The sequence below is a fragment of the Kitasatospora sp. NPDC057940 genome (genome assembly GCF_042887425.1).
Lineage (GTDB): Bacteria > Actinomycetota > Actinomycetes > Streptomycetales > Streptomycetaceae > Kitasatospora.
This window is the reverse complement of the sequence record NZ_JBHVPH010000024.1, coordinates 1-56,017: the sequence shown is the minus strand read 5'-3', so window position 1 is coordinate 56,017 and position 56,017 is coordinate 1. Positions and strand designations below refer to the sequence as shown.

General features: G+C 74.2%; 46 protein-coding genes and 1 pseudogene (1 of these 47 cut by a window edge). 19 read left to right on the top strand and 28 right to left on the bottom strand.

The features are described 5' to 3' along the window. Positions 1-125: the beginning of a helix-turn-helix transcriptional regulator gene (locus ACFVTF_RS29160; protein ID WP_371522517.1), read on the bottom strand. The gene continues 619 nt to the left of window position 1, outside the view; the window shows 125 of its 744 coding nt (coding positions 1-125); its start codon is at positions 123-125; its stop codon lies beyond the left edge, outside the window. A 54-nt stretch (positions 126-179) separates the two neighbouring features. On the opposite strand from ACFVTF_RS29160, the gene ACFVTF_RS29155 reads away from it, so the two are divergent. Continuing rightward, complete coding sequence (locus ACFVTF_RS29155) at positions 180-1,469, top strand: MFS transporter (RefSeq protein WP_387817372.1); 1,290 nt, start codon at positions 180-182, stop codon at positions 1,467-1,469. Here the strand turns inward: ACFVTF_RS29155 and ACFVTF_RS29150 are convergent. After that, positions 1,459-2,304 (bottom strand): PaaX family transcriptional regulator C-terminal domain-containing protein, encoded by an 846-nt coding sequence (locus ACFVTF_RS29150; protein WP_387817371.1) that lies wholly within the window; start codon positions 2,302-2,304, stop codon positions 1,459-1,461. The two genes, ACFVTF_RS29155 and ACFVTF_RS29150, sit on opposite strands and share 11 nt — an antisense overlap. Positions 2,305-2,371: 67 nt before the next feature. Between ACFVTF_RS29150 and ACFVTF_RS29145 the strand changes: the two genes are divergently transcribed. Then, entirely contained in the window at positions 2,372-3,391 is a 1,020-nt protein-coding gene (locus ACFVTF_RS29145) for an alpha/beta hydrolase family protein (RefSeq protein ID WP_387817370.1), read from the top strand. 71 nt (positions 3,392-3,462) lie between these two features. Further along, the gene (locus ACFVTF_RS29140; protein WP_387817369.1) at positions 3,463-4,650 is read left to right on the top strand and encodes a saccharopine dehydrogenase family protein; all 1,188 of its coding nucleotides are present in this window, start codon (positions 3,463-3,465) and stop codon (positions 4,648-4,650) included. A gap of 27 nt (positions 4,651-4,677) precedes the next feature. Here the strand turns inward: ACFVTF_RS29140 and ACFVTF_RS29135 are convergent, their stop codons facing one another. The 4 genes from ACFVTF_RS29135 to ACFVTF_RS29120 form a co-directional block, all read right to left on the bottom strand. Next, on the bottom strand, positions 4,678-6,753 hold the full coding sequence (locus ACFVTF_RS29135; RefSeq protein ID WP_387817368.1) for an RICIN domain-containing protein: 2,076 nt from the start codon (positions 6,751-6,753) through the stop codon (positions 4,678-4,680). A gap of 104 nt (positions 6,754-6,857) precedes the next feature. Beyond that, on the bottom strand, positions 6,858-9,308 hold the full coding sequence (locus tag ACFVTF_RS29130) for an RICIN domain-containing protein (protein WP_387817367.1): 2,451 nt from the start codon (positions 9,306-9,308) through the stop codon (positions 6,858-6,860). Positions 9,309-9,522: 214 nt separating this feature from the next. Beyond that, positions 9,523-10,272 (bottom strand): sulfite exporter TauE/SafE family protein, encoded by a 750-nt coding sequence (locus ACFVTF_RS29125; protein WP_387817366.1) that lies wholly within the window; start codon positions 10,270-10,272, stop codon positions 9,523-9,525. Continuing rightward, positions 10,269-10,685: a rhodanese-like domain-containing protein gene (locus ACFVTF_RS29120; protein WP_387817365.1), complete on the bottom strand. Its 417-nt coding sequence runs from the start codon at positions 10,683-10,685 to the stop codon at positions 10,269-10,271. The genes ACFVTF_RS29125 and ACFVTF_RS29120 overlap by 4 nt, the downstream gene beginning before the upstream one ends. Positions 10,686-10,935: 250 nt before the next feature. Between ACFVTF_RS29120 and ACFVTF_RS29115 the strand changes: the two genes are divergently transcribed. Next, positions 10,936-12,321 (top strand): rhodanese-like domain-containing protein, encoded by a 1,386-nt coding sequence (locus ACFVTF_RS29115; protein WP_387817364.1) that lies wholly within the window; start codon positions 10,936-10,938, stop codon positions 12,319-12,321. 186 nt (positions 12,322-12,507) lie between these two features. Here ACFVTF_RS29115 and ACFVTF_RS29110 read toward each other — a convergent pair whose 3' ends face one another. Together ACFVTF_RS29110 and ACFVTF_RS29105 are read right to left on the bottom strand one after the other, a co-directional pair. Further along, positions 12,508-12,702 carry a hypothetical protein gene (locus ACFVTF_RS29110; protein WP_387817363.1) on the bottom strand — a complete coding sequence of 65 codons (195 nt, stop codon included), beginning with the start codon at positions 12,700-12,702 and terminating at the stop codon, positions 12,508-12,510. After that, positions 12,699-13,616: a LysR family transcriptional regulator gene (locus ACFVTF_RS29105; protein WP_387817362.1), complete on the bottom strand. Its 918-nt coding sequence runs from the start codon at positions 13,614-13,616 to the stop codon at positions 12,699-12,701. The genes ACFVTF_RS29110 and ACFVTF_RS29105 overlap by 4 nt, the downstream gene beginning before the upstream one ends. Before the next feature lie 237 nt (positions 13,617-13,853). Between ACFVTF_RS29105 and ACFVTF_RS29100 the strand changes: the two genes are divergently transcribed. After that, the gene (locus ACFVTF_RS29100; RefSeq protein ID WP_371515433.1) at positions 13,854-14,567 is read left to right on the top strand and encodes a class II aldolase/adducin family protein; all 714 of its coding nucleotides are present in this window, start codon (positions 13,854-13,856) and stop codon (positions 14,565-14,567) included. Positions 14,568-14,604: 37 nt separating this feature from the next. Beyond that, positions 14,605-15,858, top strand: a complete 1,254-nt coding sequence (locus ACFVTF_RS29095) for an MFS transporter (protein WP_387817361.1) — start codon at positions 14,605-14,607, stop codon at positions 15,856-15,858. Between the two features lie 103 nt (positions 15,859-15,961). Here ACFVTF_RS29095 and ACFVTF_RS29090 read toward each other — a convergent pair whose 3' ends face one another. Beyond that, entirely contained in the window at positions 15,962-16,504 is a 543-nt protein-coding gene (locus ACFVTF_RS29090) for a CGNR zinc finger domain-containing protein (RefSeq protein WP_387817360.1), read from the bottom strand. A gap of 76 nt (positions 16,505-16,580) precedes the next feature. Between ACFVTF_RS29090 and ACFVTF_RS29085 the strand changes: the two genes are divergently transcribed. Then, the gene (locus tag ACFVTF_RS29085; protein WP_387817359.1) at positions 16,581-18,167 is read left to right on the top strand and encodes an FAD-dependent monooxygenase; all 1,587 of its coding nucleotides are present in this window, start codon (positions 16,581-16,583) and stop codon (positions 18,165-18,167) included. Positions 18,168-18,287: 120 nt separating this feature from the next. Here the strand turns inward: ACFVTF_RS29085 and ACFVTF_RS29080 are convergent, their stop codons facing one another. The 4 genes from ACFVTF_RS29080 to ACFVTF_RS29065 all read right to left on the bottom strand — a co-directional run bounded on the left by ACFVTF_RS29080 (position 18,288) and on the right by ACFVTF_RS29065 (position 23,055). Beyond that, positions 18,288-18,773, bottom strand: a complete 486-nt coding sequence (locus tag ACFVTF_RS29080; RefSeq protein WP_387817358.1) for an SRPBCC family protein — start codon at positions 18,771-18,773, stop codon at positions 18,288-18,290. Positions 18,774-18,963: 190 nt separating this feature from the next. Next, a complete protein-coding gene (locus ACFVTF_RS29075; RefSeq protein ID WP_387817357.1) occupies positions 18,964-21,288 on the bottom strand; it encodes a condensation domain-containing protein in 2,325 nt (774 codons plus the stop codon). Between the two features lie 62 nt (positions 21,289-21,350). Further along, positions 21,351-22,139 (bottom strand): SDR family NAD(P)-dependent oxidoreductase, encoded by a 789-nt coding sequence (locus ACFVTF_RS29070; RefSeq protein WP_371515427.1) that lies wholly within the window; start codon positions 22,137-22,139, stop codon positions 21,351-21,353. 97 nt (positions 22,140-22,236) lie between these two features. Continuing rightward, positions 22,237-23,055 (bottom strand): BTAD domain-containing putative transcriptional regulator, encoded by an 819-nt coding sequence (locus ACFVTF_RS29065; protein WP_371515426.1) that lies wholly within the window; start codon positions 23,053-23,055, stop codon positions 22,237-22,239. Positions 23,056-23,341: 286 nt separating this feature from the next. On the opposite strand from ACFVTF_RS29065, the gene ACFVTF_RS29060 reads away from it, so the two are divergent. Further along, entirely contained in the window at positions 23,342-23,869 is a 528-nt protein-coding gene (locus ACFVTF_RS29060; protein WP_371522515.1) for an NUDIX hydrolase family protein, read from the top strand. Between the two features lie 78 nt (positions 23,870-23,947). On the opposite strand, the gene ACFVTF_RS29055 is transcribed toward ACFVTF_RS29060, so the two are convergent. The 5 genes from ACFVTF_RS29055 to ACFVTF_RS29035 form a co-directional block, all read right to left on the bottom strand. Next, on the bottom strand, positions 23,948-25,666 hold the full coding sequence (locus ACFVTF_RS29055; protein ID WP_387817428.1) for an ABC transporter ATP-binding protein: 1,719 nt from the start codon (positions 25,664-25,666) through the stop codon (positions 23,948-23,950). An 11-nt stretch (positions 25,667-25,677) separates the two neighbouring features. Then, positions 25,678-26,667, bottom strand: coding sequence for an ABC transporter permease (locus ACFVTF_RS29050; protein ID WP_371515425.1), 990 nt, complete (start codon positions 26,665-26,667; stop codon positions 25,678-25,680). Beyond that, positions 26,664-27,743 (bottom strand): ABC transporter permease, encoded by a 1,080-nt coding sequence (locus ACFVTF_RS29045; RefSeq protein WP_387817356.1) that lies wholly within the window; start codon positions 27,741-27,743, stop codon positions 26,664-26,666. The genes ACFVTF_RS29050 and ACFVTF_RS29045 overlap by 4 nt, the downstream gene beginning before the upstream one ends. Positions 27,744-27,775: 32 nt before the next feature. Beyond that, positions 27,776-29,494: an ABC transporter substrate-binding protein gene (locus ACFVTF_RS29040; RefSeq protein ID WP_363622946.1), complete on the bottom strand. Its 1,719-nt coding sequence runs from the start codon at positions 29,492-29,494 to the stop codon at positions 27,776-27,778. A gap of 144 nt (positions 29,495-29,638) precedes the next feature. After that, on the bottom strand, positions 29,639-29,731 hold the full coding sequence (locus ACFVTF_RS29035; protein ID WP_317620150.1) for an Ms4533A family Cys-rich leader peptide: 93 nt from the start codon (positions 29,729-29,731) through the stop codon (positions 29,639-29,641). A 351-nt stretch (positions 29,732-30,082) separates the two neighbouring features. On the opposite strand from ACFVTF_RS29035, the gene ACFVTF_RS29030 reads away from it, so the two are divergent. After that, positions 30,083-31,120 (top strand): dihydroxyacetone kinase subunit DhaK, encoded by a 1,038-nt coding sequence (locus ACFVTF_RS29030; RefSeq protein ID WP_387817355.1) that lies wholly within the window; start codon positions 30,083-30,085, stop codon positions 31,118-31,120. Further along, a pseudogene (dhaL, locus tag ACFVTF_RS29025) lies at positions 31,117-31,773 on the top strand (dihydroxyacetone kinase subunit DhaL); the annotation flags it as partial. The gene ACFVTF_RS29030 and the pseudogene dhaL, both read left to right, overlap by 4 nt. 232 nt (positions 31,774-32,005) lie before the next feature. Here the strand turns inward: dhaL and ACFVTF_RS29020 are convergent. Further along, complete coding sequence (locus ACFVTF_RS29020) at positions 32,006-32,698, bottom strand: HAD family hydrolase (RefSeq protein WP_387817354.1); 693 nt, start codon at positions 32,696-32,698, stop codon at positions 32,006-32,008. A 251-nt stretch (positions 32,699-32,949) separates the two neighbouring features. Next, positions 32,950-33,891, bottom strand: a complete 942-nt coding sequence (locus ACFVTF_RS29015) for a ScbA/BarX family gamma-butyrolactone biosynthesis protein (RefSeq protein WP_387817353.1) — start codon at positions 33,889-33,891, stop codon at positions 32,950-32,952. A 114-nt stretch (positions 33,892-34,005) separates the two neighbouring features. Here ACFVTF_RS29015 and ACFVTF_RS29010 point away from each other — a divergent pair, with 114 nt between their 5' ends. Further along, a complete protein-coding gene (locus ACFVTF_RS29010; protein WP_387817352.1) occupies positions 34,006-34,665 on the top strand; it encodes a ScbR family autoregulator-binding transcription factor in 660 nt (219 codons plus the stop codon). A 115-nt stretch (positions 34,666-34,780) separates the two neighbouring features. Next, the gene (locus ACFVTF_RS29005) at positions 34,781-35,518 is read left to right on the top strand and encodes an MgtC/SapB family protein (RefSeq protein ID WP_371515418.1); all 738 of its coding nucleotides are present in this window, start codon (positions 34,781-34,783) and stop codon (positions 35,516-35,518) included. Between the two features lie 26 nt (positions 35,519-35,544). Here the strand turns inward: ACFVTF_RS29005 and ACFVTF_RS29000 are convergent, their stop codons facing one another. From ACFVTF_RS29000 to gcvPA, 5 genes are all read right to left on the bottom strand, one after another. Then, positions 35,545-36,198 (bottom strand): GntR family transcriptional regulator, encoded by a 654-nt coding sequence (locus tag ACFVTF_RS29000; protein WP_350884929.1) that lies wholly within the window; start codon positions 36,196-36,198, stop codon positions 35,545-35,547. Positions 36,199-36,247: 49 nt separating this feature from the next. Continuing rightward, positions 36,248-36,994 carry an SDR family NAD(P)-dependent oxidoreductase gene (locus ACFVTF_RS28995; protein WP_371515417.1) on the bottom strand — a complete coding sequence of 249 codons (747 nt, stop codon included), beginning with the start codon at positions 36,992-36,994 and terminating at the stop codon, positions 36,248-36,250. A gap of 64 nt (positions 36,995-37,058) precedes the next feature. Continuing rightward, on the bottom strand, positions 37,059-38,225 hold the full coding sequence (locus ACFVTF_RS28990; RefSeq protein WP_387817351.1) for an ATP-NAD kinase family protein: 1,167 nt from the start codon (positions 38,223-38,225) through the stop codon (positions 37,059-37,061). 83 nt (positions 38,226-38,308) lie between these two features. Beyond that, positions 38,309-39,907, bottom strand: a complete 1,599-nt coding sequence (gene gcvPB / locus ACFVTF_RS28985) for an aminomethyl-transferring glycine dehydrogenase subunit GcvPB (RefSeq protein WP_387817350.1) — start codon at positions 39,905-39,907, stop codon at positions 38,309-38,311. Then, complete coding sequence (gcvPA, locus tag ACFVTF_RS28980) at positions 39,904-41,262, bottom strand: aminomethyl-transferring glycine dehydrogenase subunit GcvPA (RefSeq protein WP_387817349.1); 1,359 nt, start codon at positions 41,260-41,262, stop codon at positions 39,904-39,906. Before gcvPA ends, gcvPB begins: the two co-directional genes overlap by 4 nt. A gap of 96 nt (positions 41,263-41,358) precedes the next feature. Here gcvPA and ACFVTF_RS28975 point away from each other — a divergent pair, with 96 nt between their 5' ends. From ACFVTF_RS28975 to ACFVTF_RS28945, 7 genes are all read left to right on the top strand, one after another. After that, positions 41,359-42,765 carry an ABC transporter substrate-binding protein gene (locus tag ACFVTF_RS28975; protein ID WP_387817348.1) on the top strand — a complete coding sequence of 469 codons (1,407 nt, stop codon included), beginning with the start codon at positions 41,359-41,361 and terminating at the stop codon, positions 42,763-42,765. An 11-nt stretch (positions 42,766-42,776) separates the two neighbouring features. Then, positions 42,777-43,709: a sugar ABC transporter permease gene (locus tag ACFVTF_RS28970; protein WP_350884942.1), complete on the top strand. Its 933-nt coding sequence runs from the start codon at positions 42,777-42,779 to the stop codon at positions 43,707-43,709. After that, a complete protein-coding gene (locus ACFVTF_RS28965; RefSeq protein ID WP_371515412.1) occupies positions 43,706-44,596 on the top strand; it encodes a carbohydrate ABC transporter permease in 891 nt (296 codons plus the stop codon). Before ACFVTF_RS28970 ends, ACFVTF_RS28965 begins: the two co-directional genes overlap by 4 nt. 8 nt (positions 44,597-44,604) lie before the next feature. Next, complete coding sequence (locus ACFVTF_RS28960) at positions 44,605-46,704, top strand: beta-galactosidase (RefSeq protein WP_387817347.1); 2,100 nt, start codon at positions 44,605-44,607, stop codon at positions 46,702-46,704. Then, entirely contained in the window at positions 46,701-48,917 is a 2,217-nt protein-coding gene (locus ACFVTF_RS28955; RefSeq protein WP_387817346.1) for a trehalase family glycosidase, read from the top strand. Before ACFVTF_RS28960 ends, ACFVTF_RS28955 begins: the two co-directional genes overlap by 4 nt. Positions 48,918-48,959: 42 nt before the next feature. Continuing rightward, a complete protein-coding gene (locus ACFVTF_RS28950; protein WP_387817345.1) occupies positions 48,960-49,682 on the top strand; it encodes a ribonuclease H in 723 nt (240 codons plus the stop codon). 176 nt (positions 49,683-49,858) lie between these two features. Next, positions 49,859-51,397, top strand: coding sequence for an alpha/beta fold hydrolase (locus ACFVTF_RS28945; protein ID WP_387817344.1), 1,539 nt, complete (start codon positions 49,859-49,861; stop codon positions 51,395-51,397). Positions 51,398-51,453: 56 nt separating this feature from the next. On the opposite strand, the gene ACFVTF_RS28940 is transcribed toward ACFVTF_RS28945, so the two are convergent. The 3 genes from ACFVTF_RS28940 to ACFVTF_RS28930 all read right to left on the bottom strand — a co-directional run bounded on the left by ACFVTF_RS28940 (position 51,454) and on the right by ACFVTF_RS28930 (position 55,368). Next, positions 51,454-52,563, bottom strand: coding sequence for a Rieske 2Fe-2S domain-containing protein (locus ACFVTF_RS28940; protein WP_387817343.1), 1,110 nt, complete (start codon positions 52,561-52,563; stop codon positions 51,454-51,456). A gap of 329 nt (positions 52,564-52,892) precedes the next feature. Beyond that, positions 52,893-54,428, bottom strand: a complete 1,536-nt coding sequence (locus ACFVTF_RS28935) for an MFS transporter (RefSeq protein WP_387817342.1) — start codon at positions 54,426-54,428, stop codon at positions 52,893-52,895. 163 nt (positions 54,429-54,591) lie between these two features. Continuing rightward, positions 54,592-55,368, bottom strand: a complete 777-nt coding sequence (locus tag ACFVTF_RS28930) for a hypothetical protein (RefSeq protein ID WP_387817341.1) — start codon at positions 55,366-55,368, stop codon at positions 54,592-54,594. Positions 55,369-56,017: the final 649 nt, after the last annotated feature.

Here is a 56,017-nt window from a genome sequence, read left to right as displayed (position 1 = left end):
GCGAGCACGCCGCTGGCCGCGTAGGCGATCTGGTGGTCGTCGTGGCGGTGGGCGTCGATCCCGGCGCCGGAGGCCAGCAGCAGGACGCGGGTCGGGGCGACGGGGTCGTGGCGGATGTTCGGCATCACCTGGCAGATTATCGGAAGCCCGACAGGTGTCGCTGCGCCGAGCATGTCGGCATGCCGAAGACAACGCGCGACAACCTGCCGATCGCTACGTCAACCACGCCCACCACGCCCACCGCGTCGAGTACGCCTGACAGTCCGAAGAGCACACCCGGCAAGCGGGACTCCTCGATCACCCTGCTGTCCCTCGGACACGCCTGCGTGGACGTCTACCAGGGCGCGGTGGCCGCCCTGGTCCCGTTCTTCGTGGCCGAGCGCGGCTACGGCTACGCCGCCGTCTCGGGCGTGGTGCTCGCCGCCTCCCTGCTCTCCTCGGTGGCGCAGCCGCTGTTCGGCGCGATCACCGACCGCCACCCGCTGCCCTGGCTGCTGCCGGTCAGCACGCTGGTGGGCGGTGTGGGCATCGCGCTCAGCGGGGTGAGCGGCTCGTACCCGCTGACCCTGGCCTTCGTGGCGCTGTCCGGGGTCGGGGTGGCCGCGTACCACCCGGAGTCCGCCCGGGTCGCCCGGCTGGCCGCGCGGGACGGCCACCGGGGGATGGCCTGGTTCTCGCTGGGCGGCAACCTGGGCTTCGCGGCGGCCCCGCTGCTGGTGTCCGTGGTGGTCTCGGGCGGCGGCCTGCGGCTGACCCCGCTGCTGGTGCTGCCGGCGATCGCGGGCGCCGTCCTGTGCCTGCCGGTGCTGCGCGAGCTGGAGCGCCGGCGGGCGGCCGGGACGGCTCCGGCGCCGGTGGCCGGGGCCGACGACCGGGCCTCGTTCGTGCGGTTGTCGCTGGCCGTGGTGTTCCGCTCGATCGCCTTCACCGGCCTGAGCACCTTCCTCGCGCTGTTCGCCACCCAGCGGGTCGGCGGCGGTACGGCGGCGGGCACCGCGGCGCTGGTGGTGCTGTACGCGGGCGGCGCGGTGGGTTCGGTGCTGGGCGGCGCGCTGGCGGACCGCTGGGGCCGGGTCGCGGTGGCGCGCTGGTCGTACCTGGTGGCGGCGGTGGCCGTGGCGGGCGTGGTGCTGGTGCCGGGCCCGGCGCTGTACGTCTTCGTGGCGCTGACCTCGGCGGGCCTGTACGTGCCGTTCTCGTTGCAGGTCACGCTGGGGCAGGACTACCTGCCCTCGCGGATCGGCACCGCCAGCGGGATCACGCTGGGCCTGACCGTCAGCATCGGCGGCCTGGCGAGCCCGGTGATCGGCGGCCTCGCCGACGCGACCTCGCTGCGCACCGCCCTGCTGCCGCTGGTGCTGATGCCGGTGCTGAGCTGGCTGCTGTTCCGCACCCTGCCGGAGCCCGTCGCGCCTGCTGCGGCGGCCGTGACGGAGGCGACCGAGCCGGGTCCGGCGGCTACGCGGTGACGGCCGCGACGACCTCGGCGTAGGCGTCGAACAGCCGGGGCGTGCCCGGCCCGTGGTCGGCGAGCAGCAGCGCCCAGCAGCGGGCGACGAGTTCGCGGGCCGCGGTGCCGGGCCAGGGCTGGGGCAGGAGCTCCGGCGGCAGCAGCGGGTCGGGCTCCACGGCCTCGGTGAAGGCGGCGGCCAACTCCAGGGCGACGGTGAGCAGTTCGGGGCCGGTGAGGCCCTTCTCCAGCCGGGCCAGGCGGTCGGCCGCGACCTCGGCGAGCCGTTGGTGGCCCTCGGCGACCTGCTCCAGCGGCCACCAGCGCCGGGCGAGCGCGCGGGGGTCGTCGGTCTCGCCGGTGCGCAGGTCGCGGCTGGTGAGGAGGGTGAGGTGGTCGCGCACGTCCAGGGCGGCGGCCTCGGCGAGGACGTCCTCCTCCCAGGGGTGCGGCGAGACGTAGAGGCCGTTCTGCACCGGGGCGCCGCCGAGCCGGAGGATCGCCTCGCGCAGCGCGTCGCGGGCGGGCCGGGCGTGCTCGGGGACGGCGAATCCCGCGAGGTGCCAGACGCCGTCCCAGGGGGCCCGGCCGCGGTCCTGGGCGTACATCAGCGCCACGTACCCGACGTCGGGGTCGATCGAGCGCCGGGTCTCGGCGGTGGCCCGCAGCAGGGCCCGGCGGCCGCGCCCCTCCTGGACGAACCGCCCGTCGCCGGTGAGGCGCTTGACGGTCAGCCGGACCTGCTGGTCGGTCATCCCGAGCAGGCCGGCCACGGTGTACAGGTCGCCGCAGTCGACCGTGCCGTCCGTACGGACCATCGCCTCGACCAGCACCCGGGTCGGAATCTCCACCATGGCGACCATCCTAATGCGTTCAGATCTGATACGTTCGTTTTAAGAACGATAGATTGGTGGATCGAAGATGCGCAGGCGATGGTTGCTGTGGGGATCACTGCTGTCCGTGGTGGTGCTCCTCCTCGGCGCGGGCGGCTGGGTGGTGTACCAGAACGAGTACGACCTCAAGGAGGAACGCGTCACCATCACCGGCGGCAAGCAGCCGCTGCACGGCGTCCTCGCCCGCCCGACCGGCGGCCGCACCCCCGCCGGCCTGGTCGTCTTCGTCCACGGGGACGGCCCCACCAACGCCACCCACGACACCTTCTACCGGCCGATCTGGGAGGCCATCGCCAAGGCCGGCTACGCCTCCCTCTCCTGGGACAAGCCCGGCGTCGACGGCGCCCCCGGCAACTGGCTCGACCAGAGCATCCAGGACCGCGCCGACGAGACCGTCGCCGCGATCGACTGGGCAAAGCGGCAGCCCGGCATCGACCCCGCCCGGATCGGCCTCTGGGGCGCCAGCCAGGCCGGCTGGGTGATGCCCAAGGCCGCCCGACAGTCCCCGGACGTCAGGTTCGTGATCGCCGTCGCCCCCGCCCTCAACTGGCTCCAGCAGGGCCGCTACAACCTGCTCGCCGAGCTGAGGAAGAAGCACGCCACCCCGGCCGAGACCGAGGCCGCCATCGCGCGCAGCGACCGGACCCTCGCCGCCCTCCGGGCCGGCCGGACCTTCGAGCAGTACCGGGACGGCGGCGGCGACGTCGACGGCCTCACCCCGCAGCGCTGGGACTTCAACCGCCGCAACCACACCTCCGACGCCACCGACGACCTCGCCGCCCTCCGAGTGCCGGTCCTGCTCCTCCTCGGCGGGCGCGACATCAACGTCGACAGCGACGACACCGAGGCCGGCTACCGCAGGATCCTCACCACGCCCGGCCAGCTCCGGGTCAAGCGCTACCCGGACGCCACGCACAACATCGTCCCCGAATCCGTCGAGGACTCCGAACTGCAGAGCACCCTCCTCGCGATCGCCGCACCCCGCTCGCTGTTCAGCCCCGGCTACCTCGACGAGCACCGCAGCTTCCTGACCTCGCTGGCTTCCTGACCTCGCTCGGGCAGCGCTGACGGACCAGCCGCACAGCCGGTGGACACGGACCGGCGGAAGGAGAAACGACGATGAGAGTGCTCGCCCTCGGCGGAGCGGGAGCGATGGGCCGCGTCGCCGCCCGGGTCGCCGCCCGACTGCCCGGCGTCCACGAACTCGTGATCGCCGACCGAGACCCGGACGCCGCCCGCCGCACCGCCGCCGCCCTCGCCGGCGGCCCGGTACCGGTCCGGGCCCGCCAGGTCGACGTCACCGACGGGGCGCAACTGCACGCCGCCCTCGCGGAAGCCGACGCCGTCCTCAACACCGTCGGCCCGTACTACCGCTTCGGCCTCGGCGTCCTGCGCGCGGCGATCCGCACCGGCACCCACTACCTGGACATCTGCGACGACTGGGAACCCACCGTCGCCATGCTGGAACTCGACGGCGAGGCCCGCGCCGCCGGCGTCCGCGCCGTGATCGGCCTGGGCGCCAGCCCCGGCGTCAGCAACCTGCTCGCCGCCCGGGCCGCCGCCCGCCTCGACACCCTGACCGACATCTACACCGCCTGGCCCGTCGACGCGGGCGCCGAACCCGACGACACCTCCCTGCTCGGACCGGACGGCGCCCCGCTGGCGGCCGCCGTGCACTGGATGCAGCAGATCAGCGGCACGGTCGCGGTGGTCGACGGCGGCCGGATCGTCCAGCGGCCCCCGCTGCGGCCGGTCGCCCTCGACCTGCCCGGCGGGCACCGCGGCACCGCGTACACCGTCGGCCACCCCGAACCGGTCACCCTGCACCGCAGCCTGCGGCCCGGCGGCGCGGCCGCCAACCTCATGGTCGTCACCGCCCGGACGGCCGCCTACCTGGACGTCCTGCGGGACGACCTCGACGCCGGGCGCCTGTGCAACGAGACCGCCGCCGTCGACCTCGACCGCCCCACGCTGCGCCGCACCCTGCGGGCCGCCGCCCGCGCGGCCCGCTTCCCAGGCCCCGGCAGCCTTCCCGGCTTCTTCGCCGCCGCCACCGGCCGCCGCGACGGCCGACCGGTCACCGTCCTCGCCCGGCTCACCGGGGCCGAGGCCCTGCTCGGCGACATGGCCGAGAGCACCGGCGTGCCGGCGGCCCTCGGCCTCGCCCAGCTCCTGGACGGCGGCGTCCGCGCCCCGGGCGTCCACCCGCCCGAGGCGGCGATCGACGCCGAGCGCTTCTTCGCCGACCTGGCGCGCCACTGGCCGGGCGTCGGCGTCGTGGTGGAGGAGGAGCGCCCGGGGTCGTGATCAGGCCGACGCGGTCAGGAGAAGCGATCAGGACACGACGCCCCAGCCCTGTCCGGGGGCGGCGCCGTCGGCCGCGTCCGTGGTCACGGTCGAACCCGCCGTGCCGGTACGGGCGTTGAGGATCAGGCCGGTGGCGACGTTGGTGATGGTGAGCGTGCCGGTGGCGCCGTCCTGGGTGACCCGCCACTCCTGCCAGCGGTTTCCGGGCGAGTAGTCGAGCAGGTAGGCGCTGTTGCCGGGGTCGGTGCCGGCGGCGAGCACGGTGTGCGCGTGGGTGGCGGTGGCGCAGTTGTCGGCGATCCGCACGGTGCCGTCCGGGTTGCTGGTGAAGGTCCACTGCTCGGAGGTGTGCGTGGGCCACCAGGTGTTGACGTCGGCGACGGCGCCGAGCGGCGAGCTGCAGGTCCCCGCCACTTCGAGGACCAGCCCGCCGCTGCCGCCGGCGCCGATCGCGTGGTAGCGACCGTCGTCGACCACCGCGGCCGGCCCGGTGGCCGGCCGGGCGCTGAGCCGGTACAGCGCCACGCCGTGCGGGGCCACCGAGGCGCCGAGCGTGCCCGTGACGGTCGAACTCGCGCCCGTCCACAGCTCCTTGGCGGTGTAGCCAGGCCCGGTGAGGCCGAGTTCGCCGAGGCTGGTGCTCACCGTGCGGCTCGCGGCCGGGTCCTGGTTGACGAGCAGCACGGCGGTGTCGCCGTTCGCCAGCCGCCGCTGGAGGACGACCGGCGCGGTGGCGTTCGCGGGCTTGGCGCCGACCAGGGTGGCGGGCTTGGCCAGGGCGTCCTGGTCGATCGCTATGACGTCGCGGTTCTTCAGGACCGCCAGGCTCGCGGCGTCGATCCCGGTGGACCAGGTGTGGCCGTCCGCGCTGTGCTGGGACTGCGCGGCGGTGCGCAGGTCGGCGCCGGAGACCAGCGGGGCGGCGAGCATCGCGAGGACGGAGGTCTCGGTGCGGGACTCGTCGTCGGTGAACGGCTTGTGGCAGGTGCAGGTGTCGGTGGTGCCCCAGGCGCCGTAGACGTCCTGCCAGCCGGTGAACATCATGTCGAGGTCGTTCCAGCTGCCCGGGCGCACGTTGCCGGGGTACTGCAGCGCGGTCTGCAACTGCCCGTTCCAGAGCACCCCGTCGAGCTCGCTGTCGCGGTCGCCGCCGATCCGGCAGAGGTTGGCGACCTGGCCGCACCAGACGCCGGTCGGCGCGTAGCCGGGCGCCTGGAACGGCGCGGTGCCGGCGGCCTGCACCACCGGGTCGGTGCGCGCCGGGTCGTCGGCCGCGAGCAGGTACGGGACGCCGGTGTGGGCGGGCTGGGCGGAGACGCTGAGGGTGACCTTGGGCCGGCCCTGCGCGGCGGAGGCGGCGTCGAGGGCGTGCTGGAAGGTCTGGACGCGGGCGTAGATCGAGCGGGTGAGCTCCTTCCCCTCGCCCTGGGTGTAGTAGTTGTGGCCGTCCGGGCCGGTGATCTGCGGGCCGTAGGGGCAGTCGTCGTACTTGACGTAGTCGACGCCCCAGGAGACGAAGTCGCTCGCGTCGGTGCTCTCGTGGCCGAGGCTGCCGGGGTGCATCTGGCAGGTGAGGTAGGTGTCGGTGGCGTAGAGGCCGAACTTCATGCCCTTGCCGTGCGCGTACTGGGCGAGGTACTCGATGCCGTTGACGGTCCGCCCGTTGACGGTCTGCGCGGGGAAGTGGTCCGGGCGGGGGAGGAGGTGGCCGGAGGTGGGGTCGTTGCCGGTGCCGTCGGTGCCGCTGACGGGGTTCCCGGCGGCGTCCTGGAGCTGGAGGCCGCCGTCGGCGTTGCGGACCAGGTCGGTGGTCTGGCCGTCGCGGTGCCAGAGCGACCAGCCGTCGTCGATGGTGACGGTGTCGTAGCCCGCCGCCACCAGGCCGTTGGCGGCCATGAAGTCGATGGTCTGGACGACCTGCTCCTCGGTGACCTCGGTGCCGAGGGAGTTCCAGGAGTTCCACCCCATGGGCGGGGTGAGGGCGTTGCCGTTGCCCAGGGCGGCGGCGGGGGCGGCCGTGCCGAGGGTGAGGGCGCCGAGGCCGGTGGCGGCGAGGGCCAGCGCGAGCACGGGTGCCGCGAGGCGGTGGGGGATGTGGCGCATGCGCGCTCCTGAGGATGTGGGGGAGGTGACGGTTCGTCAGATGGATCGGGGTGTGCGGCCGACCGGTTGGGGGTCGGTCGGCCGGAAGGGTTGGGCGGTGGGGGTCAGTCCGTGACGGCGGCGCTCGCGGTGCGCCCGGGGGCGACGGTGACGGTGGCGTAGGTGTAGGTCACGCCGTCGACGGTCCTGGTGCGGGTGGGCCGGGCCTTGCCGTCGACGGTGATCCCGCCGTGCGGGCCGGCGAAGCGGGCCTCCCAGGTGAGCGGCGCGCGGCCGGTGTTGGTGACGGTGCTGCTGCGGTGGCCGTCGTGCCGGACGGTGACCGAGCCCGCGCCGACCGGGATGTCGGCGACCTCCAGCCAGCCCATCGAGGCGGGCAGCCGGGAGGCCGTCACGAGGGTGTGCGCGGCGGCGTCGGGCTCGACGCCGAGCAGGCCCTGCACGGTCTGGCTGAGCAGCGTGAACGGGACCTCGGGGTAGTCGCCGTTGAGCAGCCGCCCGGTGGCGTGGAGCCGGCCGACGCCCTGGTAGATCTGCCGCATCCACTTCCAGGCGGTGTCGCCGTCCTGGTTGGCGAAGAAGGCGTCGGGCAGGTAGGTGTAGGCCTCCAGGTTGGTCGAGCGCTGCGGGCCGGAGTCGGCGGCGTCGATGGCGGCGAGGAGGGCGTCGCGGCGCGGGCCGGGGTCGAGCAGCTGCTTGACCGGCATCAGCACGCTGGACTCGTAGCCCCAGCCGGTCACCGGCTTGCCGGTGGTGTCGTAGCCGTGCACGACCTCGCCGGGCTGCTGCCGGTCCACGCTCCAGGTGGTGTTGACGTAGTCGCGCAGCGCGGTGGCGGCCTGCCGGTAGCCGGTGGCGGCGGCGGTGTCGCCCTTGGCGGCGGCCAGGGTCGCGGCGGCGAGGTACGCCTGGTACTGGGCGCCGATCGCGTCGCCGGCCTCGGCGTAGGTGCTGGTGGCGTTCTCGGCGTAGCTCGCGGTGCCGGCGAAGATGCTGCGGCTGGTGGCCTGGGGGATGGGGAGGCCGCCGTTGTCGACCGGGCCGGGGTGCTGGGCGATGAAGGGACCGAGGGTGTTGCGGACGTAGCCGCTCAGCGCGGGGTCGTCGGCGTAGTCGCGGTCCCCCGTCCACCGGTAGGCCTCGCCGGCCTTCTCGACCAGCTCGAACGGCGCGGGCAGCTCGCGCACGAAGCGGTCGGGGCTCCGGTAGTCGATGCTGCCGTACGTCCTGGCGTCGAAGTTGAGGGCCCAGACCGGGTAGAGCTTGTTGGTCTCGGTGGCGGAGGCGGCGAAGCCGCGCAGCATGGTCTTGTTCTCGGCGTCCAGGCCGAGCAGGTGGGCGCCGACCAGCTGGTGGGCGAAGTCGCGGCTGTAGAAGTCGGAGCGGAACGGGTAGCCGGCCCAGTAGGTGGTGTCGTAGGTGGTGGTGCCGGTGCCGCCGGGGTTGTTCTCGTCCTGGTTGAGCACGCCGGTGGTGCCGGCCTGCTGCACCCAGCTGTTGGCCTTGGTCTTGGCCCAGTCGAACAGGGCGACGACTTCGGGGTCCGAGGAGCTGATCCTCGGGTCGCCGGGGGCGGACGGGGCGACGGAGGCGTCGTCCGCGTTGATCCAGCCGGTGGGGGAGGAGTCGATGCCGAGGGTGAGCCGGTCGCCGGCCGCGACGTGCACCCGGGGCAGGGTGTACTTCGCGTAGACGGGCTGCTCGGGCAGGGTCAGCGAGCGGACCACGGTGCCGTTGACGCTGACCGAGAAGGTGCCGCCGGCGCCGCCGGTGGCGATCCAGGCGGACAGGTCGTAGCTGCCGGCGGTGACGGCGGTGACCTGCTGGGCGATCCGGTGGCCGGAGCCGGCGTCGAGGTAGGCGAGGCGGGTGCCGCCGTGCGGGTTGTTGGTGGCGACGCCGGTGTGCTCGGTGAACGTCCAGCCGTCCGTGCCCTGTTCGAAGCCGGGGTCGGTGAGGGTGAGCGGTTCGCTGCGGGTGAGGGTCCAGCGGTGGGCGGGCCGGGCGTCGCAACGGCGGCGGTCGGCGGCGCTGCTCTGCTCGCGGTCCGCAGTGTTGTTCTGCTCGCGCCCGGCAACGTCGTTCTGCTCGTGGTCGCCTGCCGTGGTGAGGCAGGCGCCGTGTGCGGTCAGGGTGTGACTGCCGCCCGGTGCCGGGGAGATGGCGAAGGTCTCGGCGGCGGGGTCGGTGCCGCAGTCGGCCGTGCCGGGGCGCCGCCCGGTGCCGTCGAGGGTCAGGCAGCGTCCGCTCGCGGCGTTGACCAGCCGGTAGCCGTCGGTGGTGCGGTGCAGCTGCCAGCGTTGGCTGAGCAGCCCCTGGCAGGCCGTGCCGACGACGGGCGTGCCGGCCGCCGGCTGCGCGTACTGCGGGCCGAGGCAGCCGCCGTCCAGGACGGAGCCGAGGACGTAGCCGCCGCCGTCGACCAGCGGGGCCGCGCCGTCGGCTCGGGCCGGTCCCGCGCCGACGGCCTGGACGGCGAGGACGGCCAGGACCGCCAAGCCCGAGGGCAGGGCGCGGACCGGTCGGCGGCGCGGGGCGCGGGTGGGGGGCATCATCGGGGCTCTCCTGTCGGACGGGTGGCGGTGCGTCAGGGGGCGGGGCAGCGTGCGTCGACAGGGGTTTGAACGTTCAAATTCCCGGGGCGGCGCTGGGTGACATGTGCAATGTCACATGCTCATCCGAGTCGCGTCAACGGTCGGCGCACGGTCGGCTGCCGCCCTCCGGACCCGCCTTCCGGGTTCGCGCGCCCGGGGCTGGGGCCGCCCGGGGTCAGCGCAGGGCGGTGACCAGCATCAGCGCGGCCACGCCGAGCAGGGCGAACGCGAAGGCCCGTTGCAGGGCGCGCCCGCTGAGCCGGTCGGCGAGCCGCTTGCCGTCCCAGGCGCCGAGGATCGCGGCCCCGGTGAAGGGTGCGGCCACGGCCCAGTCGATGGCGCCGGTCGCGCCGAGGCGGGGCAGCAGCGCGGCCAGCGCGTTGGCGGTGATCACCAGCAGGCTGGTGCCCACCGCCTCGGCCATGGTGAAGGCGAGCACCGAGACCAGCGCGGGGACGGCGAGGAACCCGCCCCCGACACCCAGCAGCCCGGTGACGGCGCCGAGCCCGGCACCGGTCGCAGCCGAGCGGCCCCACCCGGCGGCGGAACGTTCCTGCGCGGCGGCCTTCGGCGGCACCAGCATCCGCCAGGCGGCCAGCCCGGCCAGCACCGCGAACGCGCCGGTCAGCAGCGCCCCGGGCAGGTGCGCCGAGAGCGCCCCGGCGGCCGTGGCGGTGGGCAGCCCGGCGGCGGCGAACAGCGCGCCGGTGCGCCAGCGGACCCGGCCCGCCCGGGCGTGCGCGAGCAGGCCGGTCAGCGAGGTCGCGGCGACGATCACCAGGGCGGCCGTGGTGGCCAGGGCCGGGCTGAAGCCGAGCAGGTAGACCAGTGCGGGGACGGCGAGCATGCTGCCGCCCCCGCCGAGGCCGCCGAGGGCGAGGCCGACCACGGCCCCGGCGGCCAGCGCCAGGAGCAGCGCGGTCATATCGCGTCCCCGGCGTCCCCGGCGCCGCTGGAGCTCCCGGGGCTGCCGATGTCGCCGGTGCCGCCGCCGGTGCCGCCGCCCGGCGTGGTGACCGGCAGTCCGGCCCGCGCCCAGGCGGACATGCCGCCGACGACGTTCAGCACCTCGACGCCGCGCTCGGCGAGCAGCTGCGCCGCCCGCGCGGAGCGGTTGCCCGAGTGGCAGATCGCCAGGACGAGCCGTCCACCCGCCTCGGGCGGCAGCGGTTCGCGGGCGGCCAGGGCGATCAGCGGCAGGTGGAGGGCGCCGGGGGCGTGGCCGGCCGTGAACTCGCCGCGCTCCCGGACGTCGAGCAGGACGGCTGCGCCGGTGCGGACGAGCCGGTGGGCCTGGGCGGGGGTGGTCTGCCCGGGGTCGGGCGGCAGCGGGGGCATGCGGTTCTCCGATGGTGTGGTGCGGGCCGGGCGGGCGCCCCGGGAGGCGCGGGCGCCTCCTCGGCGCCACCCGTCTCCGGCGGCGACGGCCGGTCCCGCGCAATGTCCACCATAGTACCCCCGGGGGTATCATCGACTTCGTTCGGTGATACCCCTCCCCGTATCGACTATGGGGCCGTATGCTGGCGCATATACCGGTGGGGGTATCAAGATCACGCCGAGGCGCCCGACGCCGCCCAGGAGGTTCCCCGTGTACTTCGCCCAGTTCTACCTCGACTGCCTCTCCCAGGCCTCGTACCTGATCGCCGACGAGCGGACCGGCCGTGCCGTCGTGGTCGACCCCCGCCGCGACGTCGACGAGTACGTCGCCGACGCCGAGGCCCGCGGCCTCACCGTCGAGGCCGTCATCAACACCCACTTCCACGCCGACTTCCTGGCCGGCCACCTCGAACTGGCCGACCGCACCGGCGCCTGGATCGGCTACGGCCGCCGGGCGGAGACCGAGTACCCCATCCGCAAGCTCGCCGACGGCGAACGGATCGTCCTCGGCGACGTCACCCTCCAGATCATGGAGACCCCCGGGCACACCCCGGAATCGATCAGCATCCTGGTCTTCGAACAGCCCGACGACGCCGTCCCGTACGGCGTGCTCACCGGCGACGCCCTGTTCATCGGCGACGTCGGCCGCCCCGACCTGCTCGCCTCCACCGGCGTCACCGCCGACGAACTCGGCGCCATGCTCTACGACAGCGTCCATCGCAAGCTGATGGGCCTGCCCGACGAGACCCTGGTCTTCCCCGCCCACGGCGCCGGTTCCGCCTGCGGCAAGAACCTCTCCACCGAGAAGCGGTCCACCATCGGCACCCAGCGCCGGACCAACTACGCCTGCCGGCCCATGGACCAGGACACCTTCGTCCGCATCGTCACCGCCGGCCAGGCCACCGCCCCCGCCTACTTCGGCCACGATGCCGCCCTCAACCGGCAGGACCGCCCGCTGCTCGACCCCACGAACGCCGCCGCCCCGCTGTGCCCCGAAGGCTTCAACGAGGCCCGAGCCGCAGGCGCCGTCGTCCTCGACGCCCGCAGCCCCCAGGACTTCGGCGCCGGACACATCCGAGGCGCCATCAACGTCCCCATCGACGGCCGCTTCGCCGAACAGGCCGGCACCGTCCTCACCCCCGACAGCACCCTCGCGATCATCGCCCCGCAGGACCGCGAGAACGAGGTCATCACCCGCCTCGCCCGCATCGGCTTCGACCGCATCGCCGGCTACCTGCGCAACCCCGACAACGCCCTGCCCGCCCTCGCCGACGACCTCACCCCCGCCGGCCGCCTCACCGCCGACCAACTCCGCACCGCCCTCACCGGCGACCAGCCCCCCACCGTCCTGGACGTGCGCACCTGCGGCGAACGCGAAACCGGCTCCATCGAAGGATCCCTGCACATCCCCCTGGCCGAACTCCCCACCCGCCTCGCCGAGATCCCCGCCGATCACCCCCTGCTCGTCCACTGCGCCGGCGGCCACCGCTCCTCCATCGCCGCCAGCCTGCTGCGCCACCACGGGCACCCCGACGTCTCCGACCTCCTCGGCGGCTACGGCGCCTGGCACGCCCTCACCCACCCCACCCGGGCCTGAACCCAGCCGCCCCAGCCCACCCCCCGGTCCGGGCCGCGGACGCTCCCGAAGGCAGCGCCCGCCACGCGACCCCAGGGCGCAATCCCGGTCCCCCGGGGGGGGGCACACGCCCGCCGCGTCCGGCAGTTCCGCTCCGTCCGCCGGGTCGGCGAGCCCCTCGCAGCGCAGCAACCACCGGTGGAACACTCACCAGCCGGTCGGCGCCGCCGATTCGGGCCGCAGCCGGGGGCCGGTGTCGGGGAAGAGGCAGAGGCCGGTGTCGGTGAAGCCGGGGCGGTAGGCGGCTCGGGCGCCGTCGCCGGGGAACCAGGTCGGGCCGCGGTGGCGGCCGGGTTCGATCTCGCCTGCGGTTCCATGCTGGTGCGGGCCGTCGCGCGTCACGGGGGTGTCTGGCGGCCGGCCGCTTCGCGGATGCGGGCGCGTAGCCAGCGGTGGGACGGGTCGTTCTCGTGGCGGGGGTGCCACAGCATGCTGACGCGGAGCGGCTTCACGTCCAACGGCACCGGGAAGGTGGCCAGTTCGAGCGCGTCGGCCAGGCTGCCGACCAGGGTGGCCGGTGCGATCCCGACCAGGTGGCCGGTGGCGATCAGGCGCAGCGCCGTGGTGAACCCGGGCACGGAGATCGCGACGGTGCGCTGAACTCCCTCGGCCTCCAGCAGTCTGTCGACCGCGGTGCGCAGGCGGCCGTGACGGGAGACCACGACGTGGTCCCACGCCGCGAAGCGGGCCGGTGTGACCTCGCCTCGGCTCAGCGGGTGGCCGGCGCGGACCACGCCGAGCAGCGGGTCGCGGACCAGTCCTTCGGCGCGGAGGTCGGCCTCCTTGGGGGCGTTGACGCTGATCGTGACATCGGCGGTGCCCTCGCGCACAGCCGCGCTCTCGTCGGCCGCCCGCCCCTCGCTGAGGAAGCGCAGTTGGACGCCGGGGGCTTCGGCCCGTACGAGGGTCAGCAGGTCTTCGCCGAAGCACCCGATCAGGTCCTCGGGTGCCAGGACGGTGAAGGTGCGGCGCCAGGCGGCCGGCGCGTCATCCTCAGCGGGCCCCAGCAGGTTCTGGGCGTCCTCGACCAGGGCTCGCACCCGCGGACGCAGCGCCAGTGCGTGCGCGGTCGGCTTCAGTCCGCGGCTGGAGCGCACCAGCAGGGGATCGCCGAACGCGGACCGCAGTCGTCCCAGGGCCCGGCTGACGGCCGGAACCGACAGGTCCAGCCGGCGGGCCGCGGCGGTGACGCTGCCCTCTTCCAGCACGGCATCGAGGACGACGAGGAGATTGAGGTCGAGGGACGTGACTTTCACCTAGTGAAAATAGCACTTGCACTCTTTTCACTGGTCGCAATCCGCAGCCGGTCCTAGGGTCGGGAGCACCGCGGCAGGCGGCGGCCCCGAGGTCCCGGGTTCGCGCGGCCCGAAGTCACCGAGTACACGGTCCGAAGACCCCCGGCGCACAAAGAGGGGACGGCTGCCGCGGCGGTGGCCCCGTCGAACGGGGCGGCCCGAGAACGGGCCCGGACACGACATCAAGGAGCACGATCCATGACGGACGGCACGATTGACGACCCGGTCGCGCTGGTCGCGCTGGGCAGCCGGGCGCTGGCCGCGGCCGGGCACGGTGACATGGTGTGGGGACACCTGGCGGTCCGCGATCCGGACGGGCGTGGCGTGTGGATGAAGTCGGCCGGCTGGGGCTTGGAGGAGATCACCCCCGAGCGCGTTCTGCTCGTCTCGTGGACCGGCGAGCAGTTGGCGGGAACCGGACGGGTCCACCTCGAACACCACCTCCACACCGCGCTCATGCGGGCCCGGCCCGAGGTGCACGCCAGCGTCCACACCCACTCCCCGACGGTCAACGCCTTCAGCGCGCTCGGCGAACCGCTGCGTGCGCTCGGCCACGACGCCGTTGTCTTCGCCGAGCACGGCCTGCCCCGGTACACCGCCACCGACAACCTCGTCCGCACCCCCGCACTGGGCCGCGCGCTCGCGGCCGACCTCGGCGGCGCCCGCGCCTGCCTGATGCCCGGACACGGCCTGGCGGCGGTCGGCCGCGACACCGCCCACGCGGTCATGTACGCGATCCTGCTCGAACGGGCCTGCCGGACCCAGCTCACCGCCCGGGCCGCGGGCGAGCTCCGGCACTGGACCGGCCACCAGGAATGCCTGGAGAAGGACGCGGTGGCCTGGCCCGACAGTCAGATCGACGCCGGATGGCAGTACTGGCAACGCCGTGCCGCACTCCTCCCGGCCCGCTGACCCTCACCGGAACGCCCACGCGAAAGGAACCCGGCCCGTGGAACCCCACACCGCCCCGATACCGACCCTGCTGACGACGCCCGCAGTCGGGACCGCCGCCGCCCCCGGCACGGGCGTCCCCGGCGGCCGCCGGCGCGCCGGTACCTGGGCCGTCGCCGGCGCCTTCTGGGCCGTCACGGCCGGGACGACGGTGCCCACACCCCTCTACCCGCTGTACGAGCGCGCCTTCGGCTTCTCTCCGTTCGCCGTGACCGTGGCCTTCGCGGTCTACGCGTTGGCCGTGGTCGCGGGACTGCTGGCACTCGGTGGACTCTCCGACCGGTACGGCCGCCGCCCGGTTGCCGCCGCGGCGCTGCTCACCGCCCTGGCCGCCGCCGTCGTGTTCCTGCTCGCCGAGAACCTGACGGCCCTGCTGGTCGGACGGGTGCTGTCCGGGCTGGCCGCCGCGCTCATCACCGGGACCGCCACCGCCCACCTGGCGGAACTGGCGCCCGCCGGCGGCCGGTTCCGTGCCGGGCGGCGGGCGCTCGCCGCGAACATGGGCGGCCTGGCCTGCGGCCCGCTGCTCGCGGCCGTGCTCGCCGACACCACCGCCTGGCCGCTGCGAACCGTCTGGGCGGTCGCCGCGGCCCTGCTGCTGGCAGCGCTGGCCGCACTCACCGTGGCTCCCGAGACCGTGACGCCGGGGGAGCGGGGAACCGGTTCGGCGGCCCGCGGGCCCCGTGTGCCCACGGCGATCCGCACGGAGTTCCGGCGCGCCGTGCTGGCCGCGGGCGCGGGGTTCGCCGTCCTCGGCGTGCTCACCGCGGTGACCGGGCTGTTCCTGGCCGAAGTCGTGCACCTCCACAGCCACCTGGCGGCCGCGGCAACCGTCTCCCTCGCTTTCGCCTGCACCGGTACGGGCCAGCTCCTGGCCGCACGGCTGGGCCGCGCCGCCCTGCCCGCGGCGTGCGTCGGGCTGATCGTCGCGGCCGGGCTGATCGCCGCCGCCGTGGCGGCCGCCTCCCTCCTGCCGCTTCTCGGCGCGGCGTTGACGGCCGGCCTGTCGACCGGTGTCGCGGTCGGCCACGGAATCGCGCTCATCGGCACGCGTACTCCGCCCGAGACCCGCAGCCGTACCGTCTCGGCCTTCTTCGCCGTCCTGTACACCATGCTGGCCCTGCCGGCCGTCGGCGTCGGCGCGCTGATCGGCGCCGTCGGACTGCGCACCGCCGCCGGCGTCTTCGCCGCCGCGGTCGCCGTCCTGGCCTCCGCCGTCCTCCTGGCCCAGCAGCGACCCGCCCGTCGGTGACTCCCCGGAGACCGGGCCGGGCCGCCGTCCCCGGAAGGCGCAGGCGGAGAATCCGGACGCCCGGCCGGCAGGACCGGTGGGGGAGGGGCGGGCCGTCGGGCCGTCAGCCGGTGGCGCGCTGGGCCCGGTGGGCGGCGACCCGCACCCGGGTGGCGCAGCGCGGGGTGCAGAAGCGCTGCGGGGTGCGGCGGCCGGTGTCGATGAAGAACCGGTCGCAGTCGGGGGCGGCGCACTCGCCCCAGGCGCAGGTGCCGCGTTCGCTGAGCCACAGGCCGAGGGCCAGCGCGGAGGTGGAGAGCAGCCAGTGGGTGAGGCCGGCGGCCGGGGGCGCCTGGGTGTGCATCGACCAGGGGCGGCCGGGGAGGCGGACGAGGCGGGGGCGGGCCGGGTAGTGGTCGAGCAGGGCGTTGATCGCCTCGGCCGCCTCGTCCTCGTCGTGGAGGGCGAGGATGCCGATCAGCGGGGCGGTGGCCCCGAGCAGCTCGCGGGCGTCGGCTTCGGTGAGGCGGAAGGGCGGGCCTCCGTGGCGTTCCAGGAGGGCTTGCAGGTCGGCGGCGCCCGCTTCGGGGTCGGCGCGGACGGTGTTCGCGAGCTCGGTGACGAAGTGGAGGCCGCGGGGGTTGCCGCCGTCGTGGTCCTGGGTCATGGGTGTGCCCCTTCCGATCGTTTGCCCACCCCATGGTAACGTCGAAAATCAAAATTAGGCGTTACGAAGGAGTGGCATGCGATTCCCGGCAACGACGCCCGTCCTGATCGTCGGCGCAGGCCCGGTCGGCCTGACCATGTCGCTCCTGCTCTCCGGGTACGGCGTGCCGCACCTGCTCGTCGAGGCGCACCAGGGCACCTCCCGCCACCCCAAGGCCCGTGGCGTGTCCGCGCGTTCGATGGAGATCTTCCGCAGGCTCGGCCTGGAGGCCGACATCCGGCAGGCCGGGCTCCCGGCCTCGCACGTCTTCTTCTACCGCGGCCGCGACCTCGTCGACCCGGACTTCGTACGCACCGGCGTGGCCGCCGCCCCGGACGGCGGCGCCGAGCGCACCCCGTCGCCGGGGCTCATCTGCTCGCAGGACGCCCTGGAAGCCGTGCTGCTGCGCCGGGCCCGTGAACTCGCCCCGGACGGCGTGCGGTTCGCCACCCGGCTGCTCTCGTTCACCGAGTTCACCGAACCCGCCGCTGCCGGCGCATCCGCAGGCGGCGGCGGGGGCGTGCACGCGGTGCTGGAGGACCGGGCCACCGGCGACCGGCACGCCGTGCGCGCCGACTGGCTGATCGGCTGCGACGGCGCGGCGAGCACCGTCCGCACCGGCGCCGGGATCGCCATGGCAGGGCCGACCGGCCTCGGCCACTTCCTCAGCATCCGCTTCGAGGCGCCGCTCGGCGAGGTCGTCGCCGACCGGGCCAGCGCGTCCTACTTCCTCACCGAGCCCGGCCGCGGCGGCTTCCTGGCCGTGGACAACGACCGGCACTGGATCTACCAGCACCCCTACGACCCCGGGCGCGCCGACCTCGCCGACCTCCTCGGCGACCACCGGCAGCTGGCCCGGCTGGTGCGCGACGCCGCCGGACTGCCCGATCTCGACGTCACCGTCCGGGACACCCAGACCTGGCGGCTGGACGCCCAACTCGCCGACACCTACCGCCGGTCACGGGTCCTGATCGCGGGCGACGCCGCCCATGTGACGCCCCCCACCGGCGGGCACGGCATGAACACCGGCATCGGCGACGCCGACAACCTGGCCTGGAAGCTCGCCGCGGTCGTGGCCGGGTCGGCCGGCGAAGCGCTGCTGGACACCTACCAGGCCGAGCGCCGCCCCGTCGCCCGGCAGGTCATCGACCTGTCCCTCGCCAACTCCCGCGCCCGCACCGGCTACCGGATCGACGACGAGCTGCTGCTCACCGCGGCCTACCGCTCCACCGCCGTCCACACCGACCCCGACGCCCCCGCCCGCCCGCCGCTGGACCCGGACGGCGAGCACCCCGACGGCGGGCCCGGCGGGCGCCTCCCGCACCTGCGCCCGTCCGGACTCCCGGGGGCGGCATCGACGATCGACCTCGTCGGCCCCGGCTTCACCCTGCTCACGGCCGCCGGCGACCCCGCCTGGCGACACCAGGCCGACACCGCCGCGGCGGCGGGCCTGCCCGTCGTGCTGCGGGCGCTGCCCGCCGCCGACTGGCCCGGCCTCTCCGGCCTCCCCGCCACCGGCGCGCTCCTCACCCGCCCCGACGGCCACATCGCCTGGCAGGCGCCCCACCCGCCCACCGCCGACGCCGAGTTGCGGGAAGTCCTGCGGCGGATCCTGTCGGCGTAGGCGGCCGGCCCGACACCACCAGCCGGGCCCGTCACCAGAGGCCGGCGGAGCACGACCGCTTCACGGTCGACGGCGACCCGCGCGGGTACGTCCGCCGGCAGTACCGGCTCTGGCGGGGCGTCAGGCCGTAGAGGGCCCCGGCTCCAGCAACTGGTCCAGCACCCGGCCGAAGACCAGGCGCCCGGCGCGGGCCACGAGCGGGTCGAGCAGCGCGGGCAGGCGCGCGACCCGGAGCTCCTCCGTCCAGGTCACCTCGGACCAGGCGGCCGCCCCGGTCTCCCCGGCCCGCCCGGCGTCCTGGCCGGGGGCCCGCACGCGCAGTTCGGCCCAGCCGAGCACCAGTCGGCCCCGCTTCTCCAGCCGGCACAGCCCGTCGCGCCCGGGTGCGGGGGCGGTCAGGCCGACGATCTCCATCGGGTCGTCGAACCGGAACGGCCCGATGACCGTCCGGGCCAGGATGGCGTCCCCCGCCCGCCCGCCACCGCCCCGCACCACGGTGACCCGGGTGAACGGCACCCGGTCCCCGTGCCGGGGCCAGGCGGTCAGCCGCTCCCAGCAGACGGCCGGGGGCAGGGGCGAACGGCGGGTCAGGACGAAGCGGGCCATGCCTCACCCTAGGGCGTGTCCGACCATTCCCGCCGGGCGTGCGACGTCTGGGCACGCACCTCGCCGCGTTGTCGTCGGTCGCCGATACTCCGCATGGACTCCCTCCTCCGCCTTGCGATGCACGCACCCAGACGCCGCACGCTGATCCGACGCGAATGGTCGGACACGCCCTGCTCCCGCGGGCAGCACGTCACGGCGGGGGCGTGCCGCCGAGGAGGGGGGCGAGGGCGAACAGGTCGGACGGGGCGGCGTCGTCGGGGAGCAGGACGACCAGCGGGGGGCGGGCGGGCGGGCCGAGCCGGGCGACCTCGTAGGCGGTGACGCCGCTGCCGGGCGCGGCGACCAGGGCGACCGGGGCCGGGGACTCCAGCAGCGGGGCCAGGACCGGGCGGTAGGCGGCCGGTGACGGCGGGCCGGCGGCCGGGCGGAGCACGCCGAGGGCCTGCGGCCCCGGCCAGCCGCGCGCGGTGCCGGGGTAGCGGGTGTGCGGGGCGTCGGGCGGGGGCAGCAGCAGCACCCAGCCCGCGCCGGGGCGGGCGGCCCGGCGCAGCACCTCCAGCCGGACGGCCGGGCCGTCCCCCGGCGCGTCCGGCGCGTCCGGCTCGTCCGGGGCCGGCGGGTGGTCGGCGGGCCCGCCGGGTCGGGGCGCGGGGTGTCCGGCGAGGGTGGAGCGCAGCACCTCGGAGGTGCTGAGGCCGCTCGGCAGGTCGGGGAAGGTGCGCAGCAGGTGGGCGCTCTGGCTGAGGAGTTCGACGGCGTCCCGGTCGGCCAGCAGGGCGCGGTCGTGGGTGGTGGTGAGGACGAGTCCGCCGGTGGCGTCGTAGTGGGCGGCGAGGGTGATCGGGTACGAGGTGAAGGTGCCGGCCGGTACGGGGTTCTCGACGTGGATGCCGTGCGCGGCCAGGTCGGTCTCCAGCCGCAGGTGGTGCGGGGCGGTCGGCTGGTGTTCCAGGACGACCAGGCTGTGCGGCCGCTGCCCGCGCGGGGTGGCGCTCCAGCGGTGGGCCTGTCCGGGCGAGACCCACTCGTAGGCGGCGAGGTCGAGCACGCCGTCGCGCAGGGCGGCGAGCAGTTGCGGCACCGTCGTGCTCGGGTGCACCCGGACGGAGATCGGCAGCGGGTTGCGCAGCGCGCCGGGCAGCCGGTCGATGCCGTCCAGCGGGATGCCCCGCCCGGAGACCGTCACCGCGAAGCCGACCCGGACCGCCCGGGCCGGCCGGCGCTGCTCGTGGGACTGCGCCGCGCGGTAGAGCAGCAGTGCCCAGGCGGCCTGGAGGGCGCTGCTCTCGCCCGCCCCCCAGGCGGCCGCCCAGCCGCGCAGCCGGACCGCCTCGTACGGGGTGAGTCGGCGCCGGGCGCGTCCGGCGCCGCGCCGGGTCGGGTCGGGGGCGAGCGGGAGGACGGCGCCGGCGGCGGTCCGGGTGGCCCAGAACTGCCGGGCGGCGTCGGTCCCCTGGGCGTCGAGCCAGCGGGCGTGGTCGCGGACGTCGGGGCGGCGCTCGCCGCCGGGCAGGACGCCGCCGGTCAGGTAGGCGCGGTAGAAGGCCTGGAGGAGCAGCCGCACGCTCCAGCCGTCGAGCATCGCGTGGTGGTAGGTGAGCAGGACCCGGGTGACCGGCCCGTCGTCCTGGTCCTGCGGGCCGGAGTCGAGCAGGGTGGCGCGCAGCAGGGCGGGTCGGCGCAGGTCGAAGCCGCGGTGCCGGTCGGCTTCCAGCAGGTCGTCCCAGCCGACCGCGCCGTGCGGGTGCCGGGTGACGTCGGGGACGGCCCGTTCGTGCAGCACCAGCCAGGGGTCGCCGGCGGTGTCGTCCCAGTCGAAGGCGGCGCGCAGCACCGTCTCGTGGTCGAACACGGACTGCCAGGCGGCGGTGAACCGGTCGGTGTCCAGCGGCCCGTGCCAGTTCCAGGACAGCTGCTCGACGTGCCGCCCGCCGTGGTCGGCGCGCCCGATGACCTGGCGCAGCATCTCCCGCTGCAGCGCGCTGGTCGGCACCGTGACGGGCTCCGGCGGGTGCGCCAGCGCCTCCCGCAGCCGCTCCACGAGTTCGGCGGCGCGCCCGGACGGTCCGGCGGCGATGCCGACGAACAGGCGCCGGAGGCCGTCCCGGCGGTCCTCGACCAGGACGGCGCGCAGCCGCGCTCCGGCGGCGAGGGCGCGTCCGAGGTCGGCCAGGACCCGGTCGAGTCCGTCGGGGCCGTCCACCGTGCGCTCCCAGAGCGCGTCCGCCCGGTCCTGGGGAGCGGGGCCGGCCGCGTCGACGGCGCGCAGGGCGGCGCGCAGCACGTCGGCCTCGTACGTCTGCTGCAGCTCGACCAGCAGGAACTCCGGGGGCCGGCCGGCTCCGCGCGGCTGCGGCGGCCGCCACCGGCGGGTGGCGGTGCGGGCCAGCGCGGCGTTGACCGCCCCGGCGTCGAGCCGTCTCGGCGGGCGGGCGGCGGGCAGGCAGGGCTCGGGCGACGGGGCGCCGGCCACCAGCAGGGTGACGGGTGCGCTGGAGAAGTGACGGTTCGTCATCGCTGATCAGCGGGCACCGGAGCCCGGTTCCTTCCCGTGGGCCGGCCAGGGTTGCGCCGGGGTTACTGGGTGGCGAGGCCGCCGCAGACGTTCAGCGCCTGGGCGGTGATGCTGGCGGCGGTCGGGGAGGTGAGGTAGCCGGCCAGCGAGGCGACCTCCTCCGGGGTGGTGTAGCGGCCGAGCGGGATGTGCGTCTGGAAGTGCTGGTGGATGGTCTCGGGGGTGGTGTTGTACGCGGTGGCGTACTCGTGGTGGATCCGGGTGGTGTGCGGGGTGTGCACGTAGCCCGGGCAGATGGCGTTGACGGTGGTGCCGGTCGGGGCCAGTTCCTTGGCGAGTGCCCGGGTGAAGCCGATCACGGCGTGCTTGCTCGCGGTGTACGGGGCGCCGAGGGTGACGGCCTGCTTCCCGGCGGTGGAGGCGATGTTGATGATCCGCGGGTGCGCGGTGCCGGTGAGGTGGCCATGCTTGAGGGTCTCCCGGGTGACCAGGAAGACGGCGTTCAGGTTGGTGTCGATGACGTCGTACCAGAGCTCGTCCGTGGTGGTGGCGATCGGCCCGCCGCCGGTGCGGCCGGCGTTGTTGACCAGCACGGTGATCGGGCCGTGCTCGGCCACCACGTGCCGGATCAGCGCGCTGACCTGGGTGGGGTCGCGCACGTCGCAGGTGGTGCCGTCGGCCCGGTGGCCCTCGCCGCGCAGGGTGGCCAGCGCGTCGGTGATGTGCGGGCCGGTGCGGGCGCAGATGAAGAGTCGGTGGCCGCGGCTGCCCAGCTCGCGGGCGATGGCGAGGCCGATCCCGCGGGTGCCGCCGGTGATCAGGGCGAGGGGTTGCTCGGGTGCGGTGGTCATGGCGGGTCCTGGGGGTGAGGGCGGGCTGGGAGCTCGGGCCGGTGGTGGGTGGTCGGTGGTCGGGGTCGGGGGTCGGTGGGGTGGTCGGGGCGGGAGCTCAGGCCGGGTAGAGGTTGTAGGTGGTCGGGTGGGCCGTGGTCGGGGTGTTGAGGGTGGGGTCGAGGGTGAGGATCGCGTGGTGCACGTGTTGCAGGTGCGGGGAGGGCTGGATGCCGAGCTCGGTGGTGAGGCGGTGGCGCAGGTGGTGGTAGGTGGCGAGGGCGGTGGTCTGCCGGCCGGCCCGGTAGAGCGCGACCATGGCCTGGGCGTGCAGGCCCTCGTGGTGCGGGTGTTGGTGGGTGAGGTGGGTGAGTTCGGGGATGAGCTCGTTGTGCCGGCCGAGCCGCAGGTCGGTGTCGATGCGGCGTTCCAGGGTGATCAGGCGGCTCTCCTCCAGGCGCATGATCTCGATGGCGAGGATCGGTCCGGGCCGCACGTCGACCAGGGCCGGGCCGTGCCAGAGCGCGAGGGCCTGCCGGAAGTGGGTGGCGGCCTGGTGGTCGTGGCCGTGGTTGAAGGCGTGCTGCCCCTGGGTGGTGAGCAGGCTGTAGGTGTGGACGTCGAGGTTGTCCGGGTGGGTGGTGAGCTGGTAGCCGCCGTGCCGGGTGGTCAGGATGTCCTTGGCGGTGATGTGCGGGGTCGGCCCGAGGCCCTGGGTGATCCGGCGGCGCAGTTGCAGGATGTACGTCTGCATGGTGGTGAGCGCCTGTCTGGGCGGGTCGTCGCCCCAGATCTCCTCGATCAGGGTGGCGGTGGGCAGGATGCGGTTCGGGTAGAGCGCGAGGAGGGCCAGGATCTGGCGCTGCTTGGCGGCGGTGGGGACGACGGAGATGCCGTTGAGGTCGGCGGTGAGGGGGCCGAGGACCTTGAGGTGCATGGCGGTTCTCCTCTCGGGCGCGGGGCGTCCGCTCGGGTGGGCGTCATTCGGCTGCTTGTTCGGGTCGACGGAATGGTGGGGCGGACGCGTCGCACCCTAGTTGGGCCGGGGGGTGGGGGCCGGATTCCTCAAGTGCCCGTCGAGCGCGGTTCCGGGCGCTCTGGTGGGGGGCCTCCGGGCGGCGCGGCGCGGCGGGCCGGTGCCGCGGGCGGGCGCTCGACGGTGTGACGGGCGGGGCGCCCGGCGCGGACGGGGCCCGGGAACGTACGATCGGCGAATGGCTGACATGACGGAAACCACGCCAGGCTGGCTCGCCCCCGAGGAGCTGGAGACCACCCGCGCCAAGATGCCGATCCTGTACGTCGAGGCCGTGCCGGTCCGCGTCGACGACGCCGGCGAGGTCACCCAGATCGGTCTCCTGCTGCGGATCGGACCGGACGGGACGGTCAGCCGCACGCTGGTCTCCGGCCGGGTGCTGCACCACGAGCGGATCCGGGACGCCCTGCTGCGGCACCTGGAGAAGGACCTCGGCCCGGTGGCGCTGCCCCGGATCCCGGCCTCGTTGCAACCGTTCACGGTCGCCGAGTACTTCCCGACCCTGGGGATCACGGAGTTCCACGACCCGCGCCAGCACGCGGTGTCGCTGGCGTACGTCGTGCCGGTGTCCGGCGACTGCCGGCCGCGTCAGGACGCGCTCGACCTGGTCTGGTTCAGCCCGCAGGAGGCGGCCTCCCCGCTGGTGCAGCAGGACATGCCCGGCGGTCAGGGGGCGCTGCTCAAGCGGGCCCTGGCGCACGTCGGCTGCCTGAGCTGAGCACTCCGGCCGGGGCCCGCACCGGGTGAGGTGCGGGCCCCGGCCGGGAGCCGGTGAGGGGGTCGGTCAGGGAGCCGGTCAGGCCCCGGCGGACGCCAGCCGGGCGGTGCGCCGGGCGGTCTCCTCGACCGGGTCCAGCACCGGCACGGCCGCCAGCAGGCCCTTGGTGTACGCGTGCTGGGGGGAGTCGTACACGGCGTCGGCGTCGCCGTGCTCCACGATCCGCCCGGCCCGCATCACCGCGACCCGGTCGCTCACCTGCCGGACCACGGCCAGGTCGTGGGCGATGAAGACCAGCGCGAGTCCGAGGTCGCGCTGCAACTCGCCGAGCAACGCGACCACCTGGGCCTGGGTGGTGACGTCCAGCGCGGAGACCGGCTCGTCGCAGACGATCAGTCGCGGCTGCGGTGCGAGCGCCCGGGCGATGCCGACCCGCTGGCGCTGTCCGCCGGAGAACTCGTGCGGGTAGCGGTGGTACCAGTCGGCGTCGAGGCCCACCCGTTCGAGGAGCTCGCCGACCCGGGCGCGGATGCGGCGCTCGTCGCTCTCACCGGCGATCCGCAGCGGGTCGGCGATGGACTCCCCGATGCTGCGGCGCGGGTTGAGCGAGGACACCGGGTCCTGGAAGACCATCTGCAACTCCCCCCGGAGCGGGCGCAGTTCCTTCTCCCCGAGCGCTCCGATGTCCCGGCCGCGGTAGTGGAGCCGGCCGCCGGTCGGCTCCAGCAGCCGGACCAGCATCCGCCCGAGCGTGGTCTTGCCGGAGCCGGACTCGCCGACGATGCCCAGGGTCTCGCCCGCCCGCACGGTGAGCGAGACGCCGTCCACGGCGGCCACGGGGGCCGCGCGGCGGGTGAGGCCGCCGCGGGCGGCGAACTCCCGGCGCAGGTCGGTGGCTTCGAGCAGGACGTCGCCGTCGGTGCGCTCGGCGGCTCCGTCTGCGGCGGCGCCTCCGGCAGGCCCGGCAGGCCCGGCAGGCCCGGTCGGAGCCCCCGGTGCGCCCGGAGCGTCGACCCGGGGCACCGCCGACAGCAGCGCGCGGGTGTACGGCTCGCGCGGTGCGCCCAGCACCTCGGTGACCGGGCCGTGTTCCACCGCCCGGCCGTCCTTCATCACCAGCACCCGGTCGACGCTCCCGGCGACCACCCCCAGGTCGTGGGTGACCAGGACCAGCCCGGCCCCGGTCTCGGCCCGCAACTCGTGCAGCAGGTCGAGGATCTGGGCCTGGACGGTGACGTCCAGCGCGGTCGTGGGCTCGTCGGCGACCAGCAGCCGCGGCTCACAGGCCAGGGCCATCGCGATCAGCACCCGCTGGCGCATGCCGCCGCTGAACTCGTGCGGGCGCGACCGCGCGCGCCGTGCCGGATCGGGGATGCCGACGCGGCCGAGCACCTCGACGGCCCGGGCCCTGGCGGCCCGGCGGGAGACGGCCCGGTGGACCCGTACGACCTCGGCGATCTGGTCGCCCACGGCGTAGTACGGGTCGAGGGCGGAGAGCGGGTCCTGGAACACCATGGCGGCCAACCCGCCGCGCAGCCGCCGCAGTTCGTCGCCCTCGGCGGTGACGGCGTCGACGCCGGCGACCCGGACGGAGCCGCCGACCCGGGCGCCGGTGCCGCGGTGCAGGCCGAGCAGTCCGTAGGCGACGGTGCTCTTGCCCGATCCGGACTCGCCGACGATGCCGAGCGCCTGCCCGGCCTCCAGGGTGAAGCCCACGCCGTCGACGGCGCGCACGTGCCCGTCGCCGACCGGGAAGTCGACGACCAGGTCCCGGACGTCGACCAGGGGAGGAGTCAGGGGTTCGGCGCTCACGTCAGGACCACCCTTCGATCGGTCACCGCGTAGAGCACGTCCGCGACGACGTTGGCGAGGACCACGGCGAACCCGGTGACGAGGGTGAGGCCGACGACGGTCGGCAGGTCGATCAGGCTGACCGAGCTGACCAGCAGCTTGCCGAGCCCCGGGAGCCCGAACAGCGACTCGGTCAGCACGGCGGACCCGAACATCGTCCCGAGGTCCATGGCGGTGAGCGCGATCACCGGGGTGAGCGCGCCGCGCAGCGCGTGCCTGGTCACCAGGCGCCGCTCGCTGACGCCGTACGCCCGGAAGGTCCGGATGTGGTCGTCGGCGAGGATCTCCAGCATGGACGAGCGGGTCAGCCGGGCGTACTTGGCGGACTCGATGAGCGCGAGCGAGACCCAGGGCAGCAGCAGGCCCCAGAACCACTGCTGCGGGTCCTCGGTGAGCGGTACGTAGCTCGGGAACGGCAGCCACTGGAGCTGGGCGCACAGGACGATGAGCAGCACCAGGCCGATGACGAAGACCGGGATGGAGTTGCCGGCCAGCGTCAGCGCGGTCAGCAGCCGCTCGCTGAGCCGGCCCCGGCGCAGCGCGGAGAGCAGCCCGGTGCCGACCCCGAGGGCCAGCCAGAGCACCATCGCGCCGAGCGCCAGCGAGGCCGTCACCGGGAGCCGGGCGGCGATCATGTCGGTGACCTGCTCGCCGCTGCGGTAGGAGACGCCCAGGCACGGCGCCGGGCAGTGCAGCAGGCCCGTCCCGGCGCTGAAGTCGCGGCCGGCGACGACGCCCTGGAGGAAGTGGGCGTACTGGAGGTGGACCGGTGCGTCGAGGCCGAGCCGTTCGCGCACCTGGAGGACCTGGGCGGGGCTGCACTTCTCGCCGCAGGCCAGCTGGGCGGGGTCGCCGGGGGCGATGTAGAAGACCGCGTAGACGATCAGCGAGATGGCGAGCAGGACGCCGACCATGCCGATGGCCCTGCGGAGCAGGAAGCGGGTCATGCGGGGGCCTCCTCGGCGGCGGTGGCGGCCGACGGGCCGGGGCGGGCGGGCTCCGGCGAGCCGCTGCCCGGCGATGCGGTGCCCGACGCGTCGGTGCCCGACGAGCCGGCGCCGCGCGCCGTCCCGACCCGCAGCCGGGAGGCCGCGCGGGGGTCGAGCTCGGTGCGGACGGCGTCGCCGAGCACGGTGAAGGCGAGCACCGTGGCGAACAGCAGTGCGGACGGGAGCAGCACGTACGTCGGGTCGGCGCGGAACCAGGTGGTCGCGCCGGAGAGCATCTGGCCCCACGACGAGGTCGGCGGCTTGACGCCCACGCCGAGGAAGGACAGCCCGGCCTCGGAGATCACGTTGGACGGCAGCAGCACCGCGGCGTAGGTGATGACCGGCGCGGCCAGGGACGGCAGCAGCTCCCGGCGGGCGATCCGCCACCGGGTGGCGCCGGCGAGCCGGGCCGCGGCCACGTAGTCGAGCTGGCGGAGGCTGAGCGTCTGCGCCCGGACCAGCCGGGCGGTGCCGGCCCAGCCGAGCAGCCCGATGACCAGGGTCAGCAGGAGCGGGCGGGGGAAGTCGGAGGGCACGACGGCCATCAGCGAGATGGCGAAGACCAGCGAGGGCAGCGCGAGCATCACCTCGGTGGTGTTGCCGATCAGCTGGTCGAGCAGCCGGCTGCCGAGGCCCGCGGCGAGGCCGAGCAGGACGCCGATGGCGACCTGGACGAGGGTGGCGCCGACGGCGACGAGCAGCGAGATCCGGGCGCCGTGGACCAGCCGGGCGAACACGTCGCGCCCGGTTCCGGGTTCGACACCGAGCCAGTGCTCGGCGCTGACGCCGCCGAAGGAGCCGGTGGGCACCCCGCCGGCCGCCGAGTCGAGCAGGTCGTTGTGGTAGCTGGTGGGGTCCTGCCCTTCGAGCGCGCTGAGCAGCGGTGCCGCTGCCGCGATCAGGGCGAGCAGGACGATGACGAGGCCGGCGGCGAGGACGGCGCGCCGCGCGAGCAGCCGCCGCCACACCGTCCGGCCCCCGGCGGCCGGGGAGGCCGCGAGGGCCTCCCCGGCCCGGGGTTCCTGTGGAGCCATGGTTGTCTGACCGATCCGTCCGATCCCGTCCGCTACTTGACCGCGACCTGGGAGATGTCGAGCACGCCGGTCCAGTCGCTGATGACGATGTTGCGGACGTCCTTGCCCGACAGCCGCTTGTAGACGGGGTGGAACAGCGGGACGGTCAGGGCCTGGTCGCCGATCCGCTTGTCCAGGGCGCCCCAGCGCTTGGCCGCCTCGGCGTGGTCGGTGATCTTGTTGATCTGGTCGATCTCGTCGTTCACCGACGGGTCGTCCAGCTGCGCGGAGTTGAAGTTGTAGCCGTCGGTGACGATCTGCCGGCCGTCGAAGATCGGCGCGAGGAACGGGCCGCCGGAGGGCCAGTCGGCGCCCCAGCCGGAGAGGAAGAGCCCGGGTTCGGTGCTGACGGTGTGGATCGTCTTGGAGTACCTGGTGGAGTCCAGGGCGTCGAGCTGGACGGTGATCCCGGCCGCCTTCAGGCCGTCCTGGACGGCGGTGGCCAGGTTCGGGCCGTAGCCCTTGCCCGATTCGGTGGAGTGGGTGAGCGTGATGGTCAGGCCGTCCGGGTAGCCGGCCTCCTTCAGCAGCTCCTTGGCCTTCTCCGGGTTGCCGGTGGCACCGGCCGGGAACGGGTCGTAGGGCGTGTACCCGAAGGTCTCCTGGGCGGGCAGGTAGGTGGTGGCGGCCTCGGCGAGCGAGGAGCCGCCGGCGGCGTTGACGACCGAGGTGCGGTTGAGCGCGTAGGCGACGGCCTGCCGGACCTTGGGGTTGTCGAAGGGCTTGACCTTGGGGTTGAACGCCAGGTAGTTGACGTAGCCGAAGTGGCCGGTGCCGACGCGGGCGGCGAGCGCCTTGTCGTCCTTCACCTGGGCGAGCTCGGAGGGGCCGAGGTTGGTGTCGGTGGTGACGGCGGCCGCGTCGGCGCCGGTGCCGGCGGAGAGCCGCTGGTTGATCACCGCCGGGTCGAGCCCGGACTGCACGTCGACGGTGTCCGGGTACGCCTTGCGCTGGTCGTCGTTGGCCGCGGACCAGTTGGGGTTGCGCTTGAGGACGAGGTGTGCGCCGTCGTTCTCGTTCTTGACGACCTGGTAGGGGCCGGAGGAGACGGGGTGCTCCTGGTACTTCGTCCCGGTGTCCTTGGCCTTCGGGACGGGGGCGAACTGTGTCTGGGTGGCCAGGTACGGGAAGTCGCCCTCGGGCTTGTTGAGGCGGAAGGTGATGGTCTTCTCGTCCGGCGTCTCGATCGCGTCCAGACCGCGGCCGTCCTTGTACGGGCCCTGGTAGTCGGCGGCGCCGACCAGCCAGTCCCTCAGGAATGGCGCCCCGCCGGAGAGTTCGGGGGCGAATGACCTTTCGATGCCGTACTTGATATCGGCGGTGGTGATCGCCGAGCCGTCCTCGTACTTCAGGCCGTCCTTGAGGTGGTACGTCCACACCGTCGCGCCCTCCGAGGGGGTGCCGGTGTCGGTGGCGAGGTCGGGGACGACCTTGGTGCCGGCCGCGCCGTCGGCCCGGTTGCGGGTGGTGAGGGTGCGGAAGACCAGGGAGGGCACGTTGCCGCCGCCGGAGGTGTAGAGCCGTGCGGGGTCGAACTGGTCCTGCGGGTTCTGGTTGAGGACGGTGAGGGTGCCGCCCTGCTGCGGCGCGGCGTCCTTGCCGGTGCTTCCACCGCCGTCGCCCTTCGGTCCGCACGCCGCCACTCCGACGGCGAGGGCGACGGTGACGGTCGCCGCGGCGAGGCGGCGGGGGGTGAAGGTGGTTCGAGACATCGGAAAGGGGGCCTTTCGCTACCGATGGTGTACGGAGGAAGGCGGGCGACAGTGAGGCCGTGAGGAGAGTGAGCGGCACCGCGCCCGCAGGAAGGGGCGACGTCCCGGGGCGGCGATCACCGCTACGCGTCGGGACAGGCGGATTCAGCGACAGAGATTGTCGGAAACGCAGTGCGCGGCCACGCCGATCAGCGCCAGCTCAATGGCGGCGCACTCGATCGGGTGACGGTCAGACATGCCGAGAAGACTGTATGACTTTAAGCGGAATGTCAAAACTCCGGATAGCATCCGGCCGCCACGGGAACCCCGGGAACGGATTACGGCCCGGGCGCCGGGAGATCGCGCGGATGCCGGGGGGAAACCGGGGGCCGTGCCCGCCGGACCGGCGGGCACGACATCACCCGAGTGGGTGCCGCGACCCTGCGGGGCGCCGGAGCCCCGAAGGCCCGGAACCGCCCGCCGGGCGGCCGTCCGGGGCCCTCGCGCACCTCCGTGTGCGGGTTGCCGCGCGCGGGCGCCTGCCCAACCATGGGTGAACGTGATCGGCGATCGCGCGCAGCGCGGCCGCCCTACCGAGCGGAGCCGGACGTGGCCCCTTACCTCGAAACCGATCAGGACGCCCTGGTGGCGAGCGCACTCGCCGGATTCGCCCGGGCCCACCCATCGCTCGTCGTCCACGACCCCGACCTCGGATTCGTCCGCGCCCGTGACCGGGCCCCCGGGCGCCGGGTCGGACTGCTCTCCGGCGGCGGCTCCGGGCACGAGCCCCTGCACGTCGGATTCGTCGGCCGGGGCATGCTCGACGCCGCCTGCCCGGGCCGGATCTTCGCCTCACCGCACAACCGGCAGATCTTCGAGGCCTCGCGCGCGGTCGCCGGCGAGGACGGCGTCCTGCACATCGTGAAGAACTACACCGGCGACCGGATCAACTTCGGCATCGCGGCCGAACGGCTGCACCGCCAGGGCATACCGTGCGCCAGGGTCCTGGTGGACGACGACCTCGCCTCCGAGTCCGAGTCCGTCGCCGCCGGCCGGCGCGGGACGGCGGCCACCGTCCTGGTGCAGAAGATCCTCGGAGCGGCCGCCGACCTCGGGCTCGGACTGGCGGAACTCTCCCTGCTGGGAGCCGAGTTGTCCGGGCGCTGCCGCAGCATCGCGGTGGCCGGCGCCGCACACACCTCCCCGGCCACCGGCCGGCCGGCCTTCGAGGTGTCGGACCGGACGGTCGAGTTCGGCGTCGGCATCCACGGCGAACGGGCCGAACTCTCCCTGGAGTGCGAACCGCTGGCCGTGCTGGTGGGCCGGATGGCGCTGCGCCTGCTGGAGGCGCTGCGCCCGGCCCGCGCCCCCCTGGTCGCGCTGGTCAACGGGCTGGGCGCGACCACCGGCCTGGAGCTGTACGCGGTCCTGTACGAACTGGCCGCCGTCCTGGACGCCGGCGGGCGCCGCCTGGCGCGCAGCCTGGTCGGCGACTACGTCACCGCCCTCGACATGCGGGGGTTCTCGATCACCCTGCTCGCCGCCGACGAACAGACGCTCGCGCTGCTCGACGCCCCCGCGTACACGGCGGCCTGGCCGGTCGCGCAATCGGCGCCGGCCCCCGGTCACCAGGAGGTCAGGAGATGACGGGCACGAAGGCCTTCGACGGCCTCTTCACGGCGGGCTGGATGCGGCGGTTCGCGGAGACCGTCGCGGTCACCGAGGAGGAGCTCACCCGGCTCGACCAGGCCGCCGGGGACGGCGACTTCGGCGTCAACCTGCTCACCGGAGTGCGGTGCGCCCTGGCCGCGCTGGACCGGCTGCCACCGGGGCGCCAGGCCGCGGCGGTACCGCTGGGCGCGGCGGCGGGCGCGTTCCTGGACGAGGTCGGCGGGACGAGCGGGCCGCTGTTCGGCCTGGTGCTCCAGGAGCTGGCGGCGGCCGTCGGCACCGGCCCGCTGACCGGCCCGGCCCTCGCCCGGGGAGCGACGGCGGCACTGGAGGCCGTCCAACGGGTGGGGGAGGCGCGGCCGGGTGACAAGACGCTCGTCGACGCCCTGCACCCGGCCGCACTGGCCCTGCGCGGCTGCACTCCCGATGCCCGCCCGGACGACTGCCTCGCGGCGGCCGCCGCCGCCGCCGCGGCGGGCGTCCGCCGGACCAGGGCCCTGCGGGCCCGCCGCGGCCGGGCCAGCTATCTCGGCGAACGGGCCTCGGGAGTGCCCGACCCGGGCGCCGTGGGCATCGCGCTGCTGTTCGCCTCGGCGCACGCGGTGCCGCGGACGCTGGACGGCGTGCTGCGCGACGACAGCGCTGCTGACCGCGCGTCCGCCGACACCGCGCCGACCGACGTCACGTCCACCGACGTCACGCCCGCCGACACCGCGTTCGGCGGGCCCGACCCGCTGTGCGGCCCCGAGCCGGCCCCCGCCGGACCGTGAGCGCCTGGCCGGTTCCCCGTCCGGCCTGCGCTCCGCCGGGTGCTGTTCGGCCGGGCGTTGCTCGGCCGGGGGCTGCTCGGCCGGGGGCTGCTCAGCTGGTGAGGGCGAGAGCGCTCCGGCGCCGGACCCAGTCGAGCAGTCCCGGCTCGCCCAGGGTGGCGACCCACAGGTCGACCGCCTCCCGCGCCTCGGCCGACGGGTGCGGTCCGACACCGATCACCCGCAGCCCCGCCAGGACGGCCGCGCGGATGCCGCAGAAGGTGTCCTCCACGGCGAGGCAGTCGGTGGGCTCGGCGCCGCAGAGCCGGGCGGCGGTCAGGTAGACGTCCGGTGCCGGCTTGGGCCCGATCCCCTCGGCCGGGACCACGATGTGCTCGAAGTGTTCGAGCAGTCCGGCGCCGCCGAGCCCGGCCTCGATCACGTCGCGCGGGCAGTTGCTGGCGACCGCCAGCGGGACGAACCCGCTGAGCCGGCCGACCAGTTCGGCCGCGCCCGGCATCGGGACCGGGTCGGCGTCGACGAGCGTCCGGAAGCTCGCCAGCAGCCGGTCGGTCAGCTCCGGTGCCAGCGAGGGGTCGCCGGCGGTCTCGGCCATCAGCCGCCCGCAGTCCGAGTAGTGCAGCCCGGCCGCGCGCGCCGTGAACTCCGGTCCGGCCGTGAGTCCGTAGCCCCGCAGCACCTCCGCACGGGCCTGGTGCCAGTGCGACTCGGTGTCCATCAGCGTGCCGTCGCAGTCGAAGACGACGGCTGCAGGGGTCCAGTCGTTGATTCTCTCCACGGTCATGCCTACGCCCTTCAGGTGGGATTGGCTCTGTGGGATTCGCCGGAGTGCGCGTCGGGACGAGGGGGGGGCGGCCACGGCCTGGGGCCGTCGCCGCTTGCCGACCTGTCCGGGGCCGGAATCTGGAGTGCGGCAAAACGACGCGCCTCGACGTCCGGGCCGGAGAAAACGACCCGGAACATAACGATCGCAACGTTACGATCGATATGTTTCGCGGTCAAACTTGGCGGCCCTAGATTTGCCGGGTCTTTACTTCAATAGCCCAACGACCCCACGGCGGTGATATGACCGTTCTGACGAATATGAAAAACGCACAAATGCTCGTACTCGGTGATGCCGACTTCCGGGAGGGGGGCGAACTCGGTGAACCGCACGGCCTTCATCCGGTACTCGACGGGGTGCGACAGCCGGCCCGCGCTCCGCAGTGCCGCGGCCTGCCGGGCCGCCTCCAGCAGCACCATGCCGGGCATGTGGTCGGATGGGTGGTCGAAGAAGAACGGGTGCGCCGGATCGGCCGGGCAGATCAGGAGCGGGCCGTCCGCCCACGAATGGTCGGCCGTACGCGTCACCAGTACGTCGGAGGGCAGGGCGACGCCGACCTCCGCCGGTGACGGGGGGTCGGGGGGCGGGCCGGAGTCCGCGGGATCCCCGGCCAGCGCGGTGCCGCGCAGAACCGGGTAGGCGGGCCGTTCGACGAAGCGCGTGCCGCCCTCGATCCGGGCGAACACCACGCCGCGCGCGGAGCATTCGACCCGCAGCCGCATGCCGGTGGGCCGGTGGTTTCCGGCCGAGGTCCGCAGGTCGTGCACCTGGGCCCGGCAGAGGACCGCCGCCGGGCCGTCGCCGCGCGGCTCGGTCGCCGGGTCGACCCGGCAGGACACGTCGGTGATCAGCAGGTGCGCGTCGGCCGGCACGCCGTAGTGGCGCAGCGGCAGGTAGATGCCCAGCTGACGGGCGGTCTCCACGGCGAGCAGCGGGTCGTGCCGGTCCCCGCGTCCGCGCGGGAAGGTGGGGTGGGAGCGGGGCCACTGGGCCGCCGCCTCGAAGCGGTCGCCGCCTCGGGCCCGGACGTCGGTCAGCAGCACCTCCGCCACGGCGGCGCGGTGGACCAGCTCACGGGGGACCGTGCGGGACCAGCTGAGCGGTCGGGCAGGATGCCGGGCCGCCGAGGAGGGGAGGAAATCCAGCATCTTCATATTTACAGAAAATATCAATCTCCTTGGTTTCGCATGTCGTCAGTTGGCGCTCCGGCCCGCGGATCACTACAGTGCGTGCGAAAAGCCGGGGTGATCTTGAAAAGGCAGAGGCGCGTGCAGAATCGGGCGGAGACGACACGGAGGTCAGTCCTCGAATCAGCTGCGCGATTGTTCGACGAACGCGGGTACGCGGGCACGAGCATCAGCGACATCAGCGCGGCCTCCGGCAGGACGAGCGGGGCCATCTACTTCCACTACACCAGCAAGGAGAACCTGGCCCGCGCCGTGATCGAAGCGCACTTCGCCACCTGGCCGGAGCTCGTCGCGCGCCACACCCGGACGCCGGTGCCGGCGCTGGAGCAACTCGTCCGGCTGAGCTTCGCGGTGGCGCGGGCCTTCCGCGACGACGTCGTGGTCAGGGCCGGCGCCCGGCTCTGGTCCGAGCGCGCGGCCATCGACGCCGACCTCCCGGTGCCGTTCGTGGGGTGGATCGACACCGTCCGCGTCCTGCTCGAACGGGCGGGCGGCGAGGGCGAGCTCGCCGCCCGGGTCGACCCGTCGACCGCGGCCCACGGCGTGATCTGCGCCTTCTTCGGGCTGCACACCGTCTCCGACGCGATCGACGGACGGCGCACCATCGAGGGGCGCCTGTGCGACCTGTGGGAACTGCTGCTGCCGGGGCTCCAGAAGAACCCCGACCCGGCCGCCCTGCTCGCCTCGGTCCGGCCCAGGCCGTCCGTGCGCGCCGACGGGTGGGGGCCCGCCGGGAATTGACGCGGAATCGACCCCCGGCCTGCCGGGAGGAGGCCACGCCGCCGGGCACCGGGCCCTAGCATGAATCACCACGTCCGGGGCCGGCGGTGAGCGGCGGAGAAGAGGCGTCAGGGCTATGGCAACGGTTCAATGGGCGGCCGGGCCGTCCGGTCAGGGGTCGGTCCAGGTACTGGAGTTCCTGTTCGCCTTCCTGCTCTCCGGCCTGATCGGGGTCGAGCGGCAGATCCGGCAGAAGTCCGCGGGCCTGCGGACGTACACGACGGTGGGCAGCGGCGCGGCGCTGTTCACCCTGGTGAGCAAGTACGGCTTCGCCGACGTGGTGAGCGCGGGCACCGTCGAGCTGGACCCGTCGCGGATGGCCGCGCAGATCGTGTCGGGGCTGGGCTTCATCGGCGCCGGGGTGATCTTCGTGCACCGGGGCTGGGTGCAGGGGCTGACGACGGCGGCGACGATCTGGCTCACCGCGGCGGTGGGCTCCGCCGCGGCCGCGGGCCTGCCGCTGCTCGCGGCGCTGACCGTCGCGGCGTACTTCCTCGCGTCCTACGCGATCAGGCCGCTGCTCAACCGCCTGCCCGCGCTGCACCGGCCGGCGGTCTCGTACCGCATCGTCTACCGCCCGGGCAGGGGGGTGCTGCGGGACGTGCTGGACCAGTGCACCCGGGCCGGATTCGCCGTCTTCGAGCTGCGCACGCTGTCCGGCACGGACGGGGAACTGCCCGGCGAGGCCACCGACAAGCCCGTCGAGATCGCCCTGTCGGTGCAGGGGCAGGGCGATGCCGGCGGGCTCACCGCGCAGATCGCGGCCGTGGCGGGCGTGCTGACCTGCGTCCGCGGCCGGTCCGACGAGGAGTGACGTCCCGGCCGCGGGGGGAGGGCGCGTCAGCGGACGCCGAGGGCCGGCAGGCGCTCCATGATCCGCTCCATGCCGCTGGTCCAGTTCGCCTCCAGGGCGGCGACGGCCTGCTCCACGTCGTCGTCGAGGAGGCACTGGGCGATCCGCTCGTGCTCCTCGGCGGCGCGTTCGAGGATCTCGTGGTCCCCGACGACCACCCGCTCGTAGCGGTGGAGGGTGAGTTTGAGCGAGTCGATCAGCTCGCGCAGCCGGGTGTTGGAGCAGCCGGAGAGCAACAGCGCGTGCCAGGCGTCGTCGTAGCGCTCTATGGTGCCGTGCGGGGCCTGGGGCGCGGAGAAGGCGCGGGCCTCCGCCAGCAGCCGGGGCGCGATGGCCGAGAGGTGCGCGCGGTCGGAGGTCCGCAGCGCCAGCGACTCCAGGGCGATCAGGATGGCCGTGAGGTCGAGGAACTCCTGCCGGCCGGTGGGTGCGAAGCGAAAGCCCTTGCCGCGCTCGCTGGTGATGATGCCTTCGCGCTCCAGACTGATCAGCGCCTCGCGCAACGGGGTGCGGCTGACGCCCAGTTCCTCCGCGAGGTGGACCTCGTTGATCGACTCGCCGGGGGTGAACCGGCCGTGGCCCAGCCGCTCCAGGAGTTCGTCCTTCACCTGTTCGCGCAGCGGACGCCGCTCGATCGCCATCGGGCTTTCCCTTCTTCCTCGGTCCGTAGCGTACCGGCCGGGCGACTGGTCAGGCGGTCCCGGCGCCGTCCACGGCGATGATCGCGCCGCTGACGAACGTGGAGGCGTCACTGGCGAGGAAGGCGACCGTCTGGGCGATGTCCCGAGGCTGGCCGATGCGGCCGAGCGGTCGGTCGGCGGCGTCGGCGTAGAAGGCGTCCGGGCTCTCGCCGAGCTGGCGGGCCTCCTCGGCGAGCATACCGGTGTTGGTGTCGCCGGGGCACACGCAGTTGACGCGGATGTTGTCGGGGCCGTGGTCGATGGCCATGGCCCGGGTCATGTTGACGACGGCGCCCTTGGAGGCGCAGTAGGAGACGGCCCGGCCGCCGCCCCGGATGCCCCAGCCGGAGCCGGTGTTGATGATGCTGCCGCCGCCGTTCGCGGCCATCAGCGGCACGACCAGCCCGCTGAGCAGCATGACGGAGCGGATGTTGACGGCCATCACCAGGTCCCAGTCGTCGTCGGTGATGTCGCAGACGGTGGACCGGCGGATGATCCCGGCGTTGTTGAACAGCACGTCGACGCCGCCGTGCAGGTCGACGGCGGTGCGTACGGCCCGCTCGCAGTCGGCGCGTTGGGAGACGTCGCAGCGGACGAAGGTGCCGCCGGTCTCCTTGGCGGCCTGCTCGCCGCGGTCGGCGTCGAGGTCGGCGAGGACGACGGCCGCGCCGAGTTCGGCCAGCAGCGCGGCGGTGGCCCGGCCGATGCCGGAGGCGGCGCCGGTGACGATGGCGCGCTTGCCGTGGAGGTCGATCACTGGGGGCTCCTCTTCAGGGGGTCAGGCTGGTTGGGGAGGTCGAGTTGGTCAGGCGGTCAGGCGGTCAGGCGGTCAGGCGGTAGACGGCGCTGGCGTGGCGGCCGGTGATCACCCGGACGTGCCCGGACAGGGCATCGTCCAGCTCCGGGTCGCCGGTGTCCAGGAGCAGCGGGCGGCCCGCGAGGGCGGCGAGCTTCGCCTCGGTGGCGAGGACGAGCAGCCGCTCGCGGCCGGTGGCGCGCAGCAGTTCGGGGGTGAACTGCTGGTTGCCGCGGCCGAGCAGGAAGCCCTGGCCGCCGATCGGCGAGAGCGCGATCCACGGCGCGGCGGGCAGGGCCAGCAGTTGGTCGGCCCGGGCGTCGCGGATCACGACCCGGGCGGCGCCGCCCGGTTGGAGGCGGAGCACGTCGACGCCGGTCAGGCAGGCGTCCGCCGCGCCGAGCGCCCTGGCGACGGCGTGCGTCGTGCCGCCGGGGCCGAGGGCGAGCAGCCCGTCGGGGCCGACGCGTTCGGCGACCTCGGCGGCGATGCCGCCCAGCGCCCCGGGGTCGGCGGCGGAACTGCCGGTCTTGCGCTGCTGGACCCGGGCGGGCAGGACCGGGACGGTCAGCCACCCGTGCAGGCGGGCGGACACCCGGCCCTCGCGCAGCGCCGCCTCGTCGCGGTCCACGACCTCGGCGGACGCCAGCCGGACGCCGCCGTTCGCCCAGGCGGCGGCCACCTCGGCGGCGGCGCGGGGGTGGACGGCGAAGACGGCGGAGTGCATCTTGACCCCGGCCGGGATGCCGAGGACGGGCGGTCCTGACCCCGGGCCGAGCGGACCGAGCGGGCCGATCGACCCGAGCGTGCCGGGCGGACCGGGCGACCCGAGTGCGTCGAGGACGTCGCGGGCCGTGCCGTCGCCGCCGCAGAACAGCAGCAGGCCGGCGCCGGCCGCGACGAGGGCGCGGACGGCCGCGCGGGTGTCCGCCGCCGTGGTGCCCGGGCCGGCGGGCCGGTGGACCACCGTCGCGTCGAGGCCGGCCGCCCGCGCCGCGTCCGCACCCATCGGCCCGGCCGCCGTGAGCAGGGTCGAGTGCGGTGCGAGCAAGCCGAACTGACGAAGCATCAGCTCCGTGCGGGAGGTCGCGGCCGGCCGGGCGCCGAGGGTGCGGGCGCGCTGCTGGACCTCGGCGCCGTCGCTGCCCTTGAGGCCGACCCGGCCGCCGAGTCCGGCGACCGGGTTGACCACGAGCCCGATGGTGGGGCCGGTCGTCGGGCTCCCACCTGCCGGGCGGACGACGGGAGTTGGACGACCGGCCCCGGGGCCCGTCGTCACGGCCGCTCGCCGAGGACCTTGCGGCGGTAGGCGCGCCAGCTGACGGCCCAGACCGCCGGGTCGTCCAGCGGTTCGTGCCGGATGCGGTGCACGGTGGAGTTGTGCGGGGCCGTGCGGACGGTCTCCGGGTCCTCGTAGGCCTCGCGGGCGACCTCGGCGAGGATCGCGGCGTACTCGTCGAGGTCGGCGCGGGAGTAGGACTCGGTCGGCTCCAGTGTCATCGGCTCGGGGACGACGTACGGGTGGTGGCTGGTCCAGTAGTGGGTGCCGAAGTCGGCGGCGCGGTACCCGAGGTCCTCGCTGTGCAGGCCGGTGTCCTCGTTGAGCTGCTGCCAGCTGTAGCGGACCTGCTCGACGCGCGGGCGCCCCTTGGCGTAGGGCACGGAGACGCCGCGGATCCGCTGGACCTGGTGCATCAGGTAGTTGTTGTTGAGCACGGCCGTCTCGGCCACCTCGCGCAGGCCCGCGGCGCCCATCGACATGATCCAGGCGTAGGCGCGGACCAGGTTCGGGACGACGCCCAGGTAGGGGCGGATCTTGCCGATGGACTCCGGCCGGTCGTCGTCCAGGACGTACCGCTCGCCGTCGAACTCGACGGTGGGGCTGGGCAGGTGGGGCGCGAGCTCGGCGGTGACGCCGCAGGCGCCGGCGGCGGGGCCGCCGCAGGCGTGCGGGGTGGAGAAGGTCTTGTGCAGGTTGAAGTGGCACAGGTCGAAGCCGGCCTCGCGGGCCCGGGTGATGCCGAGGACGCCGTTGGCGTTGGCCTGGTCGTAGGCGCACAGGCCGCCGGCCGTGTGCACGATGCGGACGAACTCGGCGATCCGGGGGTTGTAGATCCCGGTGTCCTCGGGGTTGGTGATGAGCAGCGCGGCGGTGCGCGGGCCGACGGCGGCGCGCAGCGCCTCGATGTCGGGGTAGCCGTCCGCGTCCGGGTGCAGGGTGATCACCTTGAAGCCGGCGGTCTTGGCGCAGGCGGCGTTGGAGGGGTGCGAGAAGGCGGTGGTGATGACCTCGTCGCGCTGCTCCAGCTCGCCGCGGGCGGCGAAGTGGGCGCGGATGACGGAGACGTTGGTCCAGATCGCGGCGGAGCCGGCGCCGGGTTGCAGCGAGACCCGGTCCATGCCGGAGACCTCCTTGAGCAACTGCTCAAGCCGGTGGACGAGTTCGAGCACCCCTTGGACGGTCGAGGGGTCCTGGGCCGGGTGCAGGACGGCGATGCGCGGGTCGCGGACGAAGGCGTCGTTGACCTTGGGGCTGTACTTCATGGTGCAGGTGCCCTGGCCGACGTCGACGTTGAGGTCGGCGCCGAGGTTCTCCTGGGAGAGCCGCAGGTAGTGGCGGAGCACCTGCTGCTGGCCGAGTTCGGGCAGCGCGGCCGGGGTGGCGCGGCGCAGCGCGGCGGGCAGGCGGTCGGCGGGGTTGCCGACGGCGGCGGTGACGCCGGGTCCGGGGGTCGGCGGCAGGACGCCGCGCTCGCCGGGTGCGCCCAGTTCGAAGATCAGCTTCTCGTCCCAGCGGGCCTGGTGGAAGCGGCGCAGGGCGGGCTTGGGGGCGATCCGCGGGTCGGTCCCGCCGCTGTTCTGACGATCCGTCACTTGACGATCTCCTCAAGGGCGGTGGCGAGGCGGTCGATGTCGGCCTGGGTGTGGAGCTCGGTCACGCAGTAGCGGCCCTCGTGTTCCCCGGCCGGGGTGCCGGCGTGCAGGCCACGGGCGAGCAGCGCGGCGGCGACCTCGGCGGCGGTGTGCCCGCCGGTGTAGCGGAGGGTGAAGTCGGCGAAGTGGACGGCCTCGGGGTCGGCGAGTTCGACGCCGGGGGCCTGGGCGAGGCGCCGGCGGGCGTAGGCGGTGTTGGCGAGGATGGTCTCGCCGATCTCGCGCATGCCGTGCGGCCCCATCAGCGAGAGGTAGACCCCGGCGGCGATGCCGTGCAGGGCGGCGGCGGTGCCGACCCACTCCTTGCCCTCCTCGCGCAGGGCGAAGGAGGTGCGCTCGTAGGCGACGTCGCCGAAGCCGTACTCGCCCGGCACGTCGGTGGGGGTGAGGCCGAAGAGGCGGCTCGGGTACTCGGCGACCAGGCGTTCGTCGTCGGCGCTGGCGATGAAGCCCGCGTTGCCGCCGCCGAAGCTGGGGTGGATGCCGAGCGGCTGGAGGTCGCCGCAGGTGAGGTCGGCGCCGAAGGAGGCGGGCGGGGCGAGCACGCCGAGGCTCATCGGGTTGGCGCCGATGACGGCCAGCGCGCCCGCCCGGTGGGCGAGTTCGACGTACTGCGGCAGTTCGGGGTCGACCCGGCCGCTGTGGTCGGTCAGTTCGGCGAAGACGGCGGCGGCGTCGCCGGCGGCGAGGGCGGCGCGGACGGCCCCGGGCTCGGCCGGGACGAGCACGAGGTCGTGGACGCCGCGCACGTAGTCGCGGATCCGGGAGAGCTTGTCCGGGTCGAGGTCGCCGACCAGCAGGAGGCGGCGGCGCCCGGTGGCCCGGCCGGCCATCCGCAGTGCGGTCGCGGCGGCCTGGAAGCCGTCGTAGGCCGGCACGTTGACGACGTCGACGGCCAGCAGCTCGGCCATCAGCGACTGGTACTCCCACAGGGCCTGGAAGCGGCCGTGGTCCTCGTACGGCTCGCCGGCGTAGGCGGTGAGGAACTCGCTGCGGTTGACGACCTCGTCGACCACGGCGGGCACGTGGTGGCGGTAGCAGCCGGCGCCGAGGAAGCTGCGGCCGGGCGGGACGGCGGTGTTGCGGGCGAGCAACTCCTCCATGTGGGCGACGAGTTGCGCCTCGGAGCCGAGCGGCTCGGGCAGGCGCAGCGGGCGGTCCAGGCGGAGCTCGGCGGGGATGTCGGCGTAGAACTCCTCGACGCTGTGCGCGCCGATCGCCGCCAGCATGGCCTTCTTCACGTCGGGGGCGGAGTTGGGGATGTACGGGTGGGTCCGGGGGGCGCGTGCGGTCATCCTGGCACCTTCCGCGATTTCGGTCACAAGCCTTGACGGCACTGTGTGTGCTGAGTTCTGTATACAGCATTCGGCATTCACTCTTCAGGAGGCAAGATGTCGGGAGGAAAGAACTCAACCGGCACCCGGCACAGACGCCTTGACGCTCCGGCGGGTATCCGGTCCGGATCCGGACCGGGCCCCACCCGGCGCCGGGTCCTCGGCGCCGGGCTCGCGGGCGGCGCGCTGCTGCTGACCGGGGCGACGGGCTGTGCCACCGGCGGCGCCGGCGCCCCGGACGCCAAACGGCTGGCCGCGAGTTCGGGCGGCAAGGTCGCCGGGAAGATCACCATCTGGTCCTGGGACGTCGCCGCCAAGGCCATGCAACGGCTCGGCAAGGCCTTCGAAAAGGCCCACCCCGGCACCACCGTCGACGTCGTCGACATCGGCTACGACAACGCCTACGACAAGATCACCGTCGGGCTCGGAGCCGGCAGCGGACTCCCCGACGTCCTGACCGTCGAGGGCCACAAGATGCCCACCTACATCGGCAACTTCCCCCACGCGCTGGTGGACCTGACCAGCCGGGCCGGCGGCCTCGCGAAGGACTTCGCACCGTCCGCCTGGCGCACCGTGACCGACGCGGGCGGCCGCGTCCTCGCCCTGCCCTGGGACAGCGGCCCGTGCGCCCTCTTCTACCGCCGCGACCACTTCCAGCAGGCCGGAATCGACCCCGCCACCCTCACCACCTGGGACGACTACCTCGCCGCCGGCACCACCCTCAAGGACCGCACCGGCAAGAAACTGCTCATCCTGGACGCCAAGCAGGACAGCATGTTCGCCCTGCTGCTCCAACAGCAGGGCCAGGGCTGGTTCGTCGACGGCAAGGTCGCCGTCGCCTCACCCGCCGCCGAACGGGCGCTCACCCTGATGAAGCAACTGGTCGACCGGGGCCTGGTCGACTTCGAGAACGGCTGGGACGGCCTGGTCTCCGGCACCCACGACGGCAAGGCCGCCACCACCCCCACCGCCGCCTGGTGGGACGGCACCCTCGCCGGCGACATGGCCGACCTGAACGGCAGGTTCGGCGTCGTCCCCCTGCCCGCGTTCGACCCCGGCGGCTGCCGCACCTCCAACAGCGGCGGCTCCACCCTCTCCGTCACCGCCCAGAGCAAGAACCCCGAACTCGCCTGGGAATTCCTCTCCTTCCTGCTCGCCGACCGGGCCAACCAGGCCTCGATGATGGAGCACGAAGGCCTCTTCCCCGCCTACCTCCCGGCCCTGGACGACCCGTACTTCCAGCAGCCGGACCCGTACTACGCGAACCAGCCCGCCATGCGGCTCTTCGCCGACCTCGCCCGGTCCATCCCCACCGTCGAGAGCACCGCCGACGACTCCAAGGCCGGCGACATCGTCAACACCGCCGTCAACCAGGTGCTGCACAACGGAGCCGACCCCGGCGCCGTGCTGCGCTCCGCCGCCCGCCAGATCGCCACCGCGACCAGTCGCCAGCCGGCCCCGTAGGGACACGCGCCATGACCAGTCTCCAGGCCCCCGCCCCACGGGTGGCCGCCGCACCCGCGCGCACCGCGCCCACCCGGCGACGACGGCTGCCACGCTCCGCGGCCTGGCTCTTCGCCGGGCCCACGGCCGTGCTCTTCATCCTCTTCTTCGCCTATCCGCTCGGCGCCAGCCTCTACCAGAGCTTCACCGCCCGCCGGGACGGTGCCACCGTCTGGGTCGGCCTGGACCAGTACCGGCGGATGCTGGACGACCCGGCCTTCCTGCACTCCCTGGTCAACACCGGGATGATCCTGGCCGTCCAGGTGCCCGTGATGATCGGCCTGGCACTGGTGCTGGCCGTCCTGCTCAACCAGTCCTGGCTGCGCTTCCGGGCCGGCTGGCGGGCCGTCTTCTTCCTGCCCGCCGTCACCACGCTGGTCGCCTACGCCGTCGTCTTCCAGGTGCTGCTGCGCACCGACGGCGGCCTGGCCAACCAGCTCCTGCACGCCCTGGGCGCCGGCCCCGTCGACTGGCTCAACTCGCCCACCTGGGCCCGGATCTCGCTGATCGGCTCGGTCACCTGGCGCTGGACCGGCTACAACGCCGTCATCCTGCTCGCCGGCCTGCACGCCATCGGCCGGGACCAGTACGAGGCCGCCGCCCTCGACGGCGCCGGCACGCTGCGCACCTACACCAGTGTGATCCTGCCGCAGCTGCGGCCGGTGGTGCTGTTCTGCGTCATCACCTCCACCATCGGCACGCTCCAACTCTTCGACGAGAACTACGTGCTGACGCGCGGCGGCCCCGGCGACGCGACCCTCACCCCGGTGGTCTACCTGTACAAGGTCGGCTTCCAGCAGCTCGACTTCGGGTACGCGGCCGCGATCGCCTGGGTCGTGGTGCTGGTCATCGCCGCCGTCTCCCTCCTCCAGTTCCGGTTCTACGGAAGGGAACGCCGCCGATGAGCGCCACCTCCGCCCGCCCCCGGCCCGCCCGGGCGGCGGCCGTCCGCCCGCCGGCGGCCCGCCCGCCGGCCGCCCGGCTCGGCCGCGGCGCCGTCCTGGCCGTGCTCGCCCTCGGCGCCGTCGTCAGCCTGGTGCCGTTCGCCTGGATGCTGATCGCCAGCACCCACAGCAGCTCCGAACTCTTCCACTCCCCACCGCCGTTCCTGCCCGGCGGGGAGCTGCTGCGCAACCTGGCGCACCTCCAGCAGAGCATCGGCTTCGGCCGGGTGCTGCTCAACAGCCTCGGCGTCGCCGTCGTCTACACCGCGCTGAGCTCCCTGCTGTCCGCCATGTGCGGCTACGGGCTGGCCAAGTACCGGTTCCGGGGCCGCGGACTGCTGCTCGGCCTGGTGCTGGCGACCATGATGATCCCGTTGCAGGTGCTGCTCGTCCCGCTGTTCCAGATGATGGCCAGCATCGGCTGGATCGACAGCTACCAGGCGGTCATCCTGCCCTTCCTGGCCAACTCCTTCGGCATCCTGCTGATGCGCCAGGGCTTCCTGGACTTCCCCGACGAACTCCTGGAGTCGGCGCGCATCGACGGCTCCGGCGAACTGCGCACCTTCTACCAGGTGGTCCTGCCGTGCGTGCGGCCGCAACTGGGCGCGCTCGTGATCTTCACCTTCATGGGCCAGTGGAACAGCTTCATCTGGCCGCTGCTGATGCTCAACACCGAGGACAAGTACACCGTGCCGGTGGCGCTCAACACGCTGACCGGGCTGACCCACGTCGACTACTCCGGCCTGATGCTCGGCTCCCTGCTGGCCACCCTCCCGCTGGTGCTGCTCTTCCTGGTGTTCCAGCGGCAGTTCGTGGCCGGCCTGCTCGGCGGAGCGCTGAAAGGATGACCCCCCGCATGACCTCCCGTACTCCTTCCCGCGCGGCCACGCTGACCCGCGTGCCCGGCCTCCTCTACGGCGGGGACTGGAACCCCGAGCAGTGGTCCGAGGAGGTGTGGGCCGAGGACGTGAAGCTGATGGCCGAGGCCGGGGTCAACCTGGTCACCGTCGGGGTCTTCTCCTGGGCCCGGCTCCAACCCGCCGACGACCGCTGGGACTTCGGCTGGCTGGACCGCCTCCTCGACCTCGTCCACGGCCACGGCATCGCCGTCGACCTGGCCACCGCCACCGCCTCGCCGCCCGCCTGGCTGGTCCGCGCCCACCCCGAGCTGCTGCCCGTCACCGCCGACGGCGTCCGGCTGGAGTTCGGCTCGCGCCAGCACTACTGCCCCTCCTCCGCCGTCTACCGGGCCGCCGCCGCCCGGCTCACCCGGGCCCTCGCCGAGCGCTACCACGACCACCCCGCACTCGCCCTGTGGCACATCCACAACGAGTACGGCGACCACGTCCAGGAGTGCTTCTGCCCCGCGTCCGCCGCCGACTTCCGGCGCTGGCTGCGCGAGCGGCACGGCGACGTCGACGAACTCAACCGCTCCTGGGGGACGGCGTTCTGGTCCCAGCGCTACGGCTCGTTCGACGAGATCGAACCGCCGCGCGCCGCGCCGGGACCGGTCAACCCGACCCAGCTGCTGGACTGGCGCCGGTTCTGCTCCGACGCGCTGCTGGCCCTGCACCGCACCGAGAAGGCCGTCCTCGACGAGGTCTCACCGGGCGTGCCCGTCACCACCAACTTCATGTCGATGCTCAAGTCGCTGGACTACTGGGAGTGGAGCCGCCACGAGGACCTCGTCTCCGACGACGCCTACCCCGACCCGGCCGACCCCCGCACCCACGTCAACGCGGCCATGAACTACGACCTGATGCGCTCCCTCAAGGGCGGCAAGCCGTGGCTGCTGATGGAACAGGCCCCCTCGGCCGTCAGCTGGCGGCCCGTCAACCTGCCCAAACGGCCCGGCCTGTACCGGCTCTGGTCGCTCCAGGCACTGGCCCGGGGCGCGGACGGCGTACTGCACTTCCAGTGGCGCGCCTCCGTGGCCGGGGCCGAGAAGTTCCACAGCGCGATGCTCCCGCACCGCGGCACCTCCTCGCGCGGCTGGCGGGAGACCGTCCGGTTCGGGGCCGAGCTGCGCCGGCTCGGCGAGATCGCGGGCAGCCGGATGCGCGGGCGGGCGGCCGTCCTGCTCGACTGGGACAGCTGGTGGGCACTGGAGCTGGACGACCACCCCTCCGCGCGGATGCGCTGGCTCGACCTGCTCCGGCCCTGGTACGCGGCCCTCCACGACCGCGGCGTGACCGTCGACTTCCTCCCGCCCACCGGCGACCTCGACGGCTACCGGCTGCTGCTCGCCCCCAACCTGTACCTGCTCGACACCGCCACCGCCGACCGGCTCACCGCCTTCGTCCAGGCGGGCGGCCACCTGGTCTGCGGCCCGTTCAGCGGCATCAGCGACCGACACGACCACCTCCACCCCGGCGGCCACCCCGGGCCGCTGCGGCCGCTGTTCGGCCTCGTCGTGGACGAGCACTGGCCGATCCCCGACGGGGCCGCCACCACCGTCCGGCTCGACGGCGGCGGGCCGGAGCTGCGGGCCGAGCACTGGAGCGAATGGATCGACACCGAGGGCGCCGAGACCGTCGCCCGCTACGCCTCCGGCGAGCTGGCCGGCCTGCCCGCCGTCACCCGGCACCGCCACGGCACCGGCAGCGCCTGGTACCTCGGCTGCCACCTCGGCGCGGACGTCGGCCGGGTGCTCGACCTGCCGCTCGCCGAAGCCGGGGTGGGCGCCGAACTGCCCGGCCTGCCGGCCGGCGTCGAGGCCACCCGCCGCCGCGCCGCCGACGGCACCGACTACCTGTTCCTGCTCAACCACGGCCCCGCCGCCTGCCGGGTGGCACTGGACCGGCCCGGCACCGACCTGCTCACCGGCGCCGACACGGGCCGGGGCGTCACCCTCGCACCGCTCGGCGCCGCCGTCGTCCGCGTCCCCGCGGCCGGCCCGTCCACGTCTCCGTCCACGTCTCCGTCCCCGTCCACGCCCGTCGAGGAGCGCACATGACGCCGTTGTCCCGCCGCCGACTCCTGGCCGCCACCGCCGCCACCGGCACCGCCCTCGCCGTGGCCGGCGGCGTCGCACCGGCCGCCCACGCCGCCGACCGGCAGGCCGGCCCGTCCGACCTGGCTGACCCGTCCGCCCTGTCAGAGCTGTCCGACCGCTACGCCGACGTCCTCGACCTGCACGGCACCCCCGCGCAGGCCTACCCCGGCGACGCCACCGGCAACAACCCGATCAACGTCTTCGCCGACCTCGGGGCCTGGCACGCCTACGCCCTGCCGCGCCCGCAGGACCCGCTCGGCGGCTTCACCGGCCCCCTCCACCTCGCCCAGGAATACCCGTGGTGGCTCAGCGACGGCCTCAACCGCCTCCAACTGACCGAGCAGGGAAGGATCCTGGACCTCGCCGCCGGCGGCGCGCCCCGGCTCACCTCGCTGCCCGGGCTGCTGCGCCAGTCCTACGACCTCGGCGGCCGCCTGGCGCTCACCCTGGAACTGCGCTTCGCCGGCAACCGCACCGCCCTGGTCAGGGCCCGGCTGGCCAACGGCGGCCCGGCCGAACGGACCCTCCAGGTCGCCTGGACCGGGACACTGCTGCGCCCGGCCACCGGCCCCCAGCACGACGCCCCCGCCCTGGTCGCCGCCGAGCGCGGCGTCGCCGTCCGGTTCGCCCGGGTACGGCAGGCCTGGGACTACCTCACCGACGGCACCGAGCGCTTCGAAGTCCGCCACGCGGCGCCGGTCCGCACCACCGTCAGCGGCGACGGCCACCGCACCGAACTGGCCGGGCCCGTCCGGCTGGCCCCGGGCGCGGCCCGCACCCTGGACTGGACCGAGAGCTACACCTTCACCGACGCCGAGCACTCCCGCGCCGTCGCCGAGGCGGACGCCGCGCTGCGCGCCCCCGACCGGGTCGCCGCGGCGGGCGCCGCCCGCTGGGCCGGGTACGTCGCCCGGGCGACCGAGGGCGTCCCCGCCGCGCGCCGCCGGACGGCCGTCAAGTGCGTGCAGACCCTGGTCACCAACTGGCGCAGCCCGGCCGGGCGGATCCGGCACGACGCCGTCACGCCCACGCTCTCGTACAAGTGGTTCAGCGGGGTCTGGGCCTGGGACACCTGGAAGCAGGCCGCCGGCACCGCCGTCTTCGCCCCCGACCTGGCCGCCGACCAGATCCGGGCGATGTTCGACCACCAGATCCGGCCCGACTCCGCCGACCGCCCGCAGGACGCCGGGATGATCCCGGACTGCGTCTTCTACAACGACCCGAGCACCGGCGGCGGCAACTGGAACGAGCGCAACTCCAAGCCCCCGCTGGCCTCCTGGGCCGTCTGGGAGGTCTACCGGTGCGGCGGCGACCGGGCGTTCCTGCGCGAGCTGCTGCCCAAACTGACCGCCTACCAGGACTGGTGGTACCGCACCCGGGACCACGACGGCGAAGGCCTGTGCGAGTACGGCGCCACCGTCGACCCGGGCAACGCCGCCCCGGCGGACTGCCTGGCGGCGGCCGCCTGGGAGTCCGGCATGGACAACGCGCCGCGCTTCGACGCCGCCCTCGGCGCCGCCGTCGTCGCCAACCGCAGCGCGCAGGGCGCCCTGCTGGGCTGGTCGCTCACCCAGCGCTCCGTCGACCTCAACGCCTACCTGGCCGCCGACCACCGCGCCCTGGCCGCCATCGCCGCCGAACTCGGCGACCGCACCGCCGCCCAGCGGCTGCGCGGACGGGCCGAGAAGATCGACCGGGCCGTGCGCGACACCATGTTCGACCCGGCCACGGGCTGGTTCCACGACACCGACCTGGCCACCGGCGCCCGCCTCACCGCGCGCGGGCGCGGCATCGAGGGCGCGATCCCGCTCTGGTCCGGCACCGCCTCACCCGCCCAGGCCCGCGCGGTCCGCGGGCTCCTGCTCGACCCGGCCGAGTTCGGCACCGCGCTGCCGTTCCCGACCGTCGCCCGCAGCTCGCCCTCCTTCGACCCGGCCGGGTACTGGCGCGGGCTGGCCTGGATCGACCAGACCTACTTCGCCATCGAAGGCCTGCGCCGGTACGGCTGGAACCAGGACGCCCGCCGGGCGACGGACCGGCTGCTGGCGACGGCCGCCGGGCTCGGCGGCGACGGTCCGCTGCGGGAGAACTACGACCCGCTGACGGGGGAGGGGCGGAACTCGACCAACTTCAGCTGGTCCGCGGCCCTGCTCCTGCTGCTGCTCCGCGCCTGACCGATTTGGCCCGGGCCTGCCACGTCCTGGCATGATCGGGGCATGGTCGAACGAGTCATTGCAGCGTGTGACGGAGCAGCCAAGGGCAACCCCGGTCCGGCGGCCTGGGCCTACGTGGTGGCGGACGCCGCCGGGGTGCCCCAGCGCTGGCAGGCCGGTCCGCTCGGGCACAGCACCAACAACGTGGGCGAGCTGACGGCGCTGGAGCAACTGCTGGCGTCGACGGACCCGGCCGTCCCGCTGGAGGTCCGGCTCGACAGCACGTACACCCGCGACGCGGTGACCAAGTGGCTGGTCGGCTGGAAGCGCAACGGGTGGAAGACCGCCGCCGGCAAGCCGGTCGCCAACCGCGAGCTGATCCAGCACATCGACGAGCTGCTGACCGGGCGGGACGTCACCTTCGTGTACGTCCCCGCCCACCAGGTGAACGGCGACCCGCTGAACGCCATCGCCGACAAGGCCGCCAGCGACGCCGCCCGCGGGCAGCAGGCCGCGGGCGGAACCGGCGCCGACCTCCCCGAGCCGGACCCGGCCCGGACCGCCCCGGCGCGGGCCGCCCGCCCGGCCTCCTCGTCGGCGGGTTCGTCGACGGGTTCGTCGGCCGGCTCGTCCACGGCGAAGAAGCGCTCGTCGGGCGGTTCGCGGACCCTGGCCGCCCGCTTCCCCGGCACCTGCCCCTGCACCCGCCCCTACGCCAAGGGCGACACCATCACCAAGGTGGGCAGCAGCTGGGGGCACCCGGAGTGCGCGGGCGCCCACGCATAGGTCCGGTCCGACGCCGGGCGGGCCGACCCCGGCCCGCCCGGGTCCGACTCACCCCCGGGGTGGAGCGGGGTGGAGCGGGGTGGAGCCGGGTGGAGCCGGGTGGAGAAGCACCCCGGGTGAATTCTCCACCCCCGCGCCGACGCTGACGCCACCTCAGCAGTCCTAGCGTCGGACGCATGACCCGACCTACCGGCCGCACCACGGCCCGCGCCGGCGGCGCGCTGCTCACTGCCGCGCTCCTGCTCGCCGCACCACTCGCGCCGACCGCCGTCGCGGCCCCGGCGGCGCAACTCGCCTGGGGGTCCTGCCCCGCGCCGACCCCGAACGCCAACGGGGTGCCGTTCACCCGCGACCCGCGCCAGCAGTGCGCGGCCCTGCGGGTGCCGCGGGACTACCACGACCCGGCCGAGGGCACGATCACCCTCACCGTCTCCCGGCTGCGCACCGCCGACCCCGCCCACCGGCGCGGCACCCTGGTCGTGGTGCCGGGCGGGCCGGGCGGATCCGGCCTGGACTACCCGGGCGAGATGGCGAAGCTGCTGCCGCCGGACGTCCTGCGCTCGTACGACCTGATCGGCTTCGACGAGCGGGGGGTGGGCAACAGCACCCCGGTCCACTGCGACCTGTCCGCCGCCGAGCGGGACGCCCAGCTCAACTACCCCTTCCCCGGCCCCGACGGCTCGATCACCGCCAACCTCGACCAGGCCCGGCGGGTGGCCGACGGCTGCGCGGCCGCGAGCGGCGGCTACCTGGCCGACGTGACCACGGCCAACTCGGCCCGCGACCTGGACCGGATCCGGGCCGCCCTGCACCTGCCCCGGATCTCCTACCTGGGCAGCTCGTACGGCACCTACCTAGGTCAGGTCTACGCCACCCTCTTCCCCTCGCACACCGACCGCGTGGTGCTGGACAGCACGGTGCCGCCGGGCGGGGTGGAGCAGGGGTTCAGGCTGTTCAGCGAAGGCTTCGACGACTCCTTCCCGGCCCTGGCCCGCTTCGTCGCCGCCCAGGACGCCACCCTGCACCTCGGCGCCACCCCCGAGGCGGTCCGGGCGAGCTACCTCCGGCTGGCCGGCGAGGTCGACCGCGACCCGCTGCCGCTGTCGGGCGGCCGGCTGCTCACCGGCGGCGGCCTGCGCGGCGTCGTCTACGCCTCGCTGGTCAAGCCGAGCTACTACCCCCTCGGCGCGCGGGTCCTGCAACTGGCCGAGGAGCGCGACACGGCTCCGGCTCCGGCTCCGGTTACGGCTCCGGCTCCGACGCCGGAGGGCGCGGGCACCGGCGGATCGGGTGGCAACCCGCTGCCGCAGGTCATCCCCGACAACTTCCTCGCGGCCCAGTTCGCGGTGGTCTGCGGCGACTCGGCCTGGCCCCGCGACCCGGCCGTCTACGCCGCCCGCACCGCCGCGGACCGGGCCCGCTACCCGCTCACCAACGGCATGAGCGGCAACGTCTGGCCGTGCGCCTTCTGGCACTACGGCCCGAAGGAGCCGCCGGTCCGGGCCGACCCGGACGGCCCGCGCAACATCCTGATGCTGCAGAACCGGTACGACCCCGACACCACCTACAACGGCGCCCGGCAGACCCAGCGCGCCTTCGGGCACCGGGCGGCGATGGTCACCTTCGACACGACCGCGCACGGTGTCGACTTCACCGACCCCCGGGTGCTCGCGCCGTTCACCGCCTTCCTGCTCGGCGGCCGGCTCCCGAGCTGAGCAGACGTACGGCCGGGGCCCCGACCCGGGCCCCGGCCGTACGTCCGTACCTCCGCTCAGGGCCGGGCGAGCCCGCTGCGGGCGCCGTTCTCGGCCCGGACGGTGAGGGCGGCCGGCGCGGGCAGGTGTTCCTGGTGGTCCGGCGGGTAGAACTGCCGGGCCCAGTGCCGCAGGGCGCCGATCGGCCCGTCGCCGGGGGCGAGCCGGGGCGGCGACAGGTACTTCTTGGTGGACCAGATCGGGAAGTCGGCCGCCGTGAACTCGCAGCTGCGCTTGAACATCGGGCCCGCCAGCAGGCTCGACAGCGACCGGCTGACCGCCCTGCCGAGCACGGGCGGCAGCCGGGACGGCTCGTCGAAGGAGAACCGGCTCGCCTGCCGGAACTGCATCCGGCCGGGCGCGACCATGGTGGCCATCACCAGCGAGCACATCTTCAGACCGAGGGCCGGGGTGTGCACGTCGGTGTGCAGGCAGGCGAGGCCGTAACCGTCGACCTCGATGTCGACCTGGCGCCGGCCCAGCAGCGGGAAGTCCTCCTGGACCCGCATCGAGATGTGGAAGCGCGTGCCGTCCCAGTCGATCGGGGCCGCCAACTCGCCGCTCGGCCAGCCGTGCAGGGTGACGAAGTGGCCCAGGTCCACCGCGTTCTCCATGACGTCCTGGGCGTAGCCGGCCATCTCCCAGGCGGCGTGCCGGGGCGGCTGGTGTCCGAGCGTGTGCCACTCCGGGATCTCCCAGTCCGGCCGGCGGCCGTCGTGGTGGCGCCAGACGAAGACGGCGTCGTTCACCTCGCGGACCGGAAGCTGCGCCAGGGAGGCCTTCGGCGGCGCGGAGCCGTACCCCGTCCGCACGCACGTGCCGTCCGGGTCGAAGGCGAAGCGGTGGAAGGGGCAGACCAGGTCGTCGCCCTCCACCTCGGCGAGGCCGAGGTGGGCCCCCAGGTGCGGGCAGTAGGGACGGATCGCGCGGATCCGCCCGTTCCGCAGCCGGTACAGCACGACGTCCTCCCCGGCCAGCCTGCGGGTGAGCACCGTGCCGGGCTTGAGCTCGTCGGAGAAGCCGACCGAGGCCCACCCGTCCGGGTAAGGCAGGCCCGGCGGCAGCGCGACGTCGCCCGCGGTCGGGCCCTCGCCGATGGGCTGGACGTGCTTGAAGGACCCGCGCATGAACTCTCCTCCTGGCCCGCCAGGCTCCGATCTCGGCAGCTCAGCCGGCCCTCCCGGGAAATTCGCCTCCGAACGGAACGCCCCGCATGCTAACCGCAGACCGATGGGGCCCGCACGAACAACATGGCTGATATCAAAGAAGTCTGATGATTCATCAGAAAATCTCCGATGCGACCTTCGACGGCCGGACGGCTGAGCGATTCCCGGGCGGGCCGATCCACCGGCTGATCCACCGCAGCGCCCGGGGCGGACGAGGACCTGCTGCGCCTGCTCGCCCGGGACACCCCGCTGCCGGCCCCGGACGAGGCCGCCTGCGAGGGCGGCACAAGCTAGCGGTCCGCCGCTTCGACGGCGCTCAGCGGGGCCGCCAGGTCCTCCAGGCTGCGCCGTTCCGCCCGCACGCCGATCGCGGCCTCGACCAGCCCCGCGGCCGTCATCAGCGCCGCCCCGATGCAGAACGCGAGCGTGGTGTCGGAGACCTTCCCGCTGCTCACCAGGCCGTTGAAGAGCAGCGGGCCGCTGATGCCGCCGACCGCCGTGCCGACGGCGTAGAAGAAGGCGATGCACATCGCCCTGGTCTCCAGCGGAAAGATCTCGCTGACCGTCAGGTAGGCCGCACTCGCCCCCGCCGAGGCCAGGAACAGCACGGCCGTCCAGCAGGCCGTCATACCGGCCGCGCTCAGCGCGCCCTGCTGGAACAGCGCGGCGGTGCCGAACAGCAGCACGCCGGAGCCGATGTACGTGCCGGCGATCATCGGCACCCGCCCGACCGAGTCGAAGAGGTGTCCCAGCAGCAGCGGGCCGAGGAAGTTGCCGACCGCGATGACCGCGAAGTAGTAGCCGGTGTCGCCCTCCGGAACGTCGAAGTAGAGGGTCAGGATGACCGCGTAGCCGAAGGTCACGGCGTTGTACAGGAACGCCTGCCCGATGAAGAGCGCGAGGCCGAGCACCGTGCGGCGCGGGTAGCGGCTGATCACGGTGCGGGCGATCGTGACGAAGCCGAGCGGGGCGCGCTCGCGGATCAGGATCGGCCGGTCGGTGACGGCCGGCAGCGGTCGGCCGGTCTCCCGTTCCACGATCCGTTCGGCCTCGGCCACCACCTCCTCGGCCTCCGGCGCCCGCCCGTGGGTGAACAGCCAGCGCGGGCTCTCCGGGACGTGCCGGCGGACCAGCAGGATCACCAGGCCCAGCACGACACCGATCCCGAAGGCGAGCCGCCAGCCCACGTCGGTGGCGAACAGCGCGGTGTTCAGCAGCGCGACGGAGGCGAAGGCGCCGAGCGCGGCGCCGATCCAGAAGCTGCCGTTGATGATCAGGTCGATCCGGCCGCGCACCCGGGCCGGGATCAGCTCGTCGATCGCCGAGTTGATCGCCGCGTACTCGCCGCCGATGCCGAACCCGGTGAAGAACCGGCAGAGGAAGAAGAACCAGGCCGTCCAGGACAGCGAGGTCACGGCGGTCGCCGCCAGGTAGACGGCGAGCGTCACCATGAAGAGCTTCTTGCGCCCGAGCCGGTCGGTCAGCCAGCCGAAGAACAGCGCGCCGGAGCAGGCGCCCGCCACGTACACGGCGGCCGCGATCGTCGTCACCTGGGTGGTCGAGATGGCGATGCCGCTGCCGGGCTGCGCGAGCCTGGCCGCCATGTTGCCGACGATCGTCACCTCGAGGCCGTCCAGGATCCAGACGGTGCCCAGGCCGATCACGATCCGCCAGTGCCAGCGGGACCACGGGAGTCGGTCCAGCCGGGCCGGCACGTTGGTCTCGATGACCCCGGTTCCGGCGGACCCGGACCCGGAGCCGGACCCGGGCCCGGGGGCCGCACCGCCGTGCGGGTTCCGCGCGGATGACTTCGCCGGATCGGCCATGCGGGGCTCCTTCGCTCGCCGTATCGAGACGCCCCGTCTGCCCGCTTTCCGCGGGATCGAACGCGGGCGCCCTCTTCGCTACGTTCGGTGAGCTTCGACGCTCCCTCCGTCATCATGCCCCGGGGGAGGAGGAGCCGCCCGGGGAGGCGTTGCTCCTGGCGGGCTACTGCTCGACGTACTTGCGCAGCACCTGCTGGTAGTCCGCGAAGTCCGGCTCGGTGTGCAGCTTGGAGACGTCCTTCTTCAGGTAGACCATGCTGGGGCAGCTGGGTTTGGCGCTGCCCAGCAGCTGTTCGGTGCCGACCTCCTTCCCCGTCCTGGCCTCGTAGACGGTCACCTCGTACCTGCCGCGGTAGAGCTTGAGGGTGTCCGAGGTGAACTTGCAGTCGGTGAGGAACTCGCCCTCGTCGGGTGAGCCCAGGCAGGCGATCAGCTGGACGCGGTACGGGTCCAGGCGGGTCCCGCTCCAGTAGTCCGGCGAGCCGGCGGCGGGGGAGGCGGGGTGCGAGGAGCCGGACTCGCTGACGGTGAACATCGCGACCGGGTGCGGTCCGGCGCCGGTGTGCTCGGCGGTCTTGGGGAAGTACTTGCGCGCGATGTCGGAGGCGCAGCCGGCGTCGAGGTCGGAGATCCGGCTGAGTGCCTTGTCGCTCGCCTTCGGCTCGAAGATCACCCAGTACACGCCGTACCCGAGGACTCCGACCATCGCGAGCGCGACCACCCGCGTGGCGATCGTCCGTCCCTTGCGCTGGCCGGGTGTCAACTGCCGTGCGGCGCCGGTGGCGGCGCGCTTCCTGGTCACCACGGCGTAGGCGAGGAAGAGGACCGGGGACGCCGCCACCACGGCGAACAGCACACCGATCGGGGCGTTTCCGCCGTTGAACGCGATCATCGAGAAGATCACCGAGATCGCGGCGAGCAGGACTATCAGCTTGGCCATGAACATGCCCTCCCACAGGTCGACAGCAGCCGCGAGACTACCGCTGCCGGGGCGGGGCGAGGGCGCCCGTACCCGGCCCGGACGCGCTCCCGGGGCCCGCCGCCGTCGCCGCCCCGGTGTCCCGCCGGAATTCCACCCGGATTTCCGCACCATCGGTGATTTTCTTCCCCGCCGCTTTCCGGAACTCTTTCGACGTCGATTTCCGGAGGTGGTGGAGACGGGGTGGAGAGGTGCTGGAAAGGGCTTTCCGGCGGGGGTGCGGTGTGTTGTGGTGGGGTGGTGGTGGAGCCGGGCCGCACCCCCGTGGCGGCCCGGCCCGACCGGACAGCCGCTGGTGGGCGGCGTAGACGCTCGCGCATGGATGTGAGTGCGGTGGCTATGGTTCGCCGACTCGGGGTGGATTTGAATGGTGCCATGACGACGAACCGACCGGGCTCGCAGAACGGTAGGGGCCCACGGATCGCGTCGGACCTCCCGGGCGCCGCCGGCGCCTTCGGGGGTCGGTTCCGTCAGTTTCCTCCGTCTCTCCGAATGAGGTGCTCGTGATGGCTCGTAAGGGTGTTGTGGATCTTCCGGTCGGTGCTGGTGTGGTGCTGGTGGTGGGTGGGACGGGTAAGACCGGTCGGCGGGTGGCGGAGCGGTTGGCGGG

Coding starts and splice junctions, on each gene's coding strand:
- ACFVTF_RS29155 (WP_387817372.1), top strand. CDS start 180: ATGCCGAAGACAACGCGCGACAACCTGCCGATCGCTACGTCAACCACG.
- gcvPA (WP_387817349.1), bottom strand. CDS start 41,262: ATGACCGCACGCGCCCCCCGGACCCACCCGTACATCCCCAACTCCGCC.
- ACFVTF_RS29015 (WP_387817353.1), bottom strand. CDS start 33,891: ATGAAGATGCTGGATTTCCTCCCCTCCTCGGCGGCCCGGCATCCTGCC.
- ACFVTF_RS29070 (WP_371515427.1), bottom strand. CDS start 22,139: ATGACCACCGCACCCGAGCAACCCCTCGCCCTGATCACCGGCGGCACC.
- ACFVTF_RS29120 (WP_387817365.1), bottom strand. CDS start 10,685: ATGCCCCCGCTGCCGCCCGACCCCGGGCAGACCACCCCCGCCCAGGCC.
- ACFVTF_RS29140 (WP_387817369.1), top strand. CDS start 3,463: ATGAGAGTGCTCGCCCTCGGCGGAGCGGGAGCGATGGGCCGCGTCGCC.
- ACFVTF_RS29130 (WP_387817367.1), bottom strand. CDS start 9,308: ATGATGCCCCCCACCCGCGCCCCGCGCCGCCGACCGGTCCGCGCCCTG.
- ACFVTF_RS29000 (WP_350884929.1), bottom strand. CDS start 36,198: ATGGCGATCGAGCGGCGTCCGCTGCGCGAACAGGTGAAGGACGAACTC.
- ACFVTF_RS29145 (WP_387817370.1), top strand. CDS start 2,372: ATGCGCAGGCGATGGTTGCTGTGGGGATCACTGCTGTCCGTGGTGGTG.
- ACFVTF_RS29065 (WP_371515426.1), bottom strand. CDS start 23,055: ATGCACCTCAAGGTCCTCGGCCCCCTCACCGCCGACCTCAACGGCATC.
- ACFVTF_RS29040 (WP_363622946.1), bottom strand. CDS start 29,494: ATGTCTCGAACCACCTTCACCCCCCGCCGCCTCGCCGCGGCGACCGTC.
- ACFVTF_RS29045 (WP_387817356.1), bottom strand. CDS start 27,743: ATGGCTCCACAGGAACCCCGGGCCGGGGAGGCCCTCGCGGCCTCCCCG.
- ACFVTF_RS29020 (WP_387817354.1), bottom strand. CDS start 32,698: ATGACCGTGGAGAGAATCAACGACTGGACCCCTGCAGCCGTCGTCTTC.
- ACFVTF_RS29005 (WP_371515418.1), top strand. CDS start 34,781: ATGGCAACGGTTCAATGGGCGGCCGGGCCGTCCGGTCAGGGGTCGGTC.
- ACFVTF_RS29150 (WP_387817371.1), bottom strand. CDS start 2,304: ATGGTGGAGATTCCGACCCGGGTGCTGGTCGAGGCGATGGTCCGTACG.
- ACFVTF_RS29075 (WP_387817357.1), bottom strand. CDS start 21,288: ATGACGAACCGTCACTTCTCCAGCGCACCCGTCACCCTGCTGGTGGCC.
- ACFVTF_RS29090 (WP_387817360.1), bottom strand. CDS start 16,504: ATGACCCAGGACCACGACGGCGGCAACCCCCGCGGCCTCCACTTCGTC.
- ACFVTF_RS29050 (WP_371515425.1), bottom strand. CDS start 26,667: ATGACCCGCTTCCTGCTCCGCAGGGCCATCGGCATGGTCGGCGTCCTG.
- ACFVTF_RS28955 (WP_387817346.1), top strand. CDS start 46,701: ATGACGCCGTTGTCCCGCCGCCGACTCCTGGCCGCCACCGCCGCCACC.
- ACFVTF_RS29060 (WP_371522515.1), top strand. CDS start 23,342: ATGACGGAAACCACGCCAGGCTGGCTCGCCCCCGAGGAGCTGGAGACC.
- ACFVTF_RS29085 (WP_387817359.1), top strand. CDS start 16,581: ATGCGATTCCCGGCAACGACGCCCGTCCTGATCGTCGGCGCAGGCCCG.
- ACFVTF_RS29035 (WP_317620150.1), bottom strand. CDS start 29,731: ATGTCTGACCGTCACCCGATCGAGTGCGCCGCCATTGAGCTGGCGCTG.
- ACFVTF_RS29135 (WP_387817368.1), bottom strand. CDS start 6,753: ATGCGCCACATCCCCCACCGCCTCGCGGCACCCGTGCTCGCGCTGGCC.
- ACFVTF_RS28965 (WP_371515412.1), top strand. CDS start 43,706: ATGAGCGCCACCTCCGCCCGCCCCCGGCCCGCCCGGGCGGCGGCCGTC.
- ACFVTF_RS29080 (WP_387817358.1), bottom strand. CDS start 18,773: ATGGCCCGCTTCGTCCTGACCCGCCGTTCGCCCCTGCCCCCGGCCGTC.
- ACFVTF_RS28945 (WP_387817344.1), top strand. CDS start 49,859: ATGACCCGACCTACCGGCCGCACCACGGCCCGCGCCGGCGGCGCGCTG.
- ACFVTF_RS28930 (WP_387817341.1), bottom strand. CDS start 55,368: ATGGCCAAGCTGATAGTCCTGCTCGCCGCGATCTCGGTGATCTTCTCG.
- ACFVTF_RS29125 (WP_387817366.1), bottom strand. CDS start 10,272: ATGACCGCGCTGCTCCTGGCGCTGGCCGCCGGGGCCGTGGTCGGCCTC.
- ACFVTF_RS28935 (WP_387817342.1), bottom strand. CDS start 54,428: ATGGCCGATCCGGCGAAGTCATCCGCGCGGAACCCGCACGGCGGTGCG.
- ACFVTF_RS28950 (WP_387817345.1), top strand. CDS start 48,960: ATGGTCGAACGAGTCATTGCAGCGTGTGACGGAGCAGCCAAGGGCAAC.
- ACFVTF_RS28970 (WP_350884942.1), top strand. CDS start 42,777: ATGACCAGTCTCCAGGCCCCCGCCCCACGGGTGGCCGCCGCACCCGCG.
- ACFVTF_RS28960 (WP_387817347.1), top strand. CDS start 44,605: ATGACCTCCCGTACTCCTTCCCGCGCGGCCACGCTGACCCGCGTGCCC.
- ACFVTF_RS29100 (WP_371515433.1), top strand. CDS start 13,854: ATGACGGACGGCACGATTGACGACCCGGTCGCGCTGGTCGCGCTGGGC.
- ACFVTF_RS28940 (WP_387817343.1), bottom strand. CDS start 52,563: ATGCGCGGGTCCTTCAAGCACGTCCAGCCCATCGGCGAGGGCCCGACC.
- ACFVTF_RS28975 (WP_387817348.1), top strand. CDS start 41,359: ATGTCGGGAGGAAAGAACTCAACCGGCACCCGGCACAGACGCCTTGAC.